A 51,093-nucleotide genomic window follows, 5' to 3' on the forward strand; every position below is an offset into this window, starting at 1 on the left:
TGGCGGGGCCCACTTCGTTGTTGTACTCAACCCCCTGATCTCAGCCCTACAGATTAGCCGAGATTGGGGTTTTCGCACTGAAGCTCAATGTCTCCAGCAGGCACTTCTTGGAGCCGGGCATTTTGCGCGTCGATTTGCCATACCAGTTGCTCGGTTTCAAACCATTCTGTCTCCGCCCGGGCCATCACAGCCACAATATCCGCTGCGGACATGTCACCCTGCCGACGACAGCGACCGCCAATGAACAGGGTCGATTCGTTCGCTTCTAACTGCTGGGATATGGCGGGTGGAACGGCAACCACATCCACAATTTCCCATTCGGTAATGCTGCCCTGAGCATCGGTGGCAGCGGGCACTTGTAGCCATACCAAGTGCTGCCCATTTTGCTTGGCATGGGTAATGCCGCCTTCGGTGCCTCGCAGGGCTGGCAACATGGAGGCCGCCAGTAGCTCCATATCAGCACTGGGCATGCCATCACCGGGGTAGCGAGCCCCAATTAGGCTTGCTGGATTATCTGAATTGTCTAGACTTTCTGAGATAGGGGGGGATGGTTCGGAGGTTTGGCAGGCGGTTAGCACGAATGGGGCTAGCGCGATCGTCATCATCCCCCCCATCATCGAACGAATTCGACTTGTCATATGCTTCACGATGTTTTGATTGTGACGATTTCTTCTTCTCCCTACACTTCACAATATTGCTTTTTCTGATGACGATACGGTTCGTTACGGTTTTCTCAACCGTATGGTGTGCATTGGTTGAATTATGTTCGGCTATCTCACTCAAAACTGTTCACAGAACCGAACCCAAGGTTTTGCTGGTATTTCTTATTCTGATAACAGAGGCGAGTAACCCACCGATTCAACACTCCCTCATCAACGCACTAACTTATTGCTCACACTGAGGAGAAAAGGATATGGCACTTGTACGTTGGGAACCTCTTCGCGAAATGGATACGCTACAGCGTGAACTGAATCGTTTGTTTGATGATGTGTTGGTGCCAACTGCCCGCCGTGACTTTGGTGTTCATTTTGCCCCGGCGGCTGAGCTAGAAGAAACCAATGACGCGATTGTTTTGCGGCTTGAAGTTCCAGGAATTGATGCTAAGGATTTGGATATTCAAGTGACTGCCGATGCGGTTGCAATCCGAGGCGAGCGCAAGACCGAAACCAAAACAGAAGAGAAGGGTGCTTTCCGTTCTGAGTTTCGCTATGGTTCCTTCCAGCGTGTAATCTCGATGCCGATTCGCATCAATAATCAGGCCGTGACGGCTGATTACAAAGATGGCATTTTGCACCTGACGCTGCCCAAAGCCGAAGAAGAAAAGAACAAAGTTGTGAAGGTGAACTTGGGCTAGACAACAGTTTGTCGCTCTTGCATGAGCGATCGCAGGTGTAACCCCTAAGACGACAACGAACAGACGGTAAGACGAGTCAATGAAGGCTGTCAGCTATCAGCAAAATAAAACGTGCTTTTTCCCAAACTGGCAGCCTTTTTTCCCTTAAGTGGAAATGACATGAGATTGGTTTCAGTCAGTTGAGTTGTGTAGATACCGTTGAATCTCCTAAACCTTTTGGTAACAGAACAGAGGACGAACGATGACAAAGATTGTTGGAATTGACTTAGGAACGACAAACTCCTGCGTCGCAGTCATGGAGGGTGGTAAGCCGATTGTGATTGCCAATGCAGAAGGCTTTCGTACAACCCCGTCGGTAGTGGCATTTGCCAAAAATGGCGATCGCCTAGTGGGGCAAATTGCCAAGCGGCAAAGCGTTATGAACCCTGACAACACCTTCTACTCAGTCAAACGATTCATTGGTCGCCGATATGACGAAGTTACCCATGAATCGAAAGAAGTTGCCTATAGTGTTGTGAACAGTAACGGGAACGTGAAGCTGAACAGTTCCCAACAAGGAAAACAGTTTGCTCCTGAAGAAATCTCTGCACAGGTTTTGCGTAAGTTGGCAGACGATGCTGCGAAGTACCTGGGTGAACCTGTGACCAAAGCTGTGGTGACGGTTCCTGCCTACTTTAATGATTCCCAGCGACAAGCCACGAAAGACGCAGGTAAGATTGCGGGCCTGGAAGTGGTGCGAATTATTAATGAACCAACGGCTGCCGCACTCGCTTACGGATTGGATAAAAAATCGAACGAAACGATCCTGGTGTTTGATCTGGGTGGCGGTACGTTTGATGTGTCCGTTTTGGAGGTGGGTGATGGGGTGTTTGAAGTGCTCTCTACCTCGGGCGATACTCACCTGGGTGGCGATGACTTCGACAAGAAAATTGTGGATTGGTTGGCCGACGCTTTCCAAAAGCAAGAGGGCATTGACCTGCGCAAAGACAAGCAAGCCCTCCAGAGACTGACAGAAGCGGCAGAAAAGGCCAAAATTGAGCTGTCGAGCGTGACTCAAAGCACCATCAATCTGCCCTTTATTACCGCTACGCAAGATGGTCCCAAGCACTTAGAAGTGACGCTGACTCGTGCCCAGTTCGAGGCGATGACGGCGGACTTGTTGGATCGCTGCCGCATTCCCGTAGAGCGGGCGCTCAAGGATGCCAAACTGGCTGCTGACAACATTGATGAGGTGGTGCTGGTGGGCGGTTCCACTCGCATTCCTGCGGTGCAGGACGTGGTGCGCCGCATTATCGGCAAAGACCCCTGCCAGGGGGTGAACCCGGATGAAGTGGTGGCCGTGGGTGCTGCGATTCAGGCGGGTGTGCTGGCGGGCGATGTGAAAGACATTTTGCTGCTGGATGTGACGCCTCTGTCTCTGGGATTGGAAACCCTGGGCGGCGTGATGACCAAGCTAATTACTCGAAATACCACGGTTCCTGTGAAGAAGTCGGAAGTCTTTTCGACGGCGGCAGATGGCCAAACCAGTGTGGAAGTGCATGTGCTGCAAGGCGAGCGGGAGATGGCTGCCGATAACAAGAGCCTAGGCACCTTCAAACTGGATGGCATTCCCCCAGCCCCACGCGGTGTTCCCCAAATCGAAGTCACCTTCGATATCGATGCCAACGGAATTTTGTCGGTGTCGGCGGTGGATAAGGCAACGGGTAAGCGCCAGTCTATCTCGATTACAGGGGCTTCGACGCTTGACAAGAACGATGTGGAGCGGATGGTGCAAGAGGCTGAGCGCAATGCTGAGGGCGATCGCCAACGTCGTGAGTTGGTGGATGCTCGCAACACGGCAGATGCCCTGGCCTACCAAGCCGAGAAGCAAGTGCAAGAGTTTGCGGACAAGATGCCCGCAACCGACAAGCAGCGCATTGAAGGCTTGATTGCTGAGCTACGCCAGGCTGTTCAAGGAGAAGACGCCAGCCGCATCCAAGCTCTCACCCAGGACTTGCAACAATCGCTGATGCAGATTGGCAGTGCTGTGTATGGTCAGGCGGGCGGCGATGCTGCTGAAGGAGCAGCGACATCTGGCCCCAGCACAGGTTCGGATGATAGCGTAATTGATGCTGATTTTGTGGAAAGCAAATAGCAGTTCGCAAAACTAAACTCAGTGCGCTCGATGGCGCGTTGAAGTTGCCCTCTGGTATTGCCCCCCTTGTTTTGCAAGGGGGGCAAACTTTTATGGCTGATTGCGTGGTTCGGGCGATCGCCGCATCATATAAAGTAAACCATTTGTGTGGGAAAGACATGCGCCTGCATCATTTTCTGGGCACTCCGTTCTTGTCGTGACCAGAAAATGATGCAGCGGTGTCGTTTACTGCTTTCATTCACCACTTTCGATATGCGAAGAACGGAGCTGAGTGGCTTGATGGGCTTTGGCTTTGGCGGGATTTAAGTTTCCAGGTGGGCATAGCAATTTGTGGAAGCGATTTGGGATTTCTAGAGTAAGTTTGGCTGGTTGATTGCTGGGTATGACATCTTTTTCTACCACCGATGATTCTGCACAGAATCTAGATGAACTGCGCCAAGAGAATGCTCGACTCATGGCTGAGTTGCAGCAGGCGCGTGAGCAAGCCCAAAAGATGAGAACAAAGCGCGATCGCCTGCTCCAATTTTTTGAGCTGTCAGAAGAGATGTTTTGCGTTGCGGGAAGCGACGGTTATTTTTTGTGGGTGAGTGCGGCGTGGACGCGAGTGTTGGGCTATACCTCGCAAGAGTTGAAAAGCCAGCCATTTCTTACCTGGGTGCATCCTGATGATCGCGATCGCACGAGCGACATGCTGCAACACATGCAGGCTGGCATCGAAACCCCAAGCTTTAGCAATCGATATCGCTGCAAGGATGGCTCGTATCGGTGGCTGTCGTGGTCTGCAATGTCGTTTTCCGCCAACCTAACCTATGCAATCGCCCGCGACATTACCGCTAGCAGAGCTGTGGAGCAAGAGCTGGCCCGCCAACGCGAACTGCTTGATGCCTTTTTTGCCGCCGCACCGATGGGATTAGCCATCAACGATCGCGATTTGCGCTTTACCCACATCAACCAGGTCATGGCCGACATTAACGGCAAGCCGATTGAAGAGCATTTGGGCAAAAGTTTGGCAGAAGCCCTGCCCGATATCGCCGACAACTTAGAACCTGTGTTTCATCGGGTGTTGGCAGGGGAGTCGGTGATTAACATTGAGTTTGAAACCCCGGCCCAATCGCAGCCTGACGTGCTGAGGCATTGGCTGGTCTCCTATTTCCCATTACCAGATGCAAAGCAACAGCCAATTGGTGTATGTGCGGCCGTGCTGGATATTAGCGATCGCAAGCGCGCCGAAGCAGAACTGCAACGATCGGAAGCGCGGCTGCGCAGAAAAGTGCTACAGGAGAACTTGCTCAATCGGCTAACGCACCAAATTCGACATTCGCTTGATGTAGACACCATTCTAGAGACGGCTGTTCGCGAAATTCGCCTACAGATTCAGGCTGAGCGCTGTCAATTTGCTTGGTATGTGCCCGATTATGCCAAACCCTATTGGAAAATCGTTGCAGAAAATAATGCAGCGGGTACTCCCATCGCCCCAAGTTGCTACCCAGCGGCATACTTTCACACCTTTACCCAGACCCTACTGGAACTAGAGCCCGTGCGTGTGGATGATATGGCTTGTTTGGGCGATCGCCTCCATGAAGAGATTGGGCTGCGGGCCATGTTGGCATTTCCAATCCAAACCAACTCTGGCATGTTTGGTTTGCTCAGCGTGAGCGAAACCCAGCAGCCCCGACGGTGGACCGATGCCGAAACCCGACTGCTGCAATCGGTGTGCAACAGTTTGGCGATCGCGATCGAGCAGGCCGACTTGTACCAGCAAATGCGCGATCGGGCTCACCAACTGGAGACAACCCTACACGAGCTGCAGCGCACCCAAACCCAACTGGTGCAAAGCGAGAAAATGTCGAGCCTGGGGCAGCTGGTCGCTGGAGTCGCCCACGAAATCAACAATCCCGTTAATTTTATCTATGGCAACTTGGTCTACGCCAATGATTACACCCGCGACATCTTGAACCTGCTGCGGTTGTATCGCCAGCATTACCCCAATCCCACGATGGAAATTGCCGAGCAAGCCGATGCAATTGATGTTGACTTTTTGGTTGAAGATTTGCCCAAATTGCTCAATTCGATGAAGGTTGGGGCCGATCGCATTCAAGAAATTGTGGCTTCCTTACGCAACTTTTCCCGCATGGATGAGGCGGACTACAAGCTGGTAGATGTGCACGAAGGCATCAACAGCACCCTCATGATTTTGCAAAATCGGCTTAGGGCCAAAACGGTTCGTATTGATGAGAAGGAATACTACAGCCCCGGCATTAATGTAATTCAAAACTTTGGAGATTTGCCCCAGGTGTATTGTTTCCCAGGGCAGCTCAACCAAGTGTTTATGAACATTTTGGCTAATGCGATTGATGCCCTGGAAGAGCGAGACTGCGATCGCGCCGTGTCCGATCTCACCACCCATCCCAGCACCATCGAAATTACAACGGCAGTCCTGCCCAACCATCACATTCGCATCAGCATCAAAGACAATGGCCCCGGCATTGCCCCCCATCATCAGCAATACTTGTTCAACCCCTTCTTTACCACCAAGCCCATTGGCAAAGGTACTGGGCTTGGCATGTCGATTAGCTACCAAATCATTACCGAAAAACACGGTGGCTCGCTGAGGTGTCATTCGGATGTGGGTCAGGGCGCTGAGTTTATTATCGAAATTCCGGTAGAGCCTAACGCTGAACTGATGCGCAGGGCTTAAGGTTGGCCAAAGTGAGTACGATTTCATCTACCGTGGGCCGCACCGATCGCACGGGCTGGTCAAAGTGATTTACCAGAATGCTAAATGCCAGCGGTGGATAATTAGGCGGATTGAGATAGCCAGAGAGAGCCGTAATGCCGCTAATGGCCCCTGTTTTGCCGTAGAGCCGTCCTTCTACGACCGTGTCCCGAAACCGACTGCGCAGCGTACCCGCTTGGCCTGCAACGGAGAGCGATCGCCGAAATACCTCTGCATGGGGATGTTGGGCCATGGCCTTGAGCGTTTCTACCAAGGCGATGGGGGTGGCCAAGTTTTTGCGGGCAAGGCCAGAACCATCGGCCAATATCAGACCCGTCGCATCGACTCCCAAAGATGCAAGTATCGTCTCCGTTTCCTCCAACCCTGCTTGCAGAGTGTTTTCGGTGGTGGGTGAGGTGGCGGCACCTAGCGATCGCAGCAGTGCCTCGGCGTACAGATTATTGCTGTTGCTATTGGCTTCTGTGATCAGCTCAGCCATGGGGGGCGACAGTACTGCTGCCACTTCTGGATCAGTCAGGGGTTCGTTGGGCAAGGCAACCCTGGGGCCAGGGGCTAACTGCCGGACTGAAATTCCAGCCGCGCTCAGCACCTGGCGAAAGGTTTGCAGAAAATGCTGGGTGGGGGTGGGGGTGGAAATGGCGTCCTCCTCGGGGGCGGCTCCAACCCGCAACTGACCGTACACCCGGAGGGTCCGCGTACCCGGATCGCGTCCCAGGCGAGTAAACTCTGGTTCGGAGGCTGCGACCGTTTGTGAGGTGTTGTCGATGGTCCATCCGGCTGCATGGGCGGGGTTAGTCCATTCCACTCGCAACGGCTGCCCCAACTGCTGGGGAATCAACCGAAGCGCGATCGCATTTTCGTTCACAATCAGGCTGTTGACTGGAGGGGCATAGCCCGCCTGCAAGTCTTCCCATTCCCAGTTGGGATTGATCGGGTCGCCACGAAAGTGATGGTCATGGGCAACCAGTCGATCGATTGCAGTAATCCCTTGGTTTTGCAACTGGGTAGCCAGAGTTTGAAGCTGGGCCGTTCCCAGGTTGGGATCACCCCGTCCTACGACTTGGAGTTCCGTTGCATCCTGCCGAGTGGTGCGATGCACCGATGTGCGAATTTGATAGGTTGGCCCAAACTGTGCCAGGGCGGCAGCTGTGGTGAACAGCTTCACGTTTGAGGCGGGAATGAAAAATTGCTCGGCATCTCGCGCATACAGCCGCTGGCTTCCATCCAGGGTTTCCACTAAAATTCCCCATCGGGTGCGATCGCGCACCGAACTTTGCTCAATCGTACGGGCGATCGCCTGCTCCAAATTTGCAGGACACACCTCGCTGGCCTGGGCTGCCATCCCTCCTAGCAACACACTCAAGCTGGCAAACAGGAGCGCGAACCGATGTGTTTGGGGCATAGCAGAAGACGTAATGGAGTAAGAGAACGGGTGCGATACCTCTGATGTTTCCAGGGTTTCCATCTCAATAGATGCGCCCTACGGCTCTCGGCAAATGCCAAAGACAGAGGTGTATCCATGGATGAAGGTAGAGTTGCCCACGGGGCCAATTTCACCGCCACAAAAGAAGCCGCTCAGGGGCACATTGGGAATGAACTGGCTGAACAGCTTGGAGTCAAAGTTGGGTTCGTCGTACAACCCTTCGCCCCGGCCTACGCACGTAAACATGAGCGCCCCTGCTGGCGATGAGCCAACGTGCTGTTGACGATAGCGCTGCAGCAACATTTCTAGATCTTCCGCCGAGGCATCGGCGTCGCGCAGGTGAAACTGAATGCGCTGCCCCGGACGAACGCGATCGCCAATGGCAATGGCTCCAACGCGGGGATCAACCCCCAGCATTGTGCGAATTAAAAAATCACCCTGCTCCAGCCGCATCTTAAACTCACTTTGGGCCACCCCAATGAACAGCGAGTTTTGGGCTAGCTCCTGCTCGTCATCATCCAAGTCTTGGTAGAGCGACTGTAGGGCTTCTAGCGGTGTGCAAATTTCGCCATCATTAGCCTCGCCCGACTCATCCTGCTGTTCAAGCTTCAGCATAATGTTCCGCTCGCCTTCTATCACGCGGTAGGGATGGCCAATTGGGCGGCACCCCTGAGCCACAATCGCTTCCAGCACAACATTGCCACTCAGGGCAACGCCAACGGTTCCTTCTCGATAAAATTCAAAATCTCGAAATAGCCCGTTCCCTGACATGGAACTGCTGGTTGCCATGCCGCCAATCTTGACGGCTTCGGGATAGGCATAATCCAACCCGGGCAGCAGATCACGCGTTTCAGATGAGAGCGAGTCACTGAGCAAAATGAAGTGGGGCCGATCTTCTGGCGGTACCCCAATCAAATCTGACCAGCGGTTGGGTGGGCTGTCGAGATCGGGCAAATCTTCTTCCACCAGATGAAAGGTTTGAACATTGACCCCAGGTAAGTGCGCCAAGCTGAGGGTGAGCGCGGCTTCGTCTTCTAGCTCACAAATGCCGCCAGAACCATCGACTCCTACAACGCCGCCGCCACTGCAGCCAATCAGCGCGGAGACTGACAGATGCTCTTTGAGTAGGGGCATCAGCCGAGAATATTCGCTGGCAAAGGCAGAGGAAATAAACACAAGCGCGAGGTCGGCAGATGCCTGAAGCCGCTGCTGTGCCTGCTCAACCACTTCTTTGACAGCGGCTTCGAGCGATGGCTTGGTTGAGAGTGCGCTGGCCCACTTCATGCGGCCCGGTGTGGCTTCTGGCATCGTAACGTCCCTTATCCTGCGAATCCTTTTTCCATTTTGGGCTGTTTTGGAAACCAAATGACAAACCAAATCTCCTAAAGATCTTTAGATTCTCATGCAATCTCAGGATGAATCACCATTTTGGGAGGGGATAGATACACCAGAGCTAGCGGTGGGTCGGTTTTAGTAACAATAGCTACAGGCAAGAACCTGCGATCGCACGTTAGCATAAACTAAAGATTCCAATCTAAATTTTGTGGGCGTGTAATAATCCTCCGCATGGGTGACTTAATAGAACCACTCCTCACGGTAGTCTAAAATTGGAACAGTTCAGAAAAATATCGGTTTAACTGAGAGCTATGAGCGATATTCAATCAAAAATTGAGCAAGAGCGCCAACAAGCCCGCGAAGCTTGCGAGGTGAACGGTAACGGATCTCCTGAGTGTGCAGCTGCATGGGATGCGGTTGAAGAACTGCAAGCAGAAGCCTCTCACCAGCGTGCTAAAGATACCAACAAAAACTCACTTCAGCAATACTGCGACGATAACCCGGAAGCTGCTGAGTGCCGCGTTTACGACAACTAAGTATCCTGTCTTCTTAGGTCATTTTTCAGGATATTTTAAGGGCATGGAAACATGCCCTTTTTCAATGCTAGCCCTTCAACAAAGTGGACAGGTCGATGAAGATTCTTTGACTTTATCGATTCACTTAAATTGCGTTCATTGATAGGTTTTTTATATCAGAAGAACAGGAAATTCTAATGAATCGCAATTCGGGAAAAGTGAACGATAGAGTTTTGAAATCTGTCTGAAATCAGGCTTCTCTGTCTTTTATGTCAATGGTTTGATTGAATGAAAGATTGATTGGATGAAGTTTAGAACTTTTAACGATACCGTCGGCTTATCCGATATTGCATGATGCCGGTTGCAAGGTGAGCTAGACGGGGTGGATAGTCATATCAGCGACAAAAGGCACGAGATACGCAGGAAATATGGTGAGTGTGAATCTTGATTTGCCAGATTTGGAGGCGACCCATTGCCTGGGAGAGCAACTAGGGCGATCGCTCTCGGCTGGAACGGTGTTGCTATTGCAAGGCGATTTGGGCAGCGGCAAAACCTCCTTGGTACAGGGATTGGGGCGTGGCTTGGGAATTGCTGATCCCATCGTTAGCCCAACATTTACCCTGGTCAACGAATATCCCGAAGGACGGGTTCCGCTGTATCACCTCGATCTTTATCGGCTCACGCTAGCCGAGGTTGATGCGCTTTATCTAGACACCTACTGGGATGGTCAGGAGTACGCGCCGGGTATTGTGGCGATTGAATGGGCAGAGCGCCTTTCCTATCGACCTGCCCACTATATAGAGATTGTGCTGCAAGCAACGGAACGGGGCGATCGCCATGCCACGCTCACATCCGTCGGCAGAGTACGGCTCCCTCAGCTCAGCGTATAAGTTTTGCGGTTGCCGAAGTTGTCCCGCAATATTTCGGTTGATTTTCGCCCGATTTTGGCGGCTATGGTCAAATATTTAACAATTCTCGAGTATTTTATGAGAGTTTAATAAACCATTGCGACAAAAGCATGGCTGTATTCCTTGAAAACGGCTTAATCTGAAGTCACGATAATCTTTTGCAGGACTTGGGAATTGCGATTTGGGTGCCGTTGCCGCATCTTTCCTGAGCTGCCTTGCTTGTGGCCTGTGAGCGATCGCGCAAACAGCAAAAGCAGGAGCTTGGGTGAGGCGTGCAAGCGGATCTCCCTTGCTCAACGCTATGCATTGACCGAGAATCCGTATCCTGAAGAATTCGGATTCACGAATATGGATGGTCGCAAGTCGATTCCTTGAGTGCCTCCACGGCGGCATGCCGCCGTGCTAGTGCCTTGGTTCAGCCTGATCCGTGACCCATGCAGTGGCTCTTTGCTAGCCATGGGCTAGTAGCCCCCACAAAGGTTGCGGCATAGGACCGGATAAGTGGCACTACCAACCGCAGCTTAAAGGGTGTCTGAGAAGTGTCAAATGGTGTGCATTCGCCCTCAACCCCCCAATTCTGGGGGACTTCCAGCCCTGTTTTTCATTCACAGTTTCCCAATTTTGGGGGATGTCGGGGGAGGTTGGGGTTGCCATTGGAACCTTTAAAACATCCTCTTACCCACAGATTGCTTAGCCACCGTACTTAATCCGCTGGCTAGAAATGCGGCAATACGATTCATTAAAATTCTTTTTTCTCAGAGGTATTTTGATAGCAATTGAGAGCTGACTGTCACTAATTTACAAATGTTATAGATTGATAGTTTATTGATTGGATAAAGCGGACTGGGATGAGCGGCCTATTTCCCTTGGTGGAGTGAAATGGTTCTGTCAGCTACCCCAGCTCTCATACTTTTTTGATCCGCTTTTCAAGCACATTTACTCAAATTTTTACTGGCTCTACGTTTGGTATTTCACTCAGCAGGACAGCATGGAAACTTCGAGCAAAACACAGGTCGGTCCCCAGGTCGACGCAGCATGGCAGCTACTAGAGCGTTCGGTGGTCTACGTGGGCGATCGCCCCGTAGGAACCGTTGCCGCCTGCGACCCAACCGTAGAGGCATTGAATTACGACCAATGCTTTGTGCGTGACTTTGTCTCCTCTGCACTTTTGTTTTTGATCAAAGGCGAATACGACATGGTTCGCAACTTTTTGATCGAAACGTTGGCGCTGCAAAGTAGCGACAAGCAAATGGACTGGTTTAATGCAGGACTGGGCGTGATGCCAGCCAGTTTTAAGGTCGTGTCGGAAAGCGACGGACAATACTTGGTGGCCGACTTTGGTGAACACGCAATCGGTCGAGTTACTCCCGTCGATTCCTGCTTGTGGTGGATGATCTTACTGCGGGCCTATGTCAAAGCCAGCGGTGATTGGGAACTGGCGCATCAGCCCGATTTTCAGCAGGGTATCGTGTGGATTCTCAAGCTGTGCCTGGCTGATCGCTTCGATATGTATCCCACCATGTTGGTGCCCGATGGCGCGTTTATGATTGACCGTCGCATGGGTGTAGATGGGCATCCGCTCGAAATTCAGGCTTTGTTTTACGCAGCACTGCGAGCTGCGCGGGAGCTGTTACTTCCCGGCTTCAAGCGCGACATTTACTACCACATTGTGAACCAGCGGTTGGGCAGTTTGAGCTATCACATCCGCCAGTACTACTGGCTGGACTTAAAGCGACTCAACAATATTTATCGCTACCGAGCCGAAGAATTTGGGATTTCGGCGGTTAACAAGTTCAACATCTATCCCGACTCCATTCCCGACTGGATTCATGACTGGATGCCAGAGCGAGGTGGCTTTTTGGCAGGAAACTTAGGGCCAGCTCGGATGGATTTCCGCTTTTTTACGCTGGGAAATTTGATGGCGGTGATTAGTTCGCTGGTGAGTGATGATGAAGCTCAGCTCATCATGGATTTAATCGAGCAGCGGTGGCAAGATTTGGTGGGCTACATGCCAATGAAGATTTGCTATCCTGCCGTGGCTGACTTGGAATGGAAGATTTTGACTGGGTGCGATCCCAAAAATGTGCCCTGGTCGTATCACAATGGCGGCAACTGGCCAGTGCTCATGTGGTTTTTGGCGGCGGCAGCGGTGAAGACAGGACGCGTTGATATGGCTCAGCGGGCGATCGCCATTGCCGAAAAACGCCTGAGTGAGGACGAGTGGCCCGAATATTACGACGGTCGGCATGGTCGATTGGTGGGCAAAGCATCCCGTAAGTACCAAACTTGGACTATTGCGGGGTTCCTATTGGCAAAAGAGCTGATTGCCCATCCAGAACACCTAAATCTTATTTCGTTTAACGAAGATCCAGATGTGCTGGATTGGATGTTAAAAGTTCAAGACATTAGCTGATGGATGGGCTGTTCTGAGGTTTGCGCAGCGCGCAAACCTCAGAACAGCCCTTAATCGAAACTGACGTTAAAAAAGAGTTCACGAACTATAGCCATGAACTCTTTTTTTATTCATCTTATCGATGCATCTAAAATTGATTGCACCAAACGCTCAACGGCTAGAGCGGTTACGCCGCAACTTGCGGTGTCTCCTTTTGCTCTAGATTCTTAGCGTTTCCCTGAATCAGTTTGTCGTAGAGCTGCCCCAACTGAGTGGTGACTCCCTCCCAACTGAAATAGGTTTCGACTCTGTGGCGACCGTTGTTGCCCAATTCGGCTCGCCACGTGTCGTTTTCTAAAATGCGATCGATTGCATGAGCAAACGCATCAACATCCTTGGGCGGTACCAGCAAACCTGTTTCTTCAGAAACGACGGTGAACTGCAATCCACCAACATCGCTGGCCACAACGGGAGTGCGGCTGGCCATTGCCTCAATAGGTACTAGGCCAAAGGGCTCATAATGGCTGGGCACAACGCTCACATCGGCTGCCGCATAGTATAGGTGTAGATTCGTTTCATCCAACCGACCAGGGAAGCTCGTCATGTCTTGCATGCCTAGCTCGTGAACAATTTTCTCGATGCGATCGCGCTCATTCCCATCGCTTTTACCAGGGCGACTACCGCCACCGATAATTAGCTGCAGGTTTTCGTGGTCACGTAGTTTGGACTGGGCGATCGCCTGAACCAACGTTTCGATCCCTTTCCGTGGGTCAAATCGACCCACATACAAGGCAATCTTGGCATCGGGATCTAAACCGAGCTGTGCCCGCGCTTCCTGGCGCGATACATTGCCAAAGCGTTGAATATCGGTGCCACATGGAACAATCACCACATTGCCCAGTTCCGAAACATATTCCCGCATGTGAGCTTGCTCCTGCGGGCTAGTTGCCACAACACAATCAACCGTCTCAAGACAGGTTTTTTCGACCGGCAGACGCTGCATCGCCACAGTAGGCATTTGAGCGATCGCCTTGTACTTTACGGCTCCCAATGAGTGATAGGTGTGAACCTGCACCAGTGGATACTTTTGCCGTAGATTCATCCCCACCCAAGACGACAACCAATAGTGGGTATGGACAAGCGAATAAGATACCGATTCCCGGCGCTGAAACGCTTCCATTGAGCTAACAAACTCGGGTAGATACTCAAACAGTTCATTACGGCTACGAAACTCTAACGGCCCAGCCTGAACGCGGATCGTGCGGCAGGTTGGAGAATGCTGCACGATTTCTGGCTGATCTGCATGGCTCTTGCGGGTGTACATATCAACGATCCAACCCTGCTTTGCCAAATGTTCGCCCACTTGGCGAACATACACATTTTGGCCACCAGCTTCCTCTTGACCAATTTCGGCTGCTGGGTCGCCAGCAACAGAAATTAGAGCAATTCGCCGATTTTGATCTGGAAACATGACTGACTCTTTCACCTCATGGTTCACGATTTTTGCTCGACACCAGAGGCAATAGTTATTGGACCCTCAGTGTCAGAGCCGGCACAAAACTACTACAAAGCCGCATACTGAAATTGAAGGATACTGACGAAAATCGAACCGTAAAACAATTGTGCAAAGCGACTTTGCAAGCAACTGTGCCGATTGTACAGTCCCTCTCAATGCCGACGAAGTTAGCTGACGGGCTAGGGCTGAGAGTTGCCCTTCCTTTGAAGGTTTTGAGTATGACCAGTTAGAGCTGTAAGCAATTGAAAATTGCAAGTTTCTAGCTGGCTTCTTCAGTTCCCTTCCGTAAAAGATATGCCCCAAAGTTTGGTTCCTCCGCTCCAGTAAGGTGCTTTGATTAGCCAATTCGGCAACTCAAGCCTTACTGAATTAGGCTGACTTATGAGTTTTGCTGCGAGAATAGCTTACCAAAAGTTTTTAGTCAACTCATCACCCCAAAGGGATAAGCCTGGTATAGGAGATGACCAAAAGCAGTTAGAAACTACCGATTTTAATTTACGGTTTACCGTACTTGATGCAAAAAAGTATTTGTATCAGGTACGGCTTCGGTTAGCTATCAAGAATCGCAAATTGTTTCAACAAAATGAATTTTCACAGCTTAAGCCTTGATTCCGTTTGGCGATCGCTATCCTTTTGATCTCATCCTTTGCTGCTTTTACTCATACTCATGTGCAAATTCATGTGAAAAATTTGGACAACAGTTTGAACTCTTGAAGAAAACATGAGCACTTTTCAACTTAACCGCATGATTAGCATCCATCCCCCAACTGGGTGAATTAAAGCTCAAAGAGGAACAAGGAAGGAACTTCATTCGTCCTTTCAACCCGTTTATCAGTGCTTAAAATATCAGGTCTTAAAACTGGCTTGAATGAGATTCGAAGCTGTTACGAGAAATGCAACGAAAGTCATGTGACAGTTTGGAAAGAGAACCTTGATAAACCTTGGATTTGTTTTTTCGAAATACAACAGTAATAGGTTCGCAAGGAAAGAAGATTGACTCAACGTTAGAGGAACTTCTTATCGCTAGAACCCATCTTAAAACTTAATGCGCTCAAGTTCTTGTTCATTCAAACTGGCTGTAATTGACGCTCAAAACAACTCATTTTTGTATGCAATGCATAGCCGTTTGAAGAACTAAATTGATTCGTCTCTTGAGCCATTCTCTCACCTATTTTCGATGGAAGGAACTGACATGAAACGCTCTATTAAGTCGATCGCTGCTCTCTCTTCTTTGGCTGTTTTGGCCGTTGCTCCAGTTGTATTCTCAGCCAACTCTGCTTCGGCGCTGCCCCTGGCTCGCGGTATGAATGGTAACTACCTCGGCGCTGGTATTTCGGCAGGAGTAACTGAAGATGCTTCTGGTGACAGCACGTTTGGTGCCAATGTTCAGGGACGTTTTGATGTGCCTTTGGCTCCTGTCTCTGTTCGGGGTGCTGCTCTGTTTGGTGATGATTCTGTCGCACTCATGCCTATCGTCACTTACGATGCGGCGATCGCTCCCAACACAAACCTGTACTTGGGCGGTGGCTACTCCTTCGTTACCAATGAAGGCAACTCGACTCCTCTAGGCGACAAAAATGCGCCCGTCATCACTGCTGGCGTTGAAACAGCCGTGCTCAGCAATGTCGTGGTGTACGGAGATGCCAAAGTTGGCTTCGATGCTTACCGCAACAGCAACGATGCAGCGGTAAGCCTCCAACTCGGCGCTGCTTATCGCTTCTAAGCTGAAGGCGCTTCCTGGCAATCCTTTCGGTTAGCGCATAGGGTTAAGCCAATAAGGTTAGTCGCATAAGCCTCAAGCCGCTCGATGTACTGCATCGGGTGGCTTTTTGGATCAGGGACACTCAAAGGCGATCGCACAGTTCAACCCGGTTGAACCAAGGCTTACCAAACTGGTAAGCCCTGTGCAAAAGCGCTCAGCCATTGTTTCGCATCAACCGTTGCAGGACTGAACTGACGTTAATAGGACTTACGCACTTCATCCGAAAAACCTGGGGATTGAATGATGTGTGGGGCGCTTAGCGCCCCACACATCATTCAACTGCACAAGTCCTGGTTAAAATAAGCTGGTGATCATGCAAATTGAATCATCAATTTAACAATTAATTAAAGTTCTACCCATCAACAGCAGTTAGGTCTATATCCAGTAAAACTGGGTAGACAATCGGAACCTTGCCCACCAGGTCACAACTGGATCAGCCGCACGGGTAGTAGCAAGCTCAGGCTTTGCACGTTTTTCAATTGAAAGAACGAAAGAATAAATTTTTAGTGTTGGAGCCGAATTTCTTTGCGGATCGGCACTATGGTTTCGGTATGCGAGTGATAAAATAGCTATGATTTCCCAGAATCTCTATCGGGATAGTGTGAATCAGTGGCTTGCCTAGAGTGCGCTCTCGCACCACCCCTTGCCTTAGTCCGTCAATTACTTAAAACTGTTACTGCGCTTATGTCTCCCACCTCAGTACCTGCCGCTGCCCAAGTCTCTAAGGTTTCCAAAGTTGAAGGGATTAAAGAGCGTAGCAATCAACTGCGTGAACCCGTTGCTACTGAACTGTTATTAGACACAACGCACTTCACTGAAGAGGCGGTTCAAATCCTGAAGTTCCACGGCTCCTACCAGCAAGACAATCGGGACAACCGGGTCAAAGGTCAGGAGAAAGACTACTCATTCATGTTGCGGACTCGGAACCCAGGTGGGTTCATTCCGGCTCAGCTCTATCTCGTTCTGGATGAATTGGCCGATCGCTACGGCAGTGGTACGCTGCGGGCCACGACTCGCCAGGGATTTCAGCTCCATGGTGTGCTGAAGAAAGATTTGAAAGCCACGATTGCGGCCATTGTGCAAAATATGGGCTCGACGCTAGGAGCCTGTGGCGACCTGAACCGTAACGTGATGGCCCCGCCCGCCCCATACCAAAACCGAAAAGATTATGCATATGCTTGGGAATACGCTAACCATATTGCAGACTTGTTGACTCCCCAAACGGGCGCGTACTACGAAATTTGGCTGGATGGTGAGAAGTATTTATCTGCTGAGGAACACCCCGATGTGGTAGCGGCTCGTCAGCGTAACGGCAATGGCACGGTGATTCATGATGTAGAAGAGCCGATTTATGGCACTCACTACATGCCACGCAAGTTTAAGTGTGCCGTGACCGTACCTGGCGATAACTCGGTAGACCTGTTCTCACAAGATGTAAGCCTGGTGGTGATTACAGACAGCGCAGGTGAACTGTTGGGCTTTAACGTATATGCTGGCGGCGGTTTAGGTCGAACTCACAACAAAGAAGAAACGTTTGCTCGCATTGCCGATGAGATTGGTTATGTCGATAAAGCGGATATCTATGATTTTGTGAAGGCGATTGTGGCGACCCAGCGTGATTATGGCGATCGCACCGATCGTCGTCACGCCCGCATGAAATATCTAATCAATGATTGGGGAGTGGAGCGATTCCGTGAAGCGGTTGAGCGCTACTTTGGTAAGTCCATTCAGCCAGCAAAGCCCCTACCCGAGTTCAAGTATCTCGACTTTTTAGGATGGCATGAGCAGGGAGATGGCAAGCTGTTTTTGGGCATCTCGGTTCAGAATGGCCGAGTCAAAGATGAGGGTACCTTCCAACTTAAAACAGCGCTGCGCCAAATTGAGTCCAAATTTGCTTTGCCCATGCGGGTTACCCCTCACCAAAACGTGCTGCTGTACGACATTGATCCTGCTGCCAAGGAAGCCATTCAGCAAATTTTGACCGATCACGGCGTCCCAACTGTTGAGGCGATCGATTCTCTAGAGCGCTTGTCGATGGCTTGTCCTGCCCTGCCGACCTGTGGCCTTGCCATTACCGAGTCAGAGCGCGTATTGCCTAGCATTTTGGAGCGCGTGCGTGCCCTGCTTGACAAAGTTGGTCTCAAGGACGAACAGTTTGTGATTCGCATGACAGGGTGCCCCAATGGTTGCGCGCGGCCTTATCTGGCGGAGTTGGGATTTGTGGGGCAGTCGCCCGAGTCGTACCAGATCTGGCTGGGGGCTGATCCCCACCAAACTCGCCTTTCTCGTCCCTTTGCGGAAAAGGTGCACGTGAATGATTTGGAAGCGTTGCTAGAGCCGTTGTTCCTGAACTTTAAGCAGAACCGCCAACCCAATGAAAGCTTTGGCAACTTCTGCGATCGCGTTGGGTTTGATGCGTTGCGGCAGTTCACCGTTCCTACCGTTCCTGCCAAGAGTTCTGGCAAAGCACGATACCGCATTGGTGTGCGCGATGCCGTATACGAAAAGCTCAAAGCTTTCTCAACGGAGCGCGGTATTTCCATGACAGACGTGACCTGCGAGGCTCTAGAGCAATACTTTAAGAATCTCTAGAGGAGGCTGGCAGCGCAGGGGCAAACCTTTTGCTGCTGCGGCATCGGTAAGCTGGGTGTCACGAGACTGAATCTTGCCCTTTTGTGCACTAGTGCATGGAAGGGCTTTTTCAGAGTGTTGGGGCTGTGATGAAAGCAACTGAGGCCAACTCTAGACCTGCTGTATGAATTGGATGAAGCATGAATCATTCGCACAACATCGTGTAGCAGGCCTGCTGCTGTGGCGGGTTGATATAACCTGTACAGGGCGATCGCCCGCTCAAATGCGGTCCGAGAAATGCTTGATACCCCTGGTGGAATATTTCTGTATATAAACGGATATAACGAACCCTAAAGAAAAGCTTGAATTCTGATAAATTTCGGATTTCATTTGATAGTTTATAGACATAGATAAATAACGCCGACACTCCATTTTTAAGTTGGCCTTTCAAAACTTCTGGTGATGCCGTTAGCCTGCTTTTGCTTTAAAAGGCTGACTTGTGTATTCGCCTAATAGCCCCTGATTTCTGAGTAAGAAATCAGGGGCTTTATCATGGAGGATTGCCATTGATAAAACTGTAGAGCCGGATGATGAAAAACGGTGCACAAGCGTGTCCGCGTGCAGTCACCTATTGCTCAATTTCTATTCTTGGGTCTGCAATTTCCTAATGAATTGCCATGAAGTTTAGTGAGGCCCAATCAGATGTTGAAATTCTGTATTTTGACGAATATTGTCAAACGAAACATCCGTTTGAGCCATGACCCGATAGAGATTAGGACTGAGGACAATTGCCCGATGTAGGCTGCGAATTGCTAAGTCCACTTCGCCTTGGGCACTATGGGCGCAGGCTTTCCCATACCAGGCTTCGGGGTTTTCTTCTTTGCTTCTCAGCGATTTATCAAAACTGGAAATGCTGTCTTCATAGCGACCAAGCTTGGTGAGTACGACTCCGCGATAGTTCCAGGCGTAGTAGCAATTACGTTTAATAGCGATCGCTGTATCCAGGCTGCTCAGCGCTTCATCGTAGCGGCGCAAGGCAGCAAGTGCATATCCCCGATTGTACCAAGCGCGGTAATTTTCAGGCCGCAGTTCTACCACATGGTCAAAACAGGTAATGGCCTCACGATAGCGAAACAAACAGTTGTAAGCGTAGCCCTTGTTGTACCAAAGTTTGGCATCATAAGCATCGAGCTTTAGCCCTTGGTCAAAGCTCGTAACAGCCTCTTCAAAGCGCTGTAATTTTGCTAAGGAAATACCCTTGCCATGCCATGCCAATACATACTTCGGCTTCAGCACAAGTGCTCGCTCAAAACTGGCGATCGCCTCCTCGTAAAACCTCATTTCGTACAGGGCATATCCCCGCTTGCTCCAAGCCTCAAAATGGTCGGGATGCAGCCGCAACAGTTTGTCAAATCGCGCAACCGCACCTTCATAGCGTCCAATCACAAATAAGGCTGTTCCCTGGCTCAACCAGGTGTAAACATCTTTATCTTGGTCCATAACGTGCTGACGATTCAGGAACGAGCTCAAGCTTGAAGCCATCTCTTTGTACATGACCATTGCTCCGTTACATAGCACCCTGCTGTTTCGTGAGATGGCCGGCCTAAGCCAAGCCGCACAACTCGCTCAATCAACATCGCTACTTGTGTGAAAGTAGGACAACAGATCCACCATGATCTGAGCTTAAACATTTCAACACTGGCGCGGCATAAATTTCCTCAAACAATTGATAATGTTTTGGTGTTGATTTCACTCGAATTACAGTATCAATTGGCGAAGGTGAGCCATTTTTTGGGTGAACTTACGGATCGGGTTATTGGGTCATGGTTGGTTCATATCTATCTTCAACAATTTTGAGGAAAGTGTCTCCAGAGGTGGGGATTGGACTGGGATAATCGATCGACCACAGCAGCGTGATCCATCAAGGTTGAATCTAAAATTATGACTTAACTTATCTCACCATTCTCTCCAACACACTCAAGACTTATGTGCTTCGGTCAACTTGCTGAAAATTTAGCGACTTTTGTTGAGGTGTTCTCAACCCTGAGTTTGGCAGTCAGCTCTACCATTCAGCCATAAGTTCAAAACGACGAACTACTCATTAAACAGGCGATCGCCATGCGGACAGAAAAAGACTCGATGGGGGAGCGTCAAATCCCCGATGATGTGTACTACGGGATTCAAACCCTGCGTGCCGTTGAAAACTTTCCCATTAGCGGACTGAAGCCTTTGTCCACGTATGTGGATGCCTGCGTGCTGATCAAAAAAGCAACCGCGATTGTGAATACCGAATTGGGCTGCATTCCCAACGAGGTGGGGCAGGCCATTGTGCAGGCGGCGAACGAAGTGCTACAGGGCAAACTGCGGGATCAGTTTGTGGTGGATGTGTACCAGGCCGGAGCTGGAACCTCGCACCACATGAATGTCAACGAAGTGTTGGCCAATCGAGCGCTAGAGCTGCTGGGGGGCACCAAGGGCGACTACCAGCGCGTAAGCCCCAACGATCATGTGAACTATGGTCAATCCACCAATGATGTGATTCCGACGGCCATTCGCATTGGAGGCTTGTTGGCATTGGAGCACAGCTTATTTCCGGCGTTGGCCGGAGCGATTACCACGCTGGATACCAAGGCGGCAGAGTATCAAGATGTGGTGCGCTCGGGCCGAACTCACTTGCAGGATGCGGTGCCTGTGCGTATGGGAGAAACGTTTCGGGCTTGGGCGCAAATTTTGGCCGATCACCTGGTGCGCATTGAAACGGCATCGATGGATTTGACGGTGTTGGGCTTGGGCGGTAGCGCCGCTGGAACGGGGTTGAATACCCATCCCAACTATCGCAAACGCGTGGCTCAAGTCCTTTCCCAACTCATTGACAAGCCGCTGCAATCGGCCCCTCATTTGATGGCGGCGATGCAGAGCATGGCTCCGTTTGTCAACGTATCGGGCTGTCTGCGCAACTTGGCGCAAGATTTGGCCAAAATTTCCCACGATCTGCGCCTGCTAGATTCGGGGCCAAAAACGGGTTTCAAGGAAATTCAACTGCCGCCTGTGCAACCGGGATCATCCATCATGCCCGGAAAATACAACCCAGTGTTGGCCGAAATGACCTCGATGGTGTGCTTTCAAGTAATGGGGTATGACAATGCGATCGCCATTGCCGCCCAGGCTGGCCAGCTTGAGCTAAATGTGATGATGCCGCTCATTGCCTACGACCTCATCCACAGTATTGAACTGTTGGGCAATACCCTGGATGCACTGAACACCAAATGCCTCAAGGGGATTACCGTGAACCGCGATCGCTGCTTGACCTATGCCGAAGGAAGTTTGGCCCTGGTGACCGCATTAAATACCCACATTGGTTACCTCAACGCAGCGGCAGTTGCCAAAGAATCCCTCGAAACTGGGAAGTCTTTACGGCAAATCGTGCTAGAAAAGGGGCTAATGAGCGAGGCAGACTTGGCGCAAGTGTTGAACTTGGAGCAAATGAGCGCGATGCCTGCTCCTTCCGCTTCGGGCAATTCGTAATAACCTTTGGAGGCGATCAATGCAAACACAAGACAGTCTCTACACGCAAATTACGGTGCATTACATTAACGGCACGAGCGAGTCGTTCAACCTGTACATGCCCCTGCAAGATGACGGCACGTTGCAAACCACCCAGCTTGAGGTTCGGCACTTACTGAAAAAGGAATGGTGGATTGTCAATCTGCAAGATCAGACGCTTTTCATCAACGTTGACAATGTGTTGAAGATGGAAATGAAACCCCCGTTGACCCAGCTTCAGGGTGAGGATGTGTTTAGCAATGCGGAGCGGGTAACTGCGCTGAATCGCAAAGGGTAATGCCGTAGAAAACATGGGGTGGGAACCCCAGGTTGGGGAGTGCCCAAGTCATCGAAAGGAGTTGGATGGTGCGTTATGCTAAAAGCCAACTCCTTTCTTAAGTTTGATTGCGTGTATGCGTCCCTCTGTTAGCTTTGTTCGCGCTGCTTCCTACGAGTACGACCATGTGCAAGCCTGCGTTACCGCCATGTTGGAACCGCTAGGTGGTATGCAAGCCTTTGTAAAACCGGGCGATCGCGTGTTGCTCAAGCCCAATCTGCTCACCGGATCGCGACCAACCAAGGAATGCACCACTCGCCCCGAACTCGTCTATGTTGTGGCCAAGATGGTCATGCAGGCAGGCGGCAAACCCTTCCTAGGAGATAGTCCGGCTTTTGGCAGTGCGCGCGGTGTGGCGATCGCCAACGGATACAAACCCATCATCGAAGAATTAGGGCTACCTGTTGTGGACTTTAACGGTCGCCGCTACGAGACCGTAAGCCAAGAGTTTAATCATTTGCTGCTCTCCAAAGAAGCGATGGAGGCCGATGTCATTATCAACCTGCCAAAGGTCAAATCACACGTCCAACTCACACTCACTATGGGCGTCAAAAACTTGTTTGGCTGTGTTCCTGGCAAGATGAAAGCCTGGTGGCATATGGAGGCTGGAAAAGATCGGCTGCGCTTTGGCACGATGTTGGTGGAAACGGCTCGGGCGATCGCCCCCAGCCTCACGATTGCGGATGGCATTATTGGCCACGAGGGAAAAGGCCCCAGCGGTGGCGAGCCCCGATTTCTAGGCCTCTTGGGCGCATCCGCCAATGTCTTTGCCCTTGATCGTGCCCTCGTCGAAATCTTAAATGCTGATCCGTCTACCGTGCCGACTATTGTGGCATCTCAAAAATTGGGACTTTGTCCCGAGCTTGCCGACATCACCTTTCCGTTGCTAACGCCGCAAGAGCTACAGCTTGCCGATTGGAAACTACCCGACACCATCGTACCCATTGATTTTGGCCTGCCTCGGGTTGTGAAGTCGTCCTTCCGGCATCTCTATATTCGCTACATCAAAGAGCCCATGCGGGCTTATGCAAATCGTCTGAGTTAGGGATTAGGCAACCTCGGGGCGGACTCTCTCGACTGGTTTGCTCGGCCTGTCAACCCGGTCAACGTAAGGCACTTGCGGTGGTAAGGTGCCGATTAGGCAGCCATTATCCAACATACAACCCCAAAACTCCGCGTCGCCTGCTCAGTGGGCGACACGGAGTTTTGGGGTTGGTTTTTAATGGTGTCAGGGTACCTATCATCCATCCCAGGGTGAGTCATCGGGCCTACCAAGTTTGTTCCTAAGGGCGTGGGAGGAATGAACCTTTGTGGTTTATATTAAGAAAAATTAAGAGAGATCGGATGAAGGCTTGACAGAAAAGCTGCGATCTTCTGCCCAATGCGACGTGTGGAGTTAGGCTTGTGACTTTTTCTGTGTTGCCTCAGACCTCTGGTAATTCGCAAATTGCGGTTTACTTCAAGAAATCTGCCGGAGAGTGGCGATCGGAGCGGCGGTACTATACCTTGCCCCATGGCGATACGAAGGAAATGATCAGCCATATTCAAGTGCGCTACTTGGAAGAGGGAAGCCCAGAATTGCTTCACCTAGCTCAGCTTCACCAATTGTCTGCTGATACGGTGCTGCACTGTGGAGCAGAGGTATCGTGGCATAGCGAGGAGTCGGTATCGGGCAAGAAGCAGTCCCGAGGTTCGACGCTATTTGGTGCGCTGGGTGATATTTTGTATCGCGATCGCGGTTTTGCCACCCCCAAGCCTGTCACGGCCAATTTTTACTTCCCCAATCCCGATACGCTGTGTTTGCGAACGGAATATCAGAGTTCCTCTTTTGAGGAAGAAGTGAAGCTGATTGGCCAACGTTATCGCACCCGCCAAACCATCATTACCCGCGAAGGCGAACAGCAAATGATTGGCCAGTATTTGGAAACACGGATTGCTTAGTTCATGGTCTGCGCATGCAGGCTGCAAGGCTTGTTTGTTTGCCTAAACAGTGCCGATTGCGTTTTTGCTTCTTAGATGTACGGGAGATCCTTTATGGAAGAACCGCACTGCCGCTCTTCCACAACAGCTCTTCCCAAACCATAGAGCAGTAGGTGTGATTTAGAGAGATGACAGAGCAATCTCTCGCTGTTCTACATCAGGCGCGATCGCAAGGGGATCGTAGCCAAGCTGTTGAGAAATCCGCTCTCTAGCAAGCTCACGATATTCCCAAAAATGCTCGCCCGCTGCACACAGTCCTAAATACAGGGTGAGCAACTGCGGCTTTTGCCGAAAGAGCTGCCAGAGCTGCTGCCAAAACTGCTGGCGAATTTCTGGACGACGCATGCCTTGATGCCAAATCAGCTGCGCCACAAGTCGTAACTGGCGGTGCAGCGGTACCTGCATTGTTTGCCTGCGTCGATCTGCCACATTTAAGTTTAAGCATTGGCGAAAACAGCGCTTGAGGTAGGTGGTTGGTTCATACAACTGCCAAAAGCCTTCGACATACTCGCGGGCTAATTCTGGAAGGGGGCGAGTTGGCTCAAAGTTCATGAGCGTGTTTTGATCACCCGTAGGATGGCCTTCTGCGTCGAAAAGGCGGCCTTCCTCCTTCAACCGATTCCACAGAGCGGTATTTGGTAGCGCCTGCAAAATACCTAACATCGGTTGGGGAATACTTGTTTGTTCAATAAAGGCTTGAATGCGATCGCCCGCTCCAGAGCGCTCCCCATCAAATCCCAAAATGAATCCGGCATAAATGAGCAGTCCGGCATTATTAATTTTTTGGCAAGCCTCCACCAGCGGATTCCGTGTATTTTGTACTTTGCGAGTGACCTGTAAACTGTCTTGATCTGGCGTTTCAATTCCCAGAAACACTGCATAAAATCCAGCATCTTGCATCAAGCTCAGCAGTTCTTCGTCTTCTGCCAAGTTTACTGACGCTTCGGTTATAAAGGTGAATGGGTAGTCGTGCTGCTGCATCCAAGGAATCAGTTCCCGCAAAAATCGTTTGACGTTGCGCTGATTGCCAATAAAGTTGTCATCCACGATAAAGATTGAACCGCGCCAACCCAAGTCATATAAAATTTGTAGCTCGGTAAGGGCTTGTTTGGGCTCTTTGGTACGGGGCTTGCGGCCATACAGCGAAATAATGTCGCAGAATTCGCAGTTAAATGGGCATCCGCGCGAAAATTGCATCGCCATCATTAAATAGGCATCGCGCTGCAACAGGTCAAACCGGGGCGGTGGACTCAGGGTGACATCTGGTTTTTCACATGAACGGAAAGTTCCGCTTTCTTGATGGTTGGCGATCGCCTCTACGAACTGCGGCACCGTGAGTTCGCCTTCATCCAGCACTAAGTAATGAGCCCCTGCCGCTTGGGCATCCTCCGGCACTGAGGTAGGATAAGGCCCGCCAACGGCCACTTTTTTGCCAAGGGCAACCCCCTTGCGAATCAGGGCTTGAAAGTCTACCTTTTGTACCAACATGGCAGAAATAATGACGAGATCGCACCATTCCCAATCAGCTTCTGTTTCAGGCGTAACGTTGCGATCGTAAAAGCGAATATTCCAATCTTGAGGAAGCAATGCGGCAACGGTTAGGATTCCCAAGGGCGGAATCACAGCCTTTAATCCAGCAATTTCCATGAAGCGATCATACGACCAAAACGATTGAGGAAATTGGGGATAAAGTAACAACGCTTTCATATAGTTCTCCTGATTTCAGTTGGGGGAGTCTGACGTTTCAGGGTTAGGATTTCTAACAATGCTCAAGGCAGCAAAACAATCGCCAATCGTGAATTTAAGGGGAGGCTTGAGAACCTAGAACTCTAAAGAAATACTCCATTAAGGAAAAATGCTTATCGCTACGGTCTTAATACCGTTTGGATAAGCATAATCATCAGGGCTTGCTGTGAGAGAAGATTGAATGAAAAAAAATGAACTCATTTCGATTCAATCCTCGAATTTGAATGCGATAGAGAACGCTGAACTGTCATTTCAGCGCTGTTTTACACTACTTCAGAGAATCTTTGATGGTGTCTTTAACATTTTCGGCAGTGTGTCGAAGCTGTGCTTCGGCTTGCTTGGCTTGGCCCTCTGCCTTCATGTTGGGATCACCTGTGACATCGCCAAGGGCTTCTTGGGCTTTACCTTCTAGGTTTTTAGCGGTTGCCTTAACCCGATCTTGTGCGCTCATAATCTAAACTCCTATTGATGATTGGGGAATTGATAGAATCAATTGATTTCTAATAGAAACTGGACGAAACCGGGGTTGATTTAGAGGCGGCAGTCGGTTTCGTGAGCCTAATCAAAATATTAGACTCTATGGTGGAAAAATAAATCTCACTAATGGTGGAATTCGAATCATCAGTATGGTTTTGAGAAATAGTGAATGAACCGGCGTGAAGCGATAAGGCTGCTGTTGATGGAGCGATCGCACATCGGTTGGCTTGCTAATTGGTTTTGTAATAGTTTGCAATCATCAACCAGTCAATAACGAGCTTGGGCTGCTAGCGAACAGCGATTAGGAAGAAGCCTCCTATCCGGTTGTGTTTACATGTGTGATTTCACCTGTGGGGATGTTTGTTGCAGAAGGGTTGCCCCGCTGACCTTTTACAACTAAGCATCCCCATGCCTTAAAAAGCCTAGAAATGAAACCTATCTCGGTTGTTTTTCTGGTTGTCTCTCATATCAACAGGACTTACGCAATTGAATGATGTGTGGGGCGCTTAGCGCCCCACACATCATTCAACCTCCTGGTTTTTCGGATGAAATGCGTAAGTCCTAATCAAAGTGGATTGCAGACGCATCTCACACGGGACGCTGAGTTTTCTGTTAGGATGATTCCTTGCCAGTGCATTCCGGTCTGTTGCTGGCGAGCTGGCATTTTCGTTTGTGAACTGTCTGTCTTTTAATCGTTAGAATTTATCGCTCTTAGACTGGGCCCAAGCGCGTCAATTTGGGATAGGGGCACACTAGGAGCATTAACTTCATGACTTTTGCATCACTCGGTCTTTCTGCCGAACTGCTTCGTGCGATCGCTGAACAGGGATACACAGAGCCAACGCCGATTCAGCAGCAAGTTATTCCAGCGATTCTCAACGGCCAAGATATTCTGGCTAGTGCACCCACTGGCACCGGAAAAACTGCCGGATTTACCCTGCCATTGCTTCAGAGGCTGGGTAAGGGCGCACCGCCCAAGGGGCCACGGATGCCGCGTGTGCTCATTTTGGCTCCCACGCGGGAGCTGGCTATGCAGGTGAGCGAGAGTGTGAGCACCTATGGCCAACATTTGCCTTGGCGGTCGGGTGTGGTGTATGGCGGGGTTAAGTTTGGCCCGCAGGTGCAGCAGCTGCGACGGGGTGTGGATGTGCTAGTGGCCACTCCAGGGCGATTGTTGGATCACGTGGGACAGCAAACGCTGGATTTGTCGCAGGTTGAGATTTTGGTATTGGATGAGTGCGATCGCATGTTGGACATGGGCTTCATCCACGATATTCGTAAGATTTTGGCGATGGTGCCTACAGAGCGGCAAACGCTCTTGTTCTCGGCAACGTTTTCAAAGCCGATTCAACAGTTGGCTAACACGTTGCTGAAGTCGCCAATTTTGGTTGAGGTTGCGCCTCGCAATGCAGCTTCGGAACAAGTGCAGCAAGTCGTGTTTCCAGTCGATCGCGATCGCAAGCGAGAGCTATTGTCCTACATGATTGGCTTTCACAACTGGAAGCAAGTGCTGGTGTTTACCCGCACAAAGCATGGTGCCAACCGCTTGGCCGAGCAGTTGGCGCGGGATGGATTAAAGACGGCTGCCATTCACGGTAATAAAAGTCAGGCTGCCCGCACAAGAGCTTTGGCTCACTTTAAGCAGGGATCTGTGCGCGTTCTTGTGGCGACTGATGTTGCAGCGCGGGGATTAGATATTGATCAGCTGCCGTTTGTGGTGAACTACGAATTGCCCATGGTGGCCGAAGATTATGTGCACCGCATTGGGCGCACGGGGCGCGCAGGCAACGAAGGACAGGCGATTTCGCTGGTCTCTACTGATGAGTACTCGCTCCTGCAAGGGATCGAGCGGCTCCTGAAGCGATCGCTCCCCCAAGAAATTATCGCAGGATACGAGCCTACCCGTCCGGCGCGCAGCAGTCAAGCAAGCGCACCCAGTCGGCGAACATCCTCGAATAGCCGCCAGAAACCAGCTCGTCAACAGCCCGATCGGGAGAGAGCGGAGCGTCCACAGGTGGAGCGTCGCCGTAGCGATCAGCCTCAAGCGAGCGCAACTCCCTCACGCGATCGCCGTGGCAAGCAAGGTGCCCACTCTACCCACGGAACGGTGGACAGTCGCAGAAAGCCTGCCTCGGCATCGGGTGGAAATCGCGCCCGACGGCGAACACGAACCGCCTAACTCCTGATTAGAGCGGCTATAGCGGTAGCCAGTTCGATTAGGAGATTTTGGGGGATAGCGAAGCCATTCCCCAAAATCTCCTTGTCTCAACGATGCTGGCGACAGCTACAGGGCTTACGCAAGCCCACTAAATCTGGTGTGTTGGTGTTGTGGGTAGGGTGCTTTGCACCTACCCACAACACCAATGCGTAAGTCCAGAGCTATAGAACTGCATGAATTGGGCGATCGCTTATATAATCGCAACGATAAAGATGTTTGCGATCGCTCATGGGTAGTCAATCTAAGGCAAAAACAATTTTTCTCCTGGCCTCGATGGTGGGCTGGCTCATTGTGGGGGCGGCCCTCATGTATCTTTTCCCGCAACTGGCCAATTGGCTCGTGTCGTCAGATCTTACCCAATTGTGGATTGAGAATCTCAGGCGTGGCGGTTACAACCCAGTCCTGGCTTGGGTTGGAGGGGGTATTACTCTGGTTATCACCCTGCTGGCCCAGTTAATTTGGCATCAACGGTTTGAGGGAAAAGCTTAATTCAACGTTGAGCTGGGTGTTAAGCGGGATGTTTTGATCCCTCAATGACCTAAATCCAACGTGCTTTGCACGGTGTCATTTGCACGGCATCAACTTAAACACGACTAGGTTAAGCCCATTTCACCTATAGCGATCGCTAGGCCAATTGGGACAGGTTTGAAGGCGATGTGGCCGTCCTCAGACTTGTCCCTGTCCTACCGCTGCTGACAACAGCGATTGCTATCAAACCGTTAATCATAAAAAAAGCCAGCATTGAGTGCTGGCTTTTCGTTTTCAATTAAAAATTTATAGGGTTCTGTTATTTAAGAAGAGACGGAAACAGCGATCGCGACTAATCCACCAATGAGTGCGATTGCTCCAACACCCATCGCCAAGTAAACTGTCTTCTGCTTACCTGTGGGAGGCTCTGCTGTATACATTTTGGGCTCTACAGCAAAGTTATTCAGCCGTCCGCCTTCTTCCGTCGTGTATGGCATATGTCAAAGCCTTTTACGTTAGTTCTATAAATTGTAACAAAATAAGTCCTTATTTTCTCATTCAAACGATGTAGAGTTTGAGCCTATCTTTGGAGAGAGGGAGATCCAAGGTTGGGGTGTTGCTGCATTGGGTTAATGCTTGAAGTAATGCTTGAAGACGGAGCCTAACCCAAAAATTCCGCCATTCGCTGCACTGCCGCTTGCAGAATTGAAGATTCGTGCATGAGGGCAAAGCGAACATAGCCTTCGCCCGATTTACCAAAGCCTGCCCCTGGGGCAACGGCAACTCCAGTTGCTTCTACAAGCTGTGTTGAAAAGTCAATTGAGCGATCGCTCCACGATGGCGGCAGTTTAGCCCACACGTACATGGCCGCTGTTGGCGAGGGCACAGACCAACCAATGTCATGCATCGCTTGTACAAAGGCATCGCGGCGATCGCGAAAGATTTCAAGCGCTGCGTGCACACCATTCTGAGGGCCTGTTAAAGCCGCGATCGCCCCGTTCAAAATTCCCAAATATTGGTTGAAATCGACCACCGCTTTAATTTGCCGCAGCGCCGCAATTAGCTCGACATTGCCAATGGCATAGCCCACACGAAATCCACCCATGTTGTAGGACTTTGACATGGTGAAGAATTCGATGGATACCGTTTTGTCTGGATCGGCCTGCAGCACAGAGGGCGGTGGCGTGCTGTCAAACACCAGATCCGCATAGGGAAAGTCGTGAACCAGCACCAGATTGTGCTGTTGGCAAAAGGTTACGGCTTGTTGAAAGAAGCTGAGGGGGGCGATCGCCGTGGTGGGGTTGTGAGGGTAGCTCAGCACCATCATGCGCGATTGGGCTAAAACCGGGGCTGGCACGTCTTCAAAGACGGGCAAAAAGCCAGCCTCCTCTCGGAGCGGCATAGGATAAATTTGCCCACCTGCAAGATACACCCCCCCGGCATGAGACGGATAGCCCGGATCGAGCAGCAGCGCAAAATCCCCAGGATTTAATACTGCCAATGGTAAATGAGCGGTACCCTCTTGGGAGCCAATCAATGGCAGTACTTCGGTTTCGGGATCGACCGCTACGCCAAATTTGTGAACATACCACTCTGCCGCCGCTTGCCGAAATGCTTGTGTGCCGTTGAACAGCAGATAGCCGTGAGTGGTGGGATCGGTCAGCGATTGGGCGATCGCTTGCAACACATGGGGTGGAGTCGGTAAATCGGAAGACCCCAGCGATAGGTCAATGACGGCTTTTCCCGCTGCTCGGGCTCGTGCCTTTGCCCGATCCATATCGGCAAACACGTTGGCCTGCAGCGGTGCTAGACGGTTGGCAAATTGCATCATTGAGAGGCTGGGGTTTGAGGTGAGTTGTAAACTAAACCGATTGGGGCAAATGTTCGGTTAAAAAGCCCTCGATCTTGGGCTTGCCCATCACGCCTTCCATGGCGGCAACCTGTGCCCCTTCTCGGAAGAGTACCAAGGCTGGTACCCCTTCTACCCGGCACTTAGATACCGCATCAGGATTGGGATCTACTTCCATCTTAACGATCTTGAGGCGATCGCCATATTGAGCCGCGATCGATTCCATTATGGGAGACATGAGCCGACAGGGACCACACCACGGTGCCCAAAAATAGACCAAGACTGGGTGCTCAGCACTGAGGACTTCGCCCTCAAATTGAGGATCTGAAATAACGGTGACGCTACTCATAGGGGTTACAGATTCTGAATTAGGATGCAACTGGGCACTTGTTCTAGCTTACCTGGGAATGGACGCAAGGACGGATGCGCTTTGCGCGGTACCTCAACCAATCTACACAAACTTGATGGGAATGTGAAGGTATGGTTCAGGTTGATGGGCTCTTAAAACGGCACAAGGATAAGAGCGATCGCTCTTATCCTTGACCCTTGTCCTGGTACTGGACTAATTGATTGGCTTTCGCGACTTGGGCGTTATGTGACTTAGAGAGTGGGATGGGAGGTTTCTATCTCTAGTGCGCCCTGTTTTGCTTATAGCTGGTCGAGCTGCGTTTTTAGGGCCTCTAGCTCAGCATCCACAGCTGCATCATTGGAAGTGCCCGATTCCGATGATGGGAGCGACGCTTGCTCGGTGGGGGCTGGGGCACCTGTGAGTTGAGCCTTCATGGCGGCAAGCTCGGCATCGACATCACTGCCGGATTCCAGAGCCGCAAACTGGGCTTCTAGCTCTGTACCAGCAATTTCGGCGGCAGCTTGGGAGCGCGCTTCCATCTGCAAAATCTTTTCTTCCATCCGTTCAAAGGCTCCTGCTGCGGTACTGGTACCCACGCGGCCCAATGTGCTTTGGAGCTGCTCGTTGGCCTTGGCGGCGCTGGCTCGTGCCCGCAGCATGTCCTTTTTGGTCTTGGCTTCCGAGATCTTGCCCTCCAGCGCAATCAGGTTGCGCTTTAAGGTATCGACCGTGCCGCTTTGTTGGTCGAGCTGCGTTTTTAGGGCGTTGGCGGTGTCGAGCTGTACTTTTTTGCGGTTGAGGGCTTCTCGCGCCAGGTTTTCATCCCCCTTTTGTAGAGCCAGTTGGGCTCGTTGCTGCCAGTTATTTGCTTCAGACTGGGCTTGATTGTACTGTTGCTGCATCCGCTTTTGGCTGGCGATCGCACTTGCAACAGCTTGGCGGAGCTGCACCAAGTCTTCCTGCATGTCAATCAAAGCTTGTTCCAGGATTTTTTCAGGATCCTCGGCTGAGCTAACCGCAGCATTGAGGTTTGCACGAACAACTCGGCTGACTCTGTCAAACAGTCCCATGACGTTTCCTCTGCAATGACGTTGAAGTGTGTGGTGTGAAGGTGATGTTCAGTAGAGCTACAAAACTTTCTATAGAATTTCCATGAAATGACGGTATTGCGCCCTCTTTCTATACGCTGATGATTTGATGCGCTATCCGCATCAAATTATCTCGCCGATAAGACAACTACCGACTATTGTATGGTTTCCGCTTACGAGTGGCAGGTGTTTTCTCGTGATTGGTGAGTCTGGCGATCGCAAAAAAGGGGCGCAATGTACTGCACCCCTCTATCTAGCGATTAAGCGACTTCGTGACGATTACAGTTGCGGAATAATCTGCTCTTTTTCGGGAACTGTGGTGTACTCTGCAACGATTTGGCGGAACTCTTCACCATCAATCGTCTCTTTCTCAATGAGCAGGTCAACCAAGCGATCAATCACGATGCGGTTATCCCGGACGATGCGGCATGCTTCCTCGTAACAGTGCTCCACAATCGAGCGCACTTGCGCGTCAATCCGTGAGGCAATCTCCTCGGAGTACTCGGAGCGAGTCGTCCAGTCGCGACCCAGGAATACTTCTCCCTGCTGGCTCTCTAGCGAGATCGGCCCCAAGTCCGACATCCCAAAGCGAGTCACCATTTGGCGTGCCATGGAGGTGACCTGTTGCAGGTCGTTGCCAGCTCCGGTGGTTACTTCGGCATCCCCAAAGATTTCATGCTCAGCGGCACGTCCACCTAGCGCACCGGAAATGCGTGCCATCAGCTGACCGCGAGAGATTAGGCCCTGATCCTCGGCAGGAGTAAACCAGGTCAAACCTTGAGCCTGACCACGGGGAATGAGGGTCACTTTGTTCACAGGGTCGTGATGCTTGAGCACGGTACCCACAATCGCATGACCCACTTCGTGGTAAGCGATCAAGCGCTTGCTCTTACCATCTACCAAGGGCGTACCTTCCATACCAGCCACCACGCGATCGATCGCGTCGTTGATTTCTAGCATGGTCATTTCTTCCTTGCGACGTCGAGCCGTAAGAATGGCAGCCTCGTTCAGCAAGTTGGCTAGGTCTGCCCCAGCAAATCCCGGAGTGCGACGGGCGATCGCTTCCAAAGACACCTCTTTGGCTAGCTTTTTGTTGCGGGCATGAACCTGAAGCACTTCCAGGCGACCTTTCAGATCGGGTGGATCAACCATGACCTGGCGATCGAAGCGACCGGGACGTAGCAGCGCCGAATCCAACACGTCTGCGCGGTTGGTCGCCGCAATGATGATGATGCCTGTGTTGCCTTCAAATCCATCCATCTCGGTGAGCAGCTGGTTCAGCGTTTGCTCACGCTCATCGTTTCCGCCGCCAATGCCAGCACCCCGCTGACGACCGACTGCGTCAATTTCATCAATAAAGATGATACAGGGAGCGTTCTCTTTCGCTTTTTTGAACAGGTCGCGGACGCGAGAGGCACCTACCCCAACAAACATTTCCACAAATTCAGAACCGGAGATGCTGAAGAAGGGAACACCCGCTTCGCCTGCGATCGCTTTTGCGAGCAAGGTTTTACCTGTTCCTGGAGGGCCAACGAGCAGCACCCCTTTGGGAATCTTGGCACCCACGGCGGTGAACTTCTCAGGCTTCTTCAAGAAGGTCACGACTTCTTGAAGTTCTTCTTTGGCTTCTTCAATTCCAGCCACATCATCAAACATGACGCCTGTTTTGGCTTCCATCATGAAGCGGGCGCGAGACTTACCAAAGTTCATGGCTTGTCCGGGGCCACCGGGCACGTTGTTGGAGCGGCGGAACAAAAAGAACAGGCCACCAATCAACAACAGGGGGAATAGTAAGTTGCCCAGCCAACTCCACACGGCACCATCGTTGCGAGGTGGGTGGATGTCGAGGCTGACCTGATCGGCCCGCAGCCTGGAGATCAACTCAGGAGCATTGCCAGGAAGATCGACCCGTAGACGCTGGGTGCGGTTGTCTAGTTCGGGATCAACGGCTTCAACGATGGCGGTACGGCCCGCATCATAGAGATCAACACTGGTGACTCGACCCGCATCTAGATACTCCAGAAAACGGCCGTAGGTCATGCGAGTGCTGGCGGTATTGCTGCCAAAGTTTGCAGGAGTGCCTGCAAAAGAGCCTTGGAATAGGAAAAATCCGATGACTAAAATTGGCAATGTCCAGAGAAGGATGACTCTCCAGGGAAGTTTCATAATTGTCGTCGCCTCTAAATACAGTAGCGAAAGCCTAGGTGGAAGCTGAAAGCTAGTAAACCAAGGATTTTCGCAAATTTAAGCTCAGATCGTTTCAGACTTTGAGTGGTTGAATGCTGAGTAATGCACTGAGTAACTAAAGTCTTTTTCTTTTGTTTCAGGGGATTTCACTGAACCTAAAACGAGATATCGCTATTTCTGAGAGTGAATCTTAATTAAATTTAACCTAATCTCGGAGAATGGGGCAATGCGATCGCTCAGTTCAGCAAGAAATTATCCCTGAATTCCTTGTTGTTCGGCTAATCCAGCTTTTGTAACAGGGTTTGGATTAGGTTCTAATCTAGCGCGAATTAACATGAGTGTACTGAACGAGTGCATGGAAACCGCCCCCAAGGCGATCGCTGAAAGAGCGCAATCATTTCCAGGGGAAATCAGAGGCGCACAGATGCCAGTGTGAACACCTGTGAACGGTGAGTGCGATTCAGCTGCTTCCAACCCTTTAAGGGCGGGCTTGAGCAGATGGAGCGCCCGTTTGGCTGAGGCGAATGATGTAGGGGTGATAGCGGTTGGCGCGGGTAGAGCCGACCCAGATTTGGTACACACCGGGCAGCCAGCCCCCGGCAATTCCAGGGTTAAAGTCTAAATAGCTGTCGTTACACCAAACGCCGCCTGGCCCCTGAATGATCAGGGTCGTGTCTTCTGGGCTTTGCACCCGCACGCTTAAAAAATCGAATGGTTGGGTGAGTTCCAGCTGGTGATCGGGCAAACGATCGACAAAGCCGAGACAGGGACCCGTTGGGGTGGTGCTGCGCTGGGCAAGCTGGCTGGCTGATACCGGCCCGCCGCTAATGCCATGCAGCGTGGTGGGATTAGGCCGGAAGTTGTTGCTGAGGGTGACGCTTTCAAAAATGGTGCTAGACCGTGTGATTTGAGCCTGAATGCGGGAAGGAAGCAAAGCGACAGCACTACCCACTACCAGTGCGATCGCGCCCATCATTCCATAGTGCCAGTGCTGTTGCATGCGGCCTTTTCCTCACAAAGTCAATATACAGAGTTCGATTGCAAATAGTGTGGCTGGGTTCCCTTGGTTGGCTCACCGCGTTCAGTCGGTTGGCCTATCCAAAGCAAAGAACCGAAGCTCGCTCAGCAAACTTCGGTTCCTAACGTGAGCGCTCACGTCGCAACGAGAATCGCAGCTTCGAGGCGTGGAATGGCGATCTGATGCTGGTGCAACAGCAGCCACGACTGGATCAAATCTGGGCCTTGAGTATCGCCTGTGAGGCCCGCTCGCAGGGTTTTCATAATCAAGCCTTTTTTAAGACCTGTGGATTTCACTACGGTTTGGATAATGCTTTGGGCTTCATCAGCAGTGAGGGTCTCATACTTTTCCAACGCTTCCAACACCCCCTGAACGGCAGCGGCAGCGCCATTTTGCTTGAGCTGGTTTGTAGCAGATTCAGTAAAGCCCACATCGGCAACAAATAAGTAACGACAAAGCGCAACACATTCATCTAACCGGGCCATGCCGGGACCAATCACTTCGGCAATGTGCTCTAGCCAGGGGCGATCGCCCTCCGGGTCAAATGCATAGCCTGCCTGCTGCCAATAGGGAATCAGCAGATCGGTTAGCTGAGTCGGAGGCAACTTGTGCAAATATTGGCCGTTAATCCAGTTCAGCTTATCCCAGTCGAACTTGGCTCCCGCTTTGTTTACCCGGTCAAAGCTAAAATTTTCGGCGGCTTCGGTCAGGCCAAAGATCTCATCCATGCCTTCCGGGGGTGACCATCCCAGTAGGGTCATGTAGTTGGCGATCGCCTCGGCGGTGTAGCCCATGGTTTGGAAGTCGGAGATGGAGGTCACGCCATCCCGTTTAGAGAGCTTGGCCCCCTGCTGGTTCAAAATCAGCGGAGTATGACCAAAGGTGGGTACAGTTGCGCCTAGGGCTTCGTACAGCAAAATTTGCTTCGGCGTGTTGCCAATGTGGTCTTCGCCACGAATCACGTGGCTAATGGCCATATCAATGTCATCCACCACCACCACAAAGTTGTACAGCGGTGGGCCAATCTCGTCTGCGGCGGCAGCACGGGCAATCACCATATCGCCTCCCAAGTCGCGCCCTTTCCAACTCACGGTGCCGCGTACCAGGTCAGTCCAGGAAATGTCGCGATCGTCGTCAATTTTGAACCGGATGACGGGTTTGCGGCCTTCGGCAATGAAGGCGGCTTCTTGGTCAGGGGTTAGGTTGCGGTGGCGGTTGTCGTAGCGGGGCGCTTCGTTGCGGGCTTTTTGGGCTTCGCGCATCGCGTCTAACTCTTCGGGAGTTTCGTAGGCGCGATAGGCCAATCCCTTGTCGAGCAGTTGTTGAATGTTTTCGCGATATTGATCCATCCGCTGGGTCTGGAAGAAGGGGCCTTCATCCCACGTCAGGCCAAGCCACGTCAAGCCCTGCATGATGTTTTCGGTATATTCGGGGCGCGATCGCTCCAGATCGGTATCCTCAATTCGCAGAATAAAGGTGCCGCCATGGTGGCGGGCAAACAACCAGTTAAAAACCGCTGTGCGAGCGGTGCCAATGTGTAGAGATCCGGTTGGACTTGGCGCGATGCGTACGCGAACAGACATAAACCTCGTTCAGTCGTTGGGCATTCCCTATTCTACAGAACAAGCATCCCCACCATTGGGAACGTTTGTTGTGACTCAGCAATTTTTCTTTTGGACATCAAACCCAGACCTGTTCCATCAATGTCGGGATCGTTCTGAGATTTGAAGCTAAGGGGTTGAACCTCAGAACCAGGACTCGCTGGCTTGGATGAAAAGAACCCAATGAAGGGGATGGCAGACACTGACCTGAGATAGCAGCTGAAAACTAAAAACCGCTTCTCATTATCGAGAAGCGGTTTCTGAAACGGGACCGACGGGGCTCGAACCCGCAACTTCCGCCGTGACAGGGCGGTGCTCTAACCAGTTGAACTACGGTCCCTTGTTTTTCGTGTTTGTGTCGCGCGTTTTGCGCGATTTCTATATTTGCTTATCTACAGGGATTTGTCAAATGGTTTTTCGAAAAAATCGAAAGTTTCTTTGGTATGGCCAACAAAGGTGACGAGCCAATCCTTTACCCGGTGGGTGGCGCGGCAGTCGTCTTCGTTATATTGCAGGATGGCGTCGAGGTGGGTGCGATCGCCCGTTTGTTGCCAGTCGGCGTACCAGCAGATGGATTGGGCTCCGTTTGCCTCGGGGTTTTGCCAGTGAAAGCCCAGCCATTTGGCAATGGATTTGAGGGCGTAGCTTTCGACTGGCAAGATGGCGATGCGGGTAATTCGCTCATGCAAATCGACAAAGCGGCTCATCAGCGGTTCAACATAGCTGGGATGGGTGTTGTATGCCTGAGCAAGGCGCTGCACCGTTTGCACCTCAAATGGGCAGAAGTGGTAGATGGGAGCGGTGGGATACTGCCATACCAAATCCAAAAAATGCTGCCATGCCGTGTGTTCATCATTGGGAGTGTGGGCCAGCAACGCATGAAAGGTTTCGGTTTGCGCAAGGCGATCGACCACGAGGACGCCATGTAGATAGACCAGGTTGTGCTCTGGGGCGGCCTCAATGTCGAAATACAGCTCGATCGGAGCAGTCGGAAGCTCGTGGGGTTGCAACAGCGGCTGTGAGGGGTTGCTGCTCATCAGCAGGGGGTTGGGCAGGGCTTGATTGCTGAGGGTGGCCTTGGCCTGATGCACCATTTTGTGGGCGACCTGTGCTCCAAATCCGGGCAGCGGTTCCAGCTTTTTGGGGATGGCGGCGGCGAGGGCTTCTAATGTGGTGATGTTGAGCTGCTTGAGGTGAACGTAGCGACTAGGAGTGACACCCGGCAGGAGAGACAGGTGCTCGGTTTGGGTGGCAAGGTTGTAGCAGTGGCTGTACCAGTGGCAGAGTTCGCACCGGTTGTGTGCGATAAAGACTTCAGGTTCCTGGCGCGATCGCATCATTTCGATGCATCCTGCTAGCGCGTCGTGCATTTGGGGCATCAAGTCTGTCACATTCACCCCATAGGCTCCCCGCTGTCGCAGCATCAGCCATCCACGCTCGACAGGAGTGGATTGCACAAGCGAGAGCAGGTATGTGTGGAACGCAATGGCAATTTGATAATCGAGTTTGGGGCGTTTGCCAAGGCGAATATCCGTTGGCAGGTAAACCCAAGAGCCAAATCGGGATACGCCGGGATGACGGATGAGTAAGTCGGGCGTGCTGACCAATTTCACGCCACGGGTTTGCTCGGCCACGAGTACGGGGCGAGCAATGCGCTCTACGCCACGCCGCATCAGCTCTAATGTAGCTTCGGCTCCAGCCAGCCAATCCCCTGCGGGGTAAATGGGCTGCTCGGCTGGAGAGGTGCCCAACACAGCAAACTGGTGAGCTTGACTATCTTGCCGCAGCTTGCGGAGGTAATCGCTAGGTGCGTCGCGATCGCCAACGTCTCCATACGCATCCAAAAATGCACGGCGATGACATCGCTGGTAATCAAATAAAACTTTGTCAGTAATCCAAATATCGTCGGGTTGGGCTGTGGGAACCAGCGGTCGCAGATGGGCAGGCATCAAGATCCGTGAGACCGAGCCGTTGTCCTCAGCCTCATGCCTTCTTAGGGGATAAGGGCTAGCGGACAAACGCCTCCAGACTAAAACAGAAGATGGCGTTGCTCCTCCATTTCAGTTTGCGCGGGGTGGAATGTGTCATGCGATGACGCTGCATTGTGCCGATATACGCTCTACGAAATTGGCTCTTAAAAACGGGCTCTACAACATTGGACACCTGGCTTTTCAAGTGTCCACCTAGCGAACAAGCTCTGTAAACCCTGAAGCACGGTGCGCGATCGCACTGCTCTATTACATTATGAATCTTGTTTATGAATCTAACCTGATTCTTCAAATTTGTAACGGCTTTCTTGGGTGGATTCGAGCGGTGTGGGCAGGGTGCAAGCACTACAAGGACGGCTGCAACCTGCCTAGTTTGAAAGCGTTAGACAAACCAAAGCCCAACCTTATCCCCGGTTCCTGTCATCCGTTTGCCAGGATGCGGTCGTGCGATGGGCAAGATGGTGCGCCCGTCGCCTGTCGGAAGAACGGGCATCGCTTCAGGGTGTTGAATCCATCGGGACTGACGCCGTTGAATCATGTTTGGAGCGTTAAGCACTCCAAACATGATTCAACCCCCTGGTTTTTCGGATGACGTGCTTAAGTTCTATCCATGTTTGCGCCTAGGTTGCGCGTTAAGGTGTGAAGAGACGTATTGAGAGATGGCTGAGGTTATGACTTCTACGGCTGGGCACTTGACCGAACTCACCCAATATCGCCAGCAGTTTCCGGCGCTGGCCAACAAAGCCTATTTCAACTTTGGGGGACAAGGGCCAATGCCAGAGTCTGCGATCGCCTCTATTTTGCAAGCGCACACAACCAGCCAGCAGCAGGGGCCATTCTCGAACCAGGTAAACCAGTGGATTTACCACGAAATGCAGCAAACCCGAGAGGCGATCGCCCAGTTGCTTCAGGTCTCTGCCGACACCATCACGCTCACAGAGAACGTATCGTCGGGATGCAACATTCCCCTATGGGGAGTTGACTGGCGCGAAGGCGATCATTTGCTGTTAACGGATTGCGAGCATCCCAGTGTCATTGGCACCGCAGAAGAGATTCGCTATCGCTTTGGGGTTAAGGTGACGACGTGTCCCATGTTGGAAACGCTGAATGGCGGTGATCCGGTCGCGGTAATTGCTCAGCATTTGCGCCCAACAACGCGCATGGTGGTGGTCAGCCATGTTTTGTGGAATACGGGGCAGGTTTTGCCGTTGAGGGCGATCGCGGATGTGTGTCATACCGCGGACAACACCTACACTCCGGTGCGTGTGTTGGTGGATGCGGCACAGTCGGTAGGTGTGCTGCCGCTGAACTTGGATGAGTTGGGGGTGGATTTTTATGCGTTTACGGGGCACAAGTGGCTGTGTGGTCCAGCGGGAATTGGTGGGCTCTATGTTCGACCCGATGCGTTGGAATCGATTCGCCCCACGTTTATTGGCTGGCGCGGTCTAACAAAAGATAGCACCGGAAATCCAATCGGCTACCAGTCCGATGGCCGGCGGTTTGAGGTAGCAACGTCGGACTTTACCCTGTGTGGTGCGTTGCGAGAGGCGATTGCGCTGCATGAGCAATGGGGAACTGCTACTCAGCGCTATCGGCACATTTGCCAACTGAGCAAAAAACTGTGGGAAAAACTACAAGCGATTCCCCAAGTCTCGTGCTTGCGCACTGCACCACCGGAGTCGGGTCTTGTCTCCTTCCGTATTGCCAATGCAAATCACAACCGTATCGTGCAGGCATTAGAACAGAAGAACATTTATGTACGTACGATTCTGCATCCTGACTGCATTCGTGCTTGCGTTCACTACTTTACCCAAGAGTCGGAACTCGATCACTTGGTAAATGCGGTGCATAGGCTTGTCGAGAATGAAGTGTGATCCGGTTCTTTCCTTTGTGAAAAATCTATAGCAACCATAAATAAAACGCACCGATACCATCCAAAACTTCAGGATTGGACGATACATCGTCGTTTCCTTTGTTGTATTGCACTTAGGCTTTACCGTGCTATTGCACTTAGGCTTTATCGTGCTATTGCACTTAGGCGCTACAAACGCTCCGTTTTGTGTGATGGGTGGAATTCTTCTGATGTTCAAATCATGTATCACTGAACTTTAAACATAACTGATGAAGATTCAGCGTACTTTAACACAGCCAGCGTCATCCATCACCCGTTGCAAATAGCATTCAGGCGATCGCCATTCGTATCCTTTTAGTTGTTATGTCTAACAACGTTAGACACTCTCTCTTGTTGGGTATTATTCCTAGAGAGACAATCATTCGTGCTGTTCCTGCTTCTACTCGCCGACTTCCACACGGCTCCACTCATGCTACGCCTTCGAGCTTGACTTTTCTTGCGCCAAAAGTAGTAACTTTTTCGCAGAGAAATGAACTGTTGAAACGTTGGGATGAGTGAATCTCTACTACGAATGTGATTGACGAAGCTTCTCAATTTTATGAATTATTCTTTAGCCACGGGTTATAACTTTCAACTTGTGATTGTTTCCGTCGCGATCGCCATGCTAGCTTCCTACACGGCTGTAGATCTGGCGGGACGAGTGAATGCAACCCAGAACCGCGCCCAAATCGGTTGGTTAATGAGTGGTGCGGCTGCTATGGGCACTGGCATTTGGTCAATGCACTTTATTGGCATGTTGGCCTTTCGATTGCCCGTTCCCGTTCACTATGACTTTTTGACGGTTCTTGTCTCTGTTTTGCCCGCGATGGTTGCCTCGGGACTGGCTCTATTTTTGGGCAGCCGTCAAACCCTGGGTTGGCTTCGGTTAGGAGGAGGAAGCCTTTTCATGGGGTTGGGAATCGCGTCAATGCACTATCTTGGCATGGCTGCAATGCATACCTCAGCAAGGATGCATTACAATCCTCAAATCATTGTGATTTCTGTCCTCATTGCGATCGCAGTCTCCTTTGCAGGACTCTTTTTGGTATTCCAACTGCGGGAAGAAACAACGCCCCACCAAACCTGGAAAAAGCTCCTGGCTGCCATCATTATGGGAACGGCGATTCCAACAATGCACTATACAGGCATGGCCGCCGCCTGTTTTATGCCCCTGCCCCATACCGTCTTGGAGTCGGACTTACAGCCTCCCGAAAATATCGTCCCCCTCGTCGCCGCTGTCGTTATCGGCACCCTGATCATTTTGGGACTGGCATTGCTCACGGCCTTTTTCGATCGCCGCCTGTCTGCTCAGGTCATCTACGCTCAGGCACTCCAGGAAAGTCAAAAAGCCCTCAAAGCAATTTTGGAAGGGATTCAGGTTGGGGTGTTGGTGATTGGAGAGGATGCTCAAGTTCAGGCCGCAAATCATGCTGTACTTGACCTGTTACACCTACCCACCGCAAAAGAGCTACAACGCTTCTGGGATAAAACGGTGGCCAACAACTCGAATTTGCCCGCTCCTACCCATTCAGAGAATTCGCTACTCCAGTCACTTCAACCCGTACTCCAGCAAATTGCTGCCAGACAGTCTGTGCAGAATGCAGTCGTTTGCAGTGAAGCCCCAACCCATTCAGACGGAACCGCACTCCTCGTGAATGCGGTTCCTTTGCATCAAGCTGACACGTCCTTAACTCAGATGATCTGTACGTTTAGCGAGATTACAGACCTGAAGCGAACCGAAAATCGCCTCAAAGAATCTGAGGCCAAATTTCGAGACTTAGCCACCCAAGAAGAACTGCTCAATCGTCTTTCAGCCCAAATTCGACAATCTCTGGATTTGCAGACAATTCTACAAACGGCCGTTTGCGAAGTCCGTACCATTTTTGAAACCGATCGGGCTTTGATCTATCAGTTTGATGCCGATTGGCGTGGACAAGTCGTTTTGGAAGATGTTGCTGAACTCTGGTCTCCCACCTTAGGCGAAGCAGCCGATGACTGCTTTCCGGAAGAGTGTTTGGAACGTTACCGAGACGGCCAGATTCGGGCAATTCACAATATTCTGGAAGCAGGGTTAGATCCTGAGCATCGCCAGTTCTTACAACGGTTACAGGTTCAAGCGAATTTGATTGTACCGATCATTGTCTGTAATCAACTTTGGGGATTGTTGATTGTGCATCAATGTAGCCACCCAAGGGTTTGGCAAGAAAAGGAAAGTAGTCTGTTATATCGGCTGGCCATTCAGTTAGGCATTGCCATTCAGCAATCCGACCTTTACACCCAGGCCGAGCAAGGTGCGCTGCAAGCCCAGGCGCAAGCCCAGCAATTGCGCGAATCTGAAGCGCGGCTCAGGCAGCAAGCTCACAACCTCCAACAAGCCTTTCAGGAACTACAAAGCCTGCAACTACAGCTTGTGCAAAGTGAAAAGATGTCGAGTTTAGGCCAGTTGGTGGCGGGGATTGCCCATGAAATTAATAATCCGGTTAACTTTATCCATGGCAATTTGACCCATGTGCAGGATTATGTGCAGGAATTGTTGGACTTTGTGCAACTCTACCAGTATTACTATCCGCTGCCAGTTCCAGAAATTCAGGCACAGGAGGAAGCGATTGACCTGGAGTTTTTGCGGGAAGATCTGGCAAAAATTCTCAAGTCGATGAAAATTGGCACCGATCGCATTCGCCAAATCGTTCTATCGCTGCGTAATTTTTCGCGCATGGATGAGGCTGAATTTAAGGCGGTGGATATTCACGAGGGAATTGATAGCACGTTAATGATTCTGCAACATCGTTTGAAGGCGCGTCCTGAGCGTCCTGCGATTGAGATTATTCGGAACTATGCTGATTTACCGTTGGTAGAGTGCTATCCAGGACAGCTCAACCAAGTTGTGATGAATTTGCTAGCGAATGCAATTGATGCGCTGGAAGAGGTCAATGCAAAGCGAACGTTTCAGGAGATTCAGGATCATCCCAGTGAGATTACGATTCGCACGTCTATCAGCGCGGATCAGTGGGTAAAAATTGCGATCGCCGATAATGGTTCAGGGGTTCCCGAAAACGTGAAGGATCGAATTTTTGAGCCTTTCTTCACGACCAAGTCGGTTGGTACAGGTACTGGCATGGGATTGTCCATTAGCTATCAAATTATTGTGGAAAAACATGGTGGCAAACTTGAGTGCTTCTCCAGTCCTGAGCAAGGCACAGAATTTGTCATTCAAATTCCGATTCGGCAACCTGCTTCTCAGGCTGCCTGATGCTGCGTGCTATCGCTGTAGATGCCCTGTGCATGGCGTTGCCCGGTGACTTGTGGCGGTTGGTATGTATGGATGTTGTTAGGCAATGCGTTTGTGCAATGCATCATACTTACTGACGATACCGGCCAAGAGTAAGGTAGATTGAGAGTTATTTTGCTTTTGCTCTGAACAAATGCAACTCTTGTCTATCGTGGGTCTTTAGCACTTATGCAGAGCAACTTATTGACTTCTGTTTTGCTGCCGCTGGCTCTGGCAATTGTCATGCTGGGGATGGGACTCAGTTTGGTTCCAGAGGATTTTAAGCGAGTTACTCGTTACCCAAAGGCGGTGGCGGTGGGCACAGTTTGTCAGCTTTTGCTGCTGCCGCTGATTGGAACGTTGATTGCACTGGTTGTTCCTATGCAGCCAGAGATTGCGGTGGGGTTGGTTGTGTTGGCGGTTTGCCCGGGTGGGCCTTCGTCTAATCTTGTGACCTATTTGGCGAGGGGCGATGTTGCTTTGTCGGTAACGCTGACGGCTGTTAGCAGCCTTGTCACTGTGTTGACGATTCCTGTGGTTACGAATCTGGCGCTTCAGTATTTTGTTGGGGAAAGTGCGGCGATCGCTCTGCCCATTGGCTCTACGATGCTGCAAATCTTTTTGATTACGCTGTTGCCTATCGCGATTGGAATGGCAATTCGATACCAGTTTCCTGATACGGCGCGTCGGCTAGAAAAGCAAATGAGTTACCTTGCTGCGGGTCTGTTAGCACTCATTATTGTGCTGTTGCTGATTCGGGAGGGTAGTAAGCTGCCAGGATTTTTGGTGCAGGTGGGAATTGGGGTGGTGTTGCTCAATGTGTTCGCAACGTTGACAGGATTTCTTGCTGCACGGATATTTCGACTGTCGCTGGCTCAGCAGATTTGTATCGCGATTGAAGTGGGTCTGCAAAATGGAACGCTGGCGATCGCCATTACTGCTGGTTTACTCAACAATCCCGATATGGCTGTGCCCGCTGCGGTTTATAGCTTGTTGATGTATGTGACGGGTTTTGGAGCGATCGTGTATGGTAGAAAAGCGATCGGCGGGATGACGACCGTAAAGTACTAACCAACTGTCTTAGTTAAAAAACAGGTTGCAAATATTCTCAATAGAATTCAGTTTTTTGCTTCCCGTGTACAAAGCCCATAACTTTAGCCGAAGAACAGAGCAAGTAGCTTAAATCCATTTCTACAGATATTCAAATTACCAATCATACTGACAGTCAACTCAGCCTAACGTTGCTGTTCAGCGGCTGCTTACAAAACTTACATCACCACCAGCAGCTTTCAGTAGTCCGCTGCAACAGCGTTGTTCGACTGCGCCAAAAGACTCTAGAAATACCGTAGGTATTGGGTTTTCTCCAACTTGCCTCTGCAAACCGAGGCGGCTTTCAGGAAAATTCCACTTAAACTTCACACTCTACTTCACACTGATGGCATATCATAGGAACAGGGAACGATAGGTATTATCTCTCGACTCTAGCTATGCTTAATCTCTCTGAAAGTTCCAGAAAGGATGTAAAAAGTGGTTAATTTCAATCCACTCACTGCACCACCCCCCGAAGAGGTACCCTTAGAAGATGCACCTCTTATTCGAGTGATCGCACAGTTGCGCTTTCCGCCTATTCTTTCAATTGAGAAGAAAGATTTTGTTGGTTCATTTCAAGAAGCAATTCGCGAGAGCTATCCTATCCTCCAGCCTGAACAAACTCAAGGGTTTGCCTTTAGTCCTCAGGGTGTCGTTCCAATTGCACCTCAAGTTACTTGGCGATTTGTAGACACATTAGATAACTGGAATTGGCGAGTTTCGTTGGCATCTAACTTTGTAGCGCTTGAAACGACTGCTTACTTAAGTCGTCGTGATTTTTTAAAGCGTCTAGAAAATATTCTTGTCGCACTTAATGAAAGTTTTAAGCCCGCAAGTATAGAGCGTTTTGGATTGAGATATATTGACAGAATTGTCGGACAAAATTTTCAAGATATATCTTCCCTTGTAAAACCTGAGATAGCCGGAATGGTGGCTGTTGATTTTAGAGAGCACATTCGTCAGACCATCAATGAATCTTTGTTTATTATTCCCGACGGAGGCGAGCAAATTGTCGCAAGATGGGGAGCTATGCCTGCTGGTGCAACTTTTGATCCAGAAGCGATAGAAGCTGTTGCAGATCCTAGTTGGATACTTGATCTTGACATGTCTGTTTCTAAAAATCGAGACTTTCATGTTGACGAGTTGATGAGTGAAGCACAACATTTTGCTGAAAGAATCTACACTTTCTTTCGATGGGCAGTAGAAGATGATTTCTTACGGCGATATGGAGGTAAGCCATGAGTACTCTTTTGGACAAACCACATATACTACCTGGATCTGTTACAGATGCTAGAAGGCCAAATATAATTTTCACAAGAATCTTAACCGCTTCTCGTAGCACAACTACATCTAAAGAGATTCTTGATCAAAATTTAGCAGCCGCATCGGAAATGACAACGAGCGGAATTGCTATAGCATCAACTAGTTCCCCAGAAGCAACACAAAAGGCTCTCAGTGAACTACGAAGGTTAAGTGGACTGACCTGGGAGCAACTGGCAAAGCTCTTTAATGTTTCCCGAAGAAGCCTTCATTTTTGGGCAAGTGGACAACCATTATCTCGTTTTAATGAGGAACATCTTAATCGACTGTTAGGCACTATTCGACATGTCGACCAGGGAAGTGCAAGTCTAAATCGCAGTCTTTTACTTCGCCCTGATGGCAATGGAAATCCCCTTTTCGATCTCCTAGTTGCAGGCAAGTATGAAGAATTCAAGCGGATCGTTGGTTCTAATAATGCGCCCCGAAGACCATTATTAGGTGCTCTGTCTGAAGATGCACATACAACATATATGCCTCAGAATCCAGCAGATCTGGTTGAGGCTCTTCAAGAGCCTATTCACCGTGAGGTTGGACGATCCAGACCTGCTAGAACTGCAAGGAGCCGAAAAAATAGTAGTGGTCAATGATCGAGATAGTTGGATTCAAGCAATAGACACTGCTCTTTCAGAGTGGTGTCAAGGTGATTGTGTGCTTGAAAAATACTGGTTTGTCTACCGCTTCAATCCACAACGCCCTTTGACATCTGACTCTGCCGATGTTGCGCAAGAAGAAACTGACCTTGCAGAATCCGAAGTCAGAGGTTTTGCTGTAGTTACACAGACATGCGATATTGTTCGGTCTTGTGATGAGCGCCCATTTGTTGAGATAGTACCTCTTGTAGAGGTTCATGAACAACAGTTGTATGAGATTCAGCGAAGTAGAAGACCCCAATATGCTTACGTTCCAGGAGTTGCAGAACTTAATCTTGTCGCTGATCTCGACCGCGTAATGACGGTAGAGAAGGCTGTTGTAGCAGAATGGGAGCGTAAGCCTGGATGCCTTTGCGATGATGAAGTTAGGGCACTTGGGCAAGCGCTAACACGGAAGCGTGCTCGATTTGCTTTCCCTGACGACTTCACTGATTTTGCCAGAAAGCTCCAAAAGCGTCTACGCGATAAGCATGATAAAGCTACTGAAGAAGGAGAAGCACTCCGCGCCTTACGCGAAATTAGGGTACGTGCAGAACCTTCATGGAGTAGCTCTGAAATCCGACTCATTTTCTGGTTTATTCGAGATGAGAATCAGAGTCAATTTAAGGGAATAGGATGGGATCAATTTCTTAACCAGTGGCTGCAATTAATCCCTGAATCTGGACGATACAAAAACGTAGAAGGTTCAGTAGTAGCTTTGGAAGACATGACAGCAAAAGAGTATGTTGAGAGCGATCCGTTGGATCTGGATCACTTATCCTCATAAAGTGCAGAATATGCGGCTCTACTACTTACAAAGTTTATCACTAGCGATCGCTTGCTAAACCATTTGAGTTTCAGCTTATTTCTGAATCTCATGGTACTTCAACACTGGGTACTAATAAGCAACAGTCAAGTACTGTCCCACAGATAACCTAGCGGTCGAACTATTACGAACTATTAATAGACGGAAAATTTCGGCATAACATCCTAAATTGGGGTAGATAGGCAGAATGATTCGGCATAATATCCCAAATTTAATGCTTATGCAGAAATAATCTGCATAATATGCCGCTCACGTTAAATCGCAAGAATTTTTCCGCATATTTTTATGTTGGTTGCGGAGTTGGTTGGATAGATTGGCTGAAAGATCAAGAATTCATAACAAAACGCCAGGTGATACTTGTGTTCCCCTGGCGTTTTGTTTTATGGTGGGCGATACCGGAATTCGTTCCGGCGCAACTTAAAAGAGACGAGCTTAAGGTGAGGACGCTAGTTAGGAGTGTTGACGCACTGCCTAACCAGCTAACCTAACTCTCTGACCGTAGCAGAGGGCTAGGCTGGATCGATTATCGTTTCACCTTGCTAATGCTGACAAGTGGTTAGGAAACCACGCCTTAAGCTTTTTCTTCATCGGCACATCCATTGCATTAGCGAGGAACAGAATATGAGTTCGGAATTCAACGACCTGTTGCCCACGCAGCAGGCCGAAAAGCCGCAGATTTGGATTATTGGCACGCGAGAGCAAGTCGTTCACATCATGAACGAGCTGGTTGTAAAACAGGTGGTGCACGACCGAGTGAAGTTCACCCCCATCATTCCCGCACCGTTTGCCAATGGCAAAGTGATGACCGTGCTGGTGAGATAGCCTGTTCGTTTCTGGGCGATCGCCAGTTTCCACCATGGGCAATTGTTGCGATCGCCCAACCATTTCCATATTTGGGGCGCTGGTTTCAAATTGATACAGGGAGAACTGCCCGAAATTGTGCCTATGTTAGGCTGAGGCCACATCAAGTTTGCACTTGGCAAACTAGCCAGCTTTGTTGCGACAAAGCCATCCTTCCGGCATTTTTTGACTGCGATGACTCCTCACTTCACCCATTTTGCATCGGCTTCTGCTTGGCAAGCGCTCACCCCATCAGACCAATGGCAGCACTTGTTGGCACAGCACGCTGGGCAATGGAATGGATTGCTCATTCGGTTTGATGGTACAGGGCAAGTTTTAGATGTGCTCGATTCTGTGCGACAGTTCACACCATCGAGCGATCGCCAAACCATCACCCACTCGCTCGATTTTCGCAGCCGCCATACCCGCAGCGTGCGGCAACAACAGTGGAACCTCACTCCGGGTGATCCGCTCATTTCCCATCCGGTAGATCCCAACGCTTTGCTGCTGTTCAACCCAACGGGTGCAGATGCCATGGTCGGGCGCGATCGCACCAAGCCCGAAGGCTTTTACTTTGAGCCTTACTTGCGCATTGGCAACAGGCGAGTCAGTGTGGTGGTGATGTATCGAGGTGCAGAAGCCGGGGCTGAACCCAACTTTTTTTCTCTATTTCGCGAAGTGCGGGCCGATAGTGGCGAACCCTGGTGGTCGAGCGATACCACATGCCGCATTCAGCCTTGCACCCAGCTCAGCCTTAGCCTTGCGCAACCCAAGGCCATGCACATTCAGCTAGAAACCCTCCACTATCGCCACATTGCACCCGATCCACAAACGATCGCGGGCGATTTTTTGCAAATTCAGTTTCCCGATGGCATTGAGTTGGTTCTATCGCGCGATCGCTTTCATTTGCCCTACTGCGCCTCGCTCAACTGGGCGACCCAGCAGTCCACACGCCGCTGTTTGCTCCTCTACTCCCAACCCAGCCAACAGCCCGAACTGTTGGCATTTTGAAGAACGTCAGTTCGGGTTAAGGGCTGTTCAGCTTATCCCAAATTCACGTTGAATAGGATCTGCTGCACAAATAGCTTTTGGGAAACCTGAACCGATATTCCGCAGGTTGCTGGGAATTAATTAAGCAGGTAGTAACGGCAGTAAGGTAGGCCCAAAAGTTGGATGATTTTAGAGCGCTCATCCATCAGATTACTGACCTGCTGAGCTTGCCCGATTGTCACTAAATGGATGGCTTGAAACTTCTGGAAAATCCAGCGCAGGGTGGGGTTAGCAGTCGGCTTCTTCTTCTGGTCGAGAACCGTCTCCCCCGATTGCTGTAATTGCTGACGCAGTTTGCGTTGACCCAGGTTGTACACCAGTAAGGTGAGGGCCATCATGAGAGCCAGAGCCTCTACCCGCTGAGGCTTCTTGACAAAGACACTACTGGTGAAGAACATCGGGTCTTTGATGAAGCGGAAGCCTCGCTCCACATTCTGTTGCTGCTTGTACTCCTGGAGTAAGCGCTCGGCAGGGTAGGTAGTTGCATCCAACACATTGGTAGCCAGGATAAAGCGACTGCGCCGTTGACTGCTGTGTTGCTCAAAATCGGCGGTTCTCTCCAAGGTAGCCTGGATCTGATAACCCAGTTTTTCTCCCTCATTCTTGACCTTGGAGCGCTTGGGGCGGCCCGGAGGACGTTTGGCTGACACCGAAGCAACCGAAACCTGAGTTAAGGTATGCCAT

Annotated in this window: 40 protein-coding genes, 1 tRNA gene and 1 riboswitch; of the genes, 22 read left to right on the plus strand and 19 right to left on the minus strand. The window is 50.7% G+C overall.

Annotated features, from left to right (window positions below; translation table 11 throughout):
- Positions 1–53: 53 nt before the first annotated feature.
- Positions 54–638 (minus strand): hypothetical protein, encoded by a 585-nt coding sequence (locus tag ACQ4M4_RS24670; protein ID WP_430687136.1) that lies wholly within the window; start codon positions 636–638, stop codon positions 54–56.
- 275 nt (positions 639–913) lie between these two features.
- Between ACQ4M4_RS24670 and ACQ4M4_RS24675 the strand changes: the two genes are divergently transcribed.
- From ACQ4M4_RS24675 to ACQ4M4_RS24685, 3 genes are all read left to right on the plus strand, one after another.
- Positions 914–1,354 carry an Hsp20/alpha crystallin family protein gene (locus ACQ4M4_RS24675; RefSeq protein ID WP_430687137.1) on the plus strand — a complete coding sequence of 147 codons (441 nt, stop codon included), beginning with the start codon at positions 914–916 and terminating at the stop codon, positions 1,352–1,354.
- A 241-nt stretch (positions 1,355–1,595) separates the two neighbouring features.
- Entirely contained in the window at positions 1,596–3,488 is a 1,893-nt protein-coding gene (gene dnaK / locus ACQ4M4_RS24680) for a molecular chaperone DnaK (protein WP_430687138.1), read from the plus strand.
- Positions 3,489–3,870: 382 nt separating this feature from the next.
- Positions 3,871–6,186: a PAS domain-containing sensor histidine kinase gene (locus ACQ4M4_RS24685; RefSeq protein WP_430687139.1), complete on the plus strand. Its 2,316-nt coding sequence runs from the start codon at positions 3,871–3,873 to the stop codon at positions 6,184–6,186.
- On the opposite strand, the gene dacB is transcribed toward ACQ4M4_RS24685, so the two are convergent.
- Together dacB and ACQ4M4_RS24695 are read right to left on the minus strand one after the other, a co-directional pair.
- Entirely contained in the window at positions 6,158–7,627 is a 1,470-nt protein-coding gene (gene dacB / locus ACQ4M4_RS24690; RefSeq protein ID WP_430687140.1) for a D-alanyl-D-alanine carboxypeptidase/D-alanyl-D-alanine endopeptidase, read from the minus strand. The two genes, ACQ4M4_RS24685 and dacB, sit on opposite strands and share 29 nt — an antisense overlap.
- Positions 7,628–7,705: 78 nt before the next feature.
- Positions 7,706–8,956, minus strand: a complete 1,251-nt coding sequence (locus ACQ4M4_RS24695) for an FIST signal transduction protein (protein ID WP_430687141.1) — start codon at positions 8,954–8,956, stop codon at positions 7,706–7,708.
- Positions 8,957–9,294: 338 nt separating this feature from the next.
- Between ACQ4M4_RS24695 and ACQ4M4_RS24700 the strand changes: the two genes are divergently transcribed.
- Complete coding sequence (locus tag ACQ4M4_RS24700) at positions 9,295–9,519, plus strand: Calvin cycle protein CP12 (protein ID WP_430687142.1); 225 nt, start codon at positions 9,295–9,297, stop codon at positions 9,517–9,519.
- Between the two features lie 407 nt (positions 9,520–9,926).
- Positions 9,927–10,388 carry a tRNA (adenosine(37)-N6)-threonylcarbamoyltransferase complex ATPase subunit type 1 TsaE gene (tsaE, locus tag ACQ4M4_RS24705; protein ID WP_430687143.1) on the plus strand — a complete coding sequence of 154 codons (462 nt, stop codon included), beginning with the start codon at positions 9,927–9,929 and terminating at the stop codon, positions 10,386–10,388.
- A 152-nt stretch (positions 10,389–10,540) separates the two neighbouring features.
- Here tsaE and ACQ4M4_RS24710 read toward each other — a convergent pair whose 3' ends face one another.
- Complete coding sequence (locus ACQ4M4_RS24710) at positions 10,541–10,684, minus strand: hypothetical protein (protein WP_430687144.1); 144 nt, start codon at positions 10,682–10,684, stop codon at positions 10,541–10,543.
- A gap of 710 nt (positions 10,685–11,394) precedes the next feature.
- On the opposite strand from ACQ4M4_RS24710, the gene ACQ4M4_RS24715 reads away from it, so the two are divergent.
- Positions 11,395–12,819 carry a glycoside hydrolase 100 family protein gene (locus ACQ4M4_RS24715; protein WP_430687145.1) on the plus strand — a complete coding sequence of 475 codons (1,425 nt, stop codon included), beginning with the start codon at positions 11,395–11,397 and terminating at the stop codon, positions 12,817–12,819.
- 166 nt (positions 12,820–12,985) lie between these two features.
- Here the strand turns inward: ACQ4M4_RS24715 and ACQ4M4_RS24720 are convergent, their stop codons facing one another.
- Positions 12,986–14,269 carry a glycosyltransferase family 4 protein gene (locus tag ACQ4M4_RS24720; RefSeq protein ID WP_430687146.1) on the minus strand — a complete coding sequence of 428 codons (1,284 nt, stop codon included), beginning with the start codon at positions 14,267–14,269 and terminating at the stop codon, positions 12,986–12,988.
- A gap of 187 nt (positions 14,270–14,456) precedes the next feature.
- Positions 14,457–14,676, minus strand: a riboswitch (cyclic di-AMP (ydaO/yuaA leader).
- Between the two features lie 830 nt (positions 14,677–15,506).
- Between ACQ4M4_RS24720 and ACQ4M4_RS24725 the strand changes: the two genes are divergently transcribed.
- Positions 15,507–16,037 carry a hypothetical protein gene (locus tag ACQ4M4_RS24725; protein WP_430687147.1) on the plus strand — a complete coding sequence of 177 codons (531 nt, stop codon included), beginning with the start codon at positions 15,507–15,509 and terminating at the stop codon, positions 16,035–16,037.
- A gap of 723 nt (positions 16,038–16,760) precedes the next feature.
- A complete protein-coding gene (sir, locus tag ACQ4M4_RS24730; protein ID WP_430687148.1) occupies positions 16,761–18,668 on the plus strand; it encodes a sulfite reductase, ferredoxin dependent in 1,908 nt (635 codons plus the stop codon).
- Between the two features lie 663 nt (positions 18,669–19,331).
- Here the strand turns inward: sir and ACQ4M4_RS24735 are convergent.
- Positions 19,332–20,147 (minus strand): tetratricopeptide repeat protein, encoded by an 816-nt coding sequence (locus ACQ4M4_RS24735; protein WP_430687149.1) that lies wholly within the window; start codon positions 20,145–20,147, stop codon positions 19,332–19,334.
- 618 nt (positions 20,148–20,765) lie between these two features.
- On the opposite strand from ACQ4M4_RS24735, the gene ACQ4M4_RS24740 reads away from it, so the two are divergent.
- From ACQ4M4_RS24740 to ACQ4M4_RS24755, 4 genes are all read left to right on the plus strand, one after another.
- The gene (locus tag ACQ4M4_RS24740; protein WP_430687150.1) at positions 20,766–22,172 is read left to right on the plus strand and encodes an aspartate ammonia-lyase; all 1,407 of its coding nucleotides are present in this window, start codon (positions 20,766–20,768) and stop codon (positions 22,170–22,172) included.
- Positions 22,173–22,191: 19 nt separating this feature from the next.
- Positions 22,192–22,488 (plus strand): hypothetical protein, encoded by a 297-nt coding sequence (locus ACQ4M4_RS24745; RefSeq protein WP_430687151.1) that lies wholly within the window; start codon positions 22,192–22,194, stop codon positions 22,486–22,488.
- A gap of 115 nt (positions 22,489–22,603) precedes the next feature.
- Entirely contained in the window at positions 22,604–23,572 is a 969-nt protein-coding gene (locus ACQ4M4_RS24750; protein WP_430687152.1) for a DUF362 domain-containing protein, read from the plus strand.
- A 359-nt stretch (positions 23,573–23,931) separates the two neighbouring features.
- Positions 23,932–24,468: a phycobiliprotein lyase gene (locus ACQ4M4_RS24755; RefSeq protein ID WP_430687153.1), complete on the plus strand. Its 537-nt coding sequence runs from the start codon at positions 23,932–23,934 to the stop codon at positions 24,466–24,468.
- 159 nt (positions 24,469–24,627) lie between these two features.
- Here ACQ4M4_RS24755 and ACQ4M4_RS24760 read toward each other — a convergent pair whose 3' ends face one another.
- Complete coding sequence (locus tag ACQ4M4_RS24760) at positions 24,628–26,214, minus strand: B12-binding domain-containing radical SAM protein (protein WP_430687154.1); 1,587 nt, start codon at positions 26,212–26,214, stop codon at positions 24,628–24,630.
- A gap of 307 nt (positions 26,215–26,521) precedes the next feature.
- Positions 26,522–26,704: a CsbD family protein gene (locus ACQ4M4_RS24765; RefSeq protein WP_430687155.1), complete on the minus strand. Its 183-nt coding sequence runs from the start codon at positions 26,702–26,704 to the stop codon at positions 26,522–26,524.
- 795 nt (positions 26,705–27,499) lie between these two features.
- On the opposite strand from ACQ4M4_RS24765, the gene ACQ4M4_RS24770 reads away from it, so the two are divergent.
- Both ACQ4M4_RS24770 and ACQ4M4_RS24775 read left to right on the plus strand, forming a co-directional pair.
- Entirely contained in the window at positions 27,500–28,909 is a 1,410-nt protein-coding gene (locus ACQ4M4_RS24770; protein ID WP_430687156.1) for a DEAD/DEAH box helicase, read from the plus strand.
- A gap of 267 nt (positions 28,910–29,176) precedes the next feature.
- Entirely contained in the window at positions 29,177–29,437 is a 261-nt protein-coding gene (locus tag ACQ4M4_RS24775; RefSeq protein ID WP_430687157.1) for a hypothetical protein, read from the plus strand.
- 302 nt (positions 29,438–29,739) lie between these two features.
- On the opposite strand, the gene psb34 is transcribed toward ACQ4M4_RS24775, so the two are convergent.
- The 10 genes from psb34 to ACQ4M4_RS24825 form a co-directional block, all read right to left on the minus strand.
- Positions 29,740–29,913, minus strand: a complete 174-nt coding sequence (psb34, locus tag ACQ4M4_RS24780) for a photosystem II assembly protein Psb34 (RefSeq protein ID WP_430687158.1) — start codon at positions 29,911–29,913, stop codon at positions 29,740–29,742.
- 164 nt (positions 29,914–30,077) lie between these two features.
- The gene (locus ACQ4M4_RS24785) at positions 30,078–31,247 is read right to left on the minus strand and encodes an LL-diaminopimelate aminotransferase (protein WP_430687159.1); all 1,170 of its coding nucleotides are present in this window, start codon (positions 31,245–31,247) and stop codon (positions 30,078–30,080) included.
- Between the two features lie 31 nt (positions 31,248–31,278).
- Entirely contained in the window at positions 31,279–31,614 is a 336-nt protein-coding gene (trxA, locus tag ACQ4M4_RS24790; RefSeq protein ID WP_430687160.1) for a thioredoxin, read from the minus strand.
- A gap of 299 nt (positions 31,615–31,913) precedes the next feature.
- Positions 31,914–32,684 (minus strand): PspA/IM30 family protein, encoded by a 771-nt coding sequence (locus ACQ4M4_RS24795; RefSeq protein WP_430687161.1) that lies wholly within the window; start codon positions 32,682–32,684, stop codon positions 31,914–31,916.
- A gap of 297 nt (positions 32,685–32,981) precedes the next feature.
- Positions 32,982–34,868: an ATP-dependent zinc metalloprotease FtsH2 gene (gene ftsH2 / locus ACQ4M4_RS24800; protein WP_430687162.1), complete on the minus strand. Its 1,887-nt coding sequence runs from the start codon at positions 34,866–34,868 to the stop codon at positions 32,982–32,984.
- Positions 34,869–35,367: 499 nt separating this feature from the next.
- A complete protein-coding gene (locus tag ACQ4M4_RS24805) occupies positions 35,368–35,889 on the minus strand; it encodes a hypothetical protein (protein WP_430687163.1) in 522 nt (173 codons plus the stop codon).
- 152 nt (positions 35,890–36,041) lie between these two features.
- Positions 36,042–37,490, minus strand: a complete 1,449-nt coding sequence (gltX, locus tag ACQ4M4_RS24810; RefSeq protein WP_430687164.1) for a glutamate--tRNA ligase — start codon at positions 37,488–37,490, stop codon at positions 36,042–36,044.
- 284 nt (positions 37,491–37,774) lie between these two features.
- Positions 37,775–37,848: transfer RNA gene (locus ACQ4M4_RS24815), tRNA-Asp, on the minus strand.
- Between the two features lie 52 nt (positions 37,849–37,900).
- Entirely contained in the window at positions 37,901–39,457 is a 1,557-nt protein-coding gene (locus ACQ4M4_RS24820; protein ID WP_430687175.1) for a TM0106 family RecB-like putative nuclease, read from the minus strand.
- 421 nt (positions 39,458–39,878) lie between these two features.
- Complete coding sequence (locus tag ACQ4M4_RS24825; RefSeq protein WP_430687165.1) at positions 39,879–40,061, minus strand: hypothetical protein; 183 nt, start codon at positions 40,059–40,061, stop codon at positions 39,879–39,881.
- A gap of 106 nt (positions 40,062–40,167) precedes the next feature.
- On the opposite strand from ACQ4M4_RS24825, the gene ACQ4M4_RS24830 reads away from it, so the two are divergent.
- The 8 genes from ACQ4M4_RS24830 to ACQ4M4_RS24865 all read left to right on the plus strand — a co-directional run bounded on the left by ACQ4M4_RS24830 (position 40,168) and on the right by ACQ4M4_RS24865 (position 50,370).
- Positions 40,168–41,370, plus strand: a complete 1,203-nt coding sequence (locus ACQ4M4_RS24830) for an aminotransferase class V-fold PLP-dependent enzyme (RefSeq protein ID WP_430687166.1) — start codon at positions 40,168–40,170, stop codon at positions 41,368–41,370.
- A 576-nt stretch (positions 41,371–41,946) separates the two neighbouring features.
- The gene (locus tag ACQ4M4_RS24835) at positions 41,947–44,637 is read left to right on the plus strand and encodes an MHYT domain-containing protein (RefSeq protein WP_430687167.1); all 2,691 of its coding nucleotides are present in this window, start codon (positions 41,947–41,949) and stop codon (positions 44,635–44,637) included.
- 207 nt (positions 44,638–44,844) lie between these two features.
- Positions 44,845–45,726 (plus strand): bile acid:sodium symporter family protein, encoded by an 882-nt coding sequence (locus ACQ4M4_RS24840; RefSeq protein WP_430687168.1) that lies wholly within the window; start codon positions 44,845–44,847, stop codon positions 45,724–45,726.
- 456 nt (positions 45,727–46,182) lie between these two features.
- A complete protein-coding gene (locus tag ACQ4M4_RS24845; RefSeq protein ID WP_430687169.1) occupies positions 46,183–46,986 on the plus strand; it encodes a TIGR04255 family protein in 804 nt (267 codons plus the stop codon).
- Positions 46,983–47,651, plus strand: coding sequence for a hypothetical protein (locus tag ACQ4M4_RS24850; protein WP_430687170.1), 669 nt, complete (start codon positions 46,983–46,985; stop codon positions 47,649–47,651). Before ACQ4M4_RS24845 ends, ACQ4M4_RS24850 begins: the two co-directional genes overlap by 4 nt.
- A complete protein-coding gene (locus ACQ4M4_RS24855) occupies positions 47,593–48,480 on the plus strand; it encodes a hypothetical protein (protein ID WP_430687171.1) in 888 nt (295 codons plus the stop codon). Before ACQ4M4_RS24850 ends, ACQ4M4_RS24855 begins: the two co-directional genes overlap by 59 nt.
- A gap of 660 nt (positions 48,481–49,140) precedes the next feature.
- Entirely contained in the window at positions 49,141–49,341 is a 201-nt protein-coding gene (locus tag ACQ4M4_RS24860; protein ID WP_430687172.1) for a hypothetical protein, read from the plus strand.
- Between the two features lie 213 nt (positions 49,342–49,554).
- Positions 49,555–50,370 (plus strand): DUF3598 family protein, encoded by an 816-nt coding sequence (locus ACQ4M4_RS24865; RefSeq protein ID WP_430687173.1) that lies wholly within the window; start codon positions 49,555–49,557, stop codon positions 50,368–50,370.
- A 116-nt stretch (positions 50,371–50,486) separates the two neighbouring features.
- Here ACQ4M4_RS24865 and ACQ4M4_RS24870 read toward each other — a convergent pair.
- The coding region (locus ACQ4M4_RS24870) for an IS1634 family transposase (protein ID WP_430687174.1) at positions 50,487–51,093 on the minus strand (607 nt) is incomplete at its 5' end.

It is taken from the genome of Leptolyngbya sp. AN02str, assembly GCF_050565595.1.
Classification (GTDB): domain Bacteria; phylum Cyanobacteriota; class Cyanobacteriia; order Elainellales; family Elainellaceae; genus Kaiparowitsia.

Coding starts and splice junctions, on each gene's coding strand:
- ACQ4M4_RS24700 (WP_430687142.1), top strand. CDS start 9,295: ATGAGCGATATTCAATCAAAAATTGAGCAAGAGCGCCAACAAGCCCGC.
- ACQ4M4_RS24865 (WP_430687173.1), top strand. CDS start 49,555: ATGACTCCTCACTTCACCCATTTTGCATCGGCTTCTGCTTGGCAAGCG.
- ACQ4M4_RS24840 (WP_430687168.1), top strand. CDS start 44,845: ATGCAGAGCAACTTATTGACTTCTGTTTTGCTGCCGCTGGCTCTGGCA.
- ACQ4M4_RS24830 (WP_430687166.1), top strand. CDS start 40,168: ATGACTTCTACGGCTGGGCACTTGACCGAACTCACCCAATATCGCCAG.
- ACQ4M4_RS24745 (WP_430687151.1), top strand. CDS start 22,192: ATGCAAACACAAGACAGTCTCTACACGCAAATTACGGTGCATTACATT.
- ACQ4M4_RS24760 (WP_430687154.1), bottom strand. CDS start 26,214: ATGAAAGCGTTGTTACTTTATCCCCAATTTCCTCAATCGTTTTGGTCG.
- ACQ4M4_RS24720 (WP_430687146.1), bottom strand. CDS start 14,269: ATGTTTCCAGATCAAAATCGGCGAATTGCTCTAATTTCTGTTGCTGGC.
- psb34 (WP_430687158.1), bottom strand. CDS start 29,913: ATGCCATACACGACGGAAGAAGGCGGACGGCTGAATAACTTTGCTGTA.
- ACQ4M4_RS24765 (WP_430687155.1), bottom strand. CDS start 26,704: ATGAGCGCACAAGATCGGGTTAAGGCAACCGCTAAAAACCTAGAAGGT.
- ACQ4M4_RS24860 (WP_430687172.1), top strand. CDS start 49,141: ATGAGTTCGGAATTCAACGACCTGTTGCCCACGCAGCAGGCCGAAAAG.
- ACQ4M4_RS24775 (WP_430687157.1), top strand. CDS start 29,177: ATGGGTAGTCAATCTAAGGCAAAAACAATTTTTCTCCTGGCCTCGATG.
- ACQ4M4_RS24670 (WP_430687136.1), bottom strand. CDS start 638: ATGACAAGTCGAATTCGTTCGATGATGGGGGGGATGATGACGATCGCG.
- ACQ4M4_RS24740 (WP_430687150.1), top strand. CDS start 20,766: ATGCGGACAGAAAAAGACTCGATGGGGGAGCGTCAAATCCCCGATGAT.
- ACQ4M4_RS24850 (WP_430687170.1), top strand. CDS start 46,983: ATGAGTACTCTTTTGGACAAACCACATATACTACCTGGATCTGTTACA.
- ACQ4M4_RS24675 (WP_430687137.1), top strand. CDS start 914: ATGGCACTTGTACGTTGGGAACCTCTTCGCGAAATGGATACGCTACAG.
- dnaK (WP_430687138.1), top strand. CDS start 1,596: ATGACAAAGATTGTTGGAATTGACTTAGGAACGACAAACTCCTGCGTC.
- ACQ4M4_RS24835 (WP_430687167.1), top strand. CDS start 41,947: ATGAATTATTCTTTAGCCACGGGTTATAACTTTCAACTTGTGATTGTT.
- ACQ4M4_RS24750 (WP_430687152.1), top strand. CDS start 22,604: ATGCGTCCCTCTGTTAGCTTTGTTCGCGCTGCTTCCTACGAGTACGAC.
- ACQ4M4_RS24715 (WP_430687145.1), top strand. CDS start 11,395: ATGGAAACTTCGAGCAAAACACAGGTCGGTCCCCAGGTCGACGCAGCA.
- tsaE (WP_430687143.1), top strand. CDS start 9,927: ATGGTGAGTGTGAATCTTGATTTGCCAGATTTGGAGGCGACCCATTGC.
- gltX (WP_430687164.1), bottom strand. CDS start 37,490: ATGTCTGTTCGCGTACGCATCGCGCCAAGTCCAACCGGATCTCTACAC.
- ACQ4M4_RS24725 (WP_430687147.1), top strand. CDS start 15,507: ATGAAACGCTCTATTAAGTCGATCGCTGCTCTCTCTTCTTTGGCTGTT.
- ACQ4M4_RS24685 (WP_430687139.1), top strand. CDS start 3,871: ATGACATCTTTTTCTACCACCGATGATTCTGCACAGAATCTAGATGAA.
- sir (WP_430687148.1), top strand. CDS start 16,761: ATGTCTCCCACCTCAGTACCTGCCGCTGCCCAAGTCTCTAAGGTTTCC.
- ACQ4M4_RS24825 (WP_430687165.1), bottom strand. CDS start 40,061: ATGTTTGGAGTGCTTAACGCTCCAAACATGATTCAACGGCGTCAGTCC.
- ftsH2 (WP_430687162.1), bottom strand. CDS start 34,868: ATGAAACTTCCCTGGAGAGTCATCCTTCTCTGGACATTGCCAATTTTA.
- trxA (WP_430687160.1), bottom strand. CDS start 31,614: ATGAGTAGCGTCACCGTTATTTCAGATCCTCAATTTGAGGGCGAAGTC.
- ACQ4M4_RS24785 (WP_430687159.1), bottom strand. CDS start 31,247: ATGATGCAATTTGCCAACCGTCTAGCACCGCTGCAGGCCAACGTGTTT.
- ACQ4M4_RS24795 (WP_430687161.1), bottom strand. CDS start 32,684: ATGGGACTGTTTGACAGAGTCAGCCGAGTTGTTCGTGCAAACCTCAAT.
- ACQ4M4_RS24805 (WP_430687163.1), bottom strand. CDS start 35,889: ATGCAACAGCACTGGCACTATGGAATGATGGGCGCGATCGCACTGGTA.
- dacB (WP_430687140.1), bottom strand. CDS start 7,627: ATGCCCCAAACACATCGGTTCGCGCTCCTGTTTGCCAGCTTGAGTGTG.
- ACQ4M4_RS24770 (WP_430687156.1), top strand. CDS start 27,500: ATGACTTTTGCATCACTCGGTCTTTCTGCCGAACTGCTTCGTGCGATC.
- ACQ4M4_RS24820 (WP_430687175.1), bottom strand. CDS start 39,457: ATGCCTGCCCATCTGCGACCGCTGGTTCCCACAGCCCAACCCGACGAT.
- ACQ4M4_RS24735 (WP_430687149.1), bottom strand. CDS start 20,147: ATGGACCAAGATAAAGATGTTTACACCTGGTTGAGCCAGGGAACAGCC.
- ACQ4M4_RS24695 (WP_430687141.1), bottom strand. CDS start 8,956: ATGCCAGAAGCCACACCGGGCCGCATGAAGTGGGCCAGCGCACTCTCA.